54 protein-coding genes and 1 pseudogene (2 of these 55 cut by a window edge) are annotated in these 57531 nt (G+C 51.4%); 26 read left to right on the top strand and 29 right to left on the bottom strand.

Annotation, left to right across the window (positions count from 1 at the left end; genetic code table 11):
- Positions 1–520 carry the 3' portion of a LemA family protein gene (locus ACPAOP_RS06995; protein WP_186897643.1) on the top strand. It extends 71 nt beyond the left edge of the window, so only the last 520 of its 591 coding nucleotides appear in the window; its start codon lies off the left edge, out of view; it ends in the stop codon at positions 518–520.
- Positions 521–547: 27 nt separating this feature from the next.
- Positions 548–2521 (top strand): M48 family metallopeptidase, encoded by a 1974-nt coding sequence (locus tag ACPAOP_RS07000; protein ID WP_423709768.1) that lies wholly within the window; start codon positions 548–550, stop codon positions 2519–2521.
- Between the two features lie 90 nt (positions 2522–2611).
- On the opposite strand, the gene ACPAOP_RS07005 is transcribed toward ACPAOP_RS07000, so the two are convergent.
- From ACPAOP_RS07005 to ACPAOP_RS07015, 3 genes and pseudogenes are all read right to left on the bottom strand, one after another.
- Positions 2612–3037, bottom strand: a complete 426-nt coding sequence (locus ACPAOP_RS07005; protein WP_423678955.1) for a BLUF domain-containing protein — start codon at positions 3035–3037, stop codon at positions 2612–2614.
- A 17-nt stretch (positions 3038–3054) separates the two neighbouring features.
- Positions 3055–3762 (bottom strand): GTP cyclohydrolase I, encoded by a 708-nt coding sequence (folE, locus tag ACPAOP_RS07010; RefSeq protein ID WP_423709983.1) that lies wholly within the window; start codon positions 3760–3762, stop codon positions 3055–3057.
- A 111-nt stretch (positions 3763–3873) separates the two neighbouring features.
- Positions 3874–4020: pseudogene (locus tag ACPAOP_RS07015) on the bottom strand (cysteine-rich CWC family protein); the annotation flags it as partial.
- Between the two features lie 137 nt (positions 4021–4157).
- Here ACPAOP_RS07015 and argB point away from each other — a divergent pair.
- The 10 genes from argB (at position 4158) to ACPAOP_RS07065 (ending at position 14992) form a co-directional block, all read left to right on the top strand.
- Entirely contained in the window at positions 4158–5084 is a 927-nt protein-coding gene (argB, locus tag ACPAOP_RS07020) for an acetylglutamate kinase (protein WP_423678957.1), read from the top strand.
- 42 nt (positions 5085–5126) lie between these two features.
- Positions 5127–5840, top strand: coding sequence for an HAD-IA family hydrolase (locus ACPAOP_RS07025; protein ID WP_423678958.1), 714 nt, complete (start codon positions 5127–5129; stop codon positions 5838–5840).
- Between the two features lie 338 nt (positions 5841–6178).
- A complete protein-coding gene (slmA, locus tag ACPAOP_RS07030) occupies positions 6179–6754 on the top strand; it encodes a nucleoid occlusion factor SlmA (RefSeq protein ID WP_423678959.1) in 576 nt (191 codons plus the stop codon).
- 169 nt (positions 6755–6923) lie between these two features.
- Positions 6924–7379 (top strand): DUF962 domain-containing protein, encoded by a 456-nt coding sequence (locus ACPAOP_RS07035; protein WP_423709769.1) that lies wholly within the window; start codon positions 6924–6926, stop codon positions 7377–7379.
- Between the two features lie 225 nt (positions 7380–7604).
- Positions 7605–9485: an aminodeoxychorismate synthase component I gene (pabB, locus tag ACPAOP_RS07040; protein ID WP_423709770.1), complete on the top strand. Its 1881-nt coding sequence runs from the start codon at positions 7605–7607 to the stop codon at positions 9483–9485.
- A gap of 204 nt (positions 9486–9689) precedes the next feature.
- The gene (locus ACPAOP_RS07045) at positions 9690–10805 is read left to right on the top strand and encodes an ABC transporter substrate-binding protein (RefSeq protein WP_423682293.1); all 1116 of its coding nucleotides are present in this window, start codon (positions 9690–9692) and stop codon (positions 10803–10805) included.
- Between the two features lie 125 nt (positions 10806–10930).
- Positions 10931–11986: a branched-chain amino acid ABC transporter permease gene (locus tag ACPAOP_RS07050; RefSeq protein ID WP_423709771.1), complete on the top strand. Its 1056-nt coding sequence runs from the start codon at positions 10931–10933 to the stop codon at positions 11984–11986.
- Positions 11983–13800, top strand: a complete 1818-nt coding sequence (locus ACPAOP_RS07055) for an ABC transporter permease subunit (RefSeq protein WP_423709772.1) — start codon at positions 11983–11985, stop codon at positions 13798–13800. Before ACPAOP_RS07050 ends, ACPAOP_RS07055 begins: the two co-directional genes overlap by 4 nt.
- Positions 13800–14570: an ABC transporter ATP-binding protein gene (locus tag ACPAOP_RS07060; RefSeq protein ID WP_423709773.1), complete on the top strand. Its 771-nt coding sequence runs from the start codon at positions 13800–13802 to the stop codon at positions 14568–14570. Before ACPAOP_RS07055 ends, ACPAOP_RS07060 begins: the two co-directional genes overlap by 1 nt.
- Positions 14571–14599: 29 nt before the next feature.
- Positions 14600–14992 (top strand): VOC family protein, encoded by a 393-nt coding sequence (locus ACPAOP_RS07065; protein ID WP_423709774.1) that lies wholly within the window; start codon positions 14600–14602, stop codon positions 14990–14992.
- A 24-nt stretch (positions 14993–15016) separates the two neighbouring features.
- On the opposite strand, the gene ACPAOP_RS07070 is transcribed toward ACPAOP_RS07065, so the two are convergent.
- From ACPAOP_RS07070 to gpmA, 6 genes are read right to left on the bottom strand one after another with little or no spacing between them, the layout of a single operon-like run.
- Entirely contained in the window at positions 15017–15802 is a 786-nt protein-coding gene (locus ACPAOP_RS07070; protein WP_423709775.1) for a spermidine synthase, read from the bottom strand.
- A complete protein-coding gene (locus ACPAOP_RS07075) occupies positions 15799–16440 on the bottom strand; it encodes a glutathione S-transferase family protein (protein ID WP_423709776.1) in 642 nt (213 codons plus the stop codon). Before ACPAOP_RS07075 ends, ACPAOP_RS07070 begins: the two co-directional genes overlap by 4 nt.
- 43 nt (positions 16441–16483) lie before the next feature.
- Positions 16484–17251 (bottom strand): HesA/MoeB/ThiF family protein, encoded by a 768-nt coding sequence (locus tag ACPAOP_RS07080; RefSeq protein WP_423709777.1) that lies wholly within the window; start codon positions 17249–17251, stop codon positions 16484–16486.
- Positions 17252–17294: 43 nt separating this feature from the next.
- Entirely contained in the window at positions 17295–18776 is a 1482-nt protein-coding gene (locus tag ACPAOP_RS07085) for a S41 family peptidase (RefSeq protein ID WP_423709778.1), read from the bottom strand.
- Positions 18777–18790: 14 nt separating this feature from the next.
- Positions 18791–20128 (bottom strand): murein hydrolase activator EnvC family protein, encoded by a 1338-nt coding sequence (locus ACPAOP_RS07090; RefSeq protein WP_423678972.1) that lies wholly within the window; start codon positions 20126–20128, stop codon positions 18791–18793.
- Between the two features lie 6 nt (positions 20129–20134).
- Entirely contained in the window at positions 20135–20881 is a 747-nt protein-coding gene (gpmA, locus tag ACPAOP_RS07095; RefSeq protein ID WP_423678973.1) for a 2,3-diphosphoglycerate-dependent phosphoglycerate mutase, read from the bottom strand.
- A 101-nt stretch (positions 20882–20982) separates the two neighbouring features.
- Between gpmA and ACPAOP_RS07100 the strand changes: the two genes are divergently transcribed.
- The 5 genes from ACPAOP_RS07100 to ACPAOP_RS07120 all read left to right on the top strand — a co-directional run bounded on the left by ACPAOP_RS07100 (position 20983) and on the right by ACPAOP_RS07120 (position 24121).
- The gene (locus ACPAOP_RS07100; protein WP_423709779.1) at positions 20983–21384 is read left to right on the top strand and encodes a rhodanese-like domain-containing protein; all 402 of its coding nucleotides are present in this window, start codon (positions 20983–20985) and stop codon (positions 21382–21384) included.
- A gap of 24 nt (positions 21385–21408) precedes the next feature.
- On the top strand, positions 21409–21669 hold the full coding sequence (gene grxC / locus ACPAOP_RS07105) for a glutaredoxin 3 (RefSeq protein ID WP_423709780.1): 261 nt from the start codon (positions 21409–21411) through the stop codon (positions 21667–21669).
- A gap of 191 nt (positions 21670–21860) precedes the next feature.
- A complete protein-coding gene (secB, locus tag ACPAOP_RS07110; protein WP_423709781.1) occupies positions 21861–22334 on the top strand; it encodes a protein-export chaperone SecB in 474 nt (157 codons plus the stop codon).
- A gap of 64 nt (positions 22335–22398) precedes the next feature.
- Positions 22399–22848: an SH3 domain-containing protein gene (locus tag ACPAOP_RS07115; protein ID WP_423709782.1), complete on the top strand. Its 450-nt coding sequence runs from the start codon at positions 22399–22401 to the stop codon at positions 22846–22848.
- A gap of 274 nt (positions 22849–23122) precedes the next feature.
- Positions 23123–24121, top strand: coding sequence for an NAD(P)H-dependent glycerol-3-phosphate dehydrogenase (locus ACPAOP_RS07120; RefSeq protein ID WP_423682295.1), 999 nt, complete (start codon positions 23123–23125; stop codon positions 24119–24121).
- Between the two features lies 1 nt (position 24122).
- Here the strand turns inward: ACPAOP_RS07120 and ACPAOP_RS07125 are convergent, their stop codons facing one another.
- The 11 genes from ACPAOP_RS07125 to ACPAOP_RS07175 all read right to left on the bottom strand — a co-directional run bounded on the left by ACPAOP_RS07125 (position 24123) and on the right by ACPAOP_RS07175 (position 34037).
- The gene (locus ACPAOP_RS07125) at positions 24123–24335 is read right to left on the bottom strand and encodes a hypothetical protein (RefSeq protein ID WP_423678978.1); all 213 of its coding nucleotides are present in this window, start codon (positions 24333–24335) and stop codon (positions 24123–24125) included.
- A gap of 125 nt (positions 24336–24460) precedes the next feature.
- A complete protein-coding gene (locus ACPAOP_RS07130) occupies positions 24461–24976 on the bottom strand; it encodes a GAF domain-containing protein (protein ID WP_423709783.1) in 516 nt (171 codons plus the stop codon).
- An 82-nt stretch (positions 24977–25058) separates the two neighbouring features.
- A complete protein-coding gene (locus ACPAOP_RS07135; RefSeq protein ID WP_423678980.1) occupies positions 25059–25256 on the bottom strand; it encodes a hypothetical protein in 198 nt (65 codons plus the stop codon).
- Between the two features lie 32 nt (positions 25257–25288).
- Positions 25289–26629 carry an ATP-dependent protease ATPase subunit HslU gene (gene hslU, locus ACPAOP_RS07140; RefSeq protein ID WP_423709784.1) on the bottom strand — a complete coding sequence of 447 codons (1341 nt, stop codon included), beginning with the start codon at positions 26627–26629 and terminating at the stop codon, positions 25289–25291.
- Between the two features lie 69 nt (positions 26630–26698).
- Positions 26699–27235 (bottom strand): ATP-dependent protease subunit HslV, encoded by a 537-nt coding sequence (gene hslV, locus ACPAOP_RS07145; RefSeq protein WP_423678982.1) that lies wholly within the window; start codon positions 27233–27235, stop codon positions 26699–26701.
- 251 nt (positions 27236–27486) lie between these two features.
- Positions 27487–28812 (bottom strand): hypothetical protein, encoded by a 1326-nt coding sequence (locus tag ACPAOP_RS07150; protein ID WP_423709785.1) that lies wholly within the window; start codon positions 28810–28812, stop codon positions 27487–27489.
- Positions 28813–29173: 361 nt separating this feature from the next.
- Entirely contained in the window at positions 29174–31168 is a 1995-nt protein-coding gene (locus tag ACPAOP_RS07155; protein WP_423709786.1) for a TonB-dependent receptor, read from the bottom strand.
- Between the two features lie 98 nt (positions 31169–31266).
- On the bottom strand, positions 31267–31650 hold the full coding sequence (locus ACPAOP_RS07160) for a hypothetical protein (RefSeq protein WP_423709787.1): 384 nt from the start codon (positions 31648–31650) through the stop codon (positions 31267–31269).
- 210 nt (positions 31651–31860) lie between these two features.
- Positions 31861–32349: an RNA polymerase-binding protein DksA gene (dksA, locus tag ACPAOP_RS07165; RefSeq protein WP_423678986.1), complete on the bottom strand. Its 489-nt coding sequence runs from the start codon at positions 32347–32349 to the stop codon at positions 31861–31863.
- Between the two features lie 123 nt (positions 32350–32472).
- Entirely contained in the window at positions 32473–33528 is a 1056-nt protein-coding gene (locus ACPAOP_RS07170; protein WP_423709788.1) for a CobW family GTP-binding protein, read from the bottom strand.
- Between the two features lie 17 nt (positions 33529–33545).
- A complete protein-coding gene (locus tag ACPAOP_RS07175; RefSeq protein ID WP_423709789.1) occupies positions 33546–34037 on the bottom strand; it encodes a Fur family transcriptional regulator in 492 nt (163 codons plus the stop codon).
- Between the two features lie 285 nt (positions 34038–34322).
- Between ACPAOP_RS07175 and ACPAOP_RS07180 the strand changes: the two genes are divergently transcribed.
- Entirely contained in the window at positions 34323–36290 is a 1968-nt protein-coding gene (locus ACPAOP_RS07180; RefSeq protein WP_423709790.1) for a PhoX family protein, read from the top strand.
- Between the two features lie 243 nt (positions 36291–36533).
- Here ACPAOP_RS07180 and ACPAOP_RS07185 read toward each other — a convergent pair whose 3' ends face one another.
- From ACPAOP_RS07185 to ACPAOP_RS07215, 7 genes are all read right to left on the bottom strand, one after another.
- A complete protein-coding gene (locus ACPAOP_RS07185) occupies positions 36534–37268 on the bottom strand; it encodes a hypothetical protein (RefSeq protein ID WP_423709791.1) in 735 nt (244 codons plus the stop codon).
- A gap of 125 nt (positions 37269–37393) precedes the next feature.
- Positions 37394–38800 (bottom strand): alkaline phosphatase, encoded by a 1407-nt coding sequence (locus tag ACPAOP_RS07190; protein ID WP_423678991.1) that lies wholly within the window; start codon positions 38798–38800, stop codon positions 37394–37396.
- Positions 38801–38833: 33 nt separating this feature from the next.
- Positions 38834–40282: an alkaline phosphatase gene (locus tag ACPAOP_RS07195; RefSeq protein ID WP_423709792.1), complete on the bottom strand. Its 1449-nt coding sequence runs from the start codon at positions 40280–40282 to the stop codon at positions 38834–38836.
- 276 nt (positions 40283–40558) lie between these two features.
- Positions 40559–41509: a tyrosine recombinase XerC gene (gene xerC, locus ACPAOP_RS07200; protein WP_423678993.1), complete on the bottom strand. Its 951-nt coding sequence runs from the start codon at positions 41507–41509 to the stop codon at positions 40559–40561.
- A 26-nt stretch (positions 41510–41535) separates the two neighbouring features.
- Positions 41536–42195: a DUF484 family protein gene (locus ACPAOP_RS07205; protein ID WP_423678994.1), complete on the bottom strand. Its 660-nt coding sequence runs from the start codon at positions 42193–42195 to the stop codon at positions 41536–41538.
- Between the two features lie 8 nt (positions 42196–42203).
- On the bottom strand, positions 42204–43055 hold the full coding sequence (dapF, locus tag ACPAOP_RS07210) for a diaminopimelate epimerase (protein ID WP_423678995.1): 852 nt from the start codon (positions 43053–43055) through the stop codon (positions 42204–42206).
- A 50-nt stretch (positions 43056–43105) separates the two neighbouring features.
- Entirely contained in the window at positions 43106–45442 is a 2337-nt protein-coding gene (locus ACPAOP_RS07215; RefSeq protein ID WP_423709793.1) for a methyl-accepting chemotaxis protein, read from the bottom strand.
- A gap of 334 nt (positions 45443–45776) precedes the next feature.
- Between ACPAOP_RS07215 and ACPAOP_RS07220 the strand changes: the two genes are divergently transcribed.
- The 3 genes from ACPAOP_RS07220 to ACPAOP_RS07230 all read left to right on the top strand — a co-directional run bounded on the left by ACPAOP_RS07220 (position 45777) and on the right by ACPAOP_RS07230 (position 51326).
- The gene (locus ACPAOP_RS07220; protein WP_423709794.1) at positions 45777–49358 is read left to right on the top strand and encodes an indolepyruvate ferredoxin oxidoreductase family protein; all 3582 of its coding nucleotides are present in this window, start codon (positions 45777–45779) and stop codon (positions 49356–49358) included.
- Positions 49359–49476: 118 nt separating this feature from the next.
- Positions 49477–50952 (top strand): peptide MFS transporter, encoded by a 1476-nt coding sequence (locus ACPAOP_RS07225; RefSeq protein WP_423709795.1) that lies wholly within the window; start codon positions 49477–49479, stop codon positions 50950–50952.
- Complete coding sequence (locus ACPAOP_RS07230; RefSeq protein ID WP_423678999.1) at positions 50949–51326, top strand: DUF423 domain-containing protein; 378 nt, start codon at positions 50949–50951, stop codon at positions 51324–51326. The genes ACPAOP_RS07225 and ACPAOP_RS07230 overlap by 4 nt, the downstream gene beginning before the upstream one ends.
- Positions 51327–51420: 94 nt before the next feature.
- Here the strand turns inward: ACPAOP_RS07230 and ACPAOP_RS07235 are convergent, their stop codons facing one another.
- Positions 51421–52032: a glutathione S-transferase family protein gene (locus ACPAOP_RS07235; RefSeq protein ID WP_423679000.1), complete on the bottom strand. Its 612-nt coding sequence runs from the start codon at positions 52030–52032 to the stop codon at positions 51421–51423.
- An 88-nt stretch (positions 52033–52120) separates the two neighbouring features.
- Positions 52121–53494, bottom strand: a complete 1374-nt coding sequence (locus ACPAOP_RS07240; RefSeq protein WP_423709796.1) for a M20/M25/M40 family metallo-hydrolase — start codon at positions 53492–53494, stop codon at positions 52121–52123.
- A 228-nt stretch (positions 53495–53722) separates the two neighbouring features.
- On the opposite strand from ACPAOP_RS07240, the gene ACPAOP_RS07245 reads away from it, so the two are divergent.
- The 5 genes from ACPAOP_RS07245 to ACPAOP_RS07265 form a co-directional block, all read left to right on the top strand.
- On the top strand, positions 53723–55018 hold the full coding sequence (locus ACPAOP_RS07245) for an acetyl-CoA hydrolase/transferase family protein (protein WP_423709984.1): 1296 nt from the start codon (positions 53723–53725) through the stop codon (positions 55016–55018).
- A 192-nt stretch (positions 55019–55210) separates the two neighbouring features.
- Complete coding sequence (locus tag ACPAOP_RS07250; protein ID WP_423709797.1) at positions 55211–55510, top strand: hypothetical protein; 300 nt, start codon at positions 55211–55213, stop codon at positions 55508–55510.
- Between the two features lie 177 nt (positions 55511–55687).
- Entirely contained in the window at positions 55688–56449 is a 762-nt protein-coding gene (locus ACPAOP_RS07255) for a head GIN domain-containing protein (RefSeq protein ID WP_423709798.1), read from the top strand.
- A gap of 105 nt (positions 56450–56554) precedes the next feature.
- A complete protein-coding gene (locus ACPAOP_RS07260; RefSeq protein WP_423679006.1) occupies positions 56555–57508 on the top strand; it encodes an alpha/beta fold hydrolase in 954 nt (317 codons plus the stop codon).
- A gap of 15 nt (positions 57509–57523) precedes the next feature.
- Positions 57524–57531: the beginning of a c-type cytochrome gene (locus tag ACPAOP_RS07265; RefSeq protein ID WP_423709799.1), read on the top strand. It continues 322 nt past the right edge of the window; 8 of the gene's 330 nt are visible here — the first part of the coding sequence; its start codon is at positions 57524–57526; the stop codon falls past the right edge of the window.

Consider the following 57531-nt stretch of genomic DNA (forward strand, 5'->3'; position numbering starts at 1 on the left):
TCTGGTCAGTCTGCGTAACCGTTTTAAAAATGCATTTGCGCAGATTGATGTGCAACTCAAACGCCGCTACGATCTGATCCCGAATCTGGTCGAAGTCGCTAAAGGATACATGAAGCATGAGCGGGAGACGCTGGAAGCCGTGATTGCTGCGCGCAATCAGGCAGTGACTGCAAATAGTAAAGCGGTGGTGGATCCATCAGATGCTGCGTCAGTACAGCAACTCGCTGCAGCGGAAGGGACGCTGACTGCCTCGCTCGGAAAAATGTTTGCCTTGTCAGAAGCCTATCCTGATCTCAAAGCGAATGAGAACATGATACAACTGACGGAAGAGCTGACCAGCACGGAAAATAAAATCGCGTTCGCCCGTCAGGCCTATAACGACAGCGTCATGCAATACAACACCGGCATAGAGCAGTTTCCCGGTTCCGTGATTGCAAATTCATTCGGCTTTAAAGCCGGTGAATTATTGCAGGCTACCGAATCCGCAGAAGAGCGTAAAGCGGTCAAAGTTTCTTTTTAATTTCATATCGCCCGGCTCGCAACGGACATGGATTTTTTTGAGCAGCAGGACCAGGCACACCGCCAGACCAGAAAATTACTGTTTCTGTTTTTACTGGCGGTGATTGCCATCGTCATTACTGTTAATGTCAGTCTGGCGCTGATCTGGTCATGGGGTTTTGGCGGAGCGCAAGGCTCGGCTGCTCCGGCATATCCACGTGGTTTTTTTCTCGTCAACACCTTTGTGACCTTGCTGTTTATCGCCGGGGGAACCTTGTTTGAAACCTGGCGCCTGCGCGATGGCGGCGATGCGGTTGCAAAAATGGCTGGCGGCAGATTGGTGATGCCATCGTCGACCGATGTACGGGAACGCCGGTTGCTGAACATCGTTGAAGAGATGGCATTGGCATCAGGCATCGCCTGTCCGCGAGTGTACATTCTGGATAACGAAGACGCGATCAACGCGTTCGCCGCTGGCTATCACCAGAATGAAGCGGTCGTTGCTGTGACGCAGGGGACCTTATCCCGCCTTAGCAGGGATGAGCTGCAAGGCGTCATAGGACATGAGTTCAGCCACATTCTGAATGGTGATATGCGCATGAATGTCAAACTGATCGGTGTTCTGTTCGGCATACAGATGATTGCTGGTCTGGGGCAGGAATTGTTGTATTGGGGCGCGCGCTTCGGCAGTTCCCGTAGCCGCAACGATAAAGGTCCGCCGCTGCAAATCATCATGCTGGCGGTGGGCGCTGCACTGTTTGTAATCGGTTACGTCGGTATTTTTTTTGGACGCCTGATTAAATCTGCGGTATCACGCCAGCGTGAATTTCTGGCCGATGCAAGTGCAGTGCAGTTCACGCGTAACCCCGAGGGTATAGGCGGCGCCCTGCGCAAGATAGGTGGGCTGACGGCTGTCAATCAATGCGGTTCGCGCATTGATAATCCTCATGCGGAACAGCTGTCGCATCTGTTTCTTGGGGCAGCAAGACCGCAGTTATTATCCGGCTGGTTTGCAACGCACCCGCCTCTGGAAGAGCGTTTAAGACGTCTCTATGGCAGGAACGTCACCTTTCTTGATGCCAGCGCGAGATCAGAAGATATTGATACTCAGGCAGAGTTGCCGCAGGGCGTATTTGGTTTTGGTGCTCGCAACGTCGAGGCGATGCGTCAGTCGGAAAAGTCACCACAGGCAAAAACAAATATAAACGGCACTCAGCAGTCCGGCATTTTCTCTGCACAGACTGATGAGCGGCCTAAGATGAACTTCAGCCCTGTCTTGCTGCAGGCCGCACGTGACAGCCAGTCTGCCAGCGCTCTTGTGTATGCGATGTTGCTTGATCGCAATCAACCTGAAGCTTTTGCGATTCAACAGAATCTGATCCGTCAGGTCGCGACTTCCCAGGAAAACCTGGCGCAGCAATATCTGCTTGAAATCGAAGCGATGAAAAACAGCGTTCGTCTGCCTTTGCTGGATCTCGCGATGCCGGCATTAAAACTGCTGACGACGCCGGAAAGAGCGCAGCTGTTGTCAGTCGCGGCCAAGCTGATCGCTGCCGATCAGCGTATGACGCAGGCAGAGTTTGTTGTGCTGGCTGTACTGGAGCGTCGCCTCGGGCCGCAGGCCGGGCGCTCAGTGCCGGTGCGCTATGCGAATGTTGCCGCGTTGCGTTCTGAGGTGCGTTTGTTGTTATCGCTGGTGGCTCACAGCCACGTCACGCAAAGTGTCGCGGAAACAGCGTTTTTGCGTGCCGCCGCAATGTTGCCTGAGCTGGAATTCAATGCAGCGGACTTGCTGGTCACGGCCTCTTTGGATTTCTTTGATGTCAGACAGGCACTCGAAAAAATACATCAGCTTGCCCCACTCGCCAAACCCTTCCTGATACGCGCGATGCTGGCTGCTGCGGCGCGTGCGCCGGATGTGCATATAGAAGCCGGAATTGCGGATTTATTGCGCGGTGTCTGTGCTGCGATTGATGCACCTGTGCCGGAAGCGGTGGTGAATGCCGGTGGTACTTTTCACTGATAGATAAAAAAGCCGGTCAACGTGCTCAGGCAACATTGACCGGCTATTCCGTCTTGGTGTAAATGCTTAGCGATGACTAATGCGATGACTTCAGGTGCGTCCGACGATCGACGCCGTCGCCATTAATTCATCGATCAGCGACAGCAGCATTTTGCCTGACATACCGTGGGGATCTAGCACGGGCAGCGGAGAATATTTCAGCAGAATGGATGGGTTAATTTTGCTCATATTCGCCTGTCCCATCGTCCAGCCGGCATAACGACGCTCGGTGATTTCTTCGTAATCGAGCAACATCACATCTTTGTGGCGAGGATCGCGCAGGATATGCCCGTACAAGCTGTTGACAGCTTCACGCCCGCCTTCCAGTACTTGCATGAACACTTGGTCAGTATGGCACAGCACACCGGTGATGCCGTTCGCCGGATTATGCTGTCGTGACTGTTGCATAATCAGTTGGACGGTATCGCAAGTTTTTTCATCAACAGCGCGGCTGGCGTATAGCAGGCGGACTAACATAATCTTTCCTGTCTGGATTAACGTTTAATGAGAGATAAAAATTCGCGGCGCAGATTCGGGTCTTTCAGAAACGAGCCGTGCATGACGCTGTTGATCATCTTTGCCTCTGTGTCTTTCACACCGCGCCAGTGCATGCAGAAATGATCTGCTTCCATCACGACCGCCAGTCCGTCCGGCTGCATTTTTTCTTGCAGCGCATCCGCCAGTTGTACAACAGCTTCTTCCTGAATTTGCGGGCGACTCATGATCCATTCTGCAATCCGTGCATACTTGGATAAGCCGATCAGATTGGAGTGCTCATTTGGCATGACCCCTATCCAGACTTTACCCATAATCGGACACAAATGATGTGAGCACGCGCTGCGTACGGTAATCGGACCGATGATCATCAGCTCATTCAAATGCGATGCATTCGGAAATTCAGTCACCGAGGGCATGGGAACGTAACGACCACCAAACACTTCATTGATAAACATCTTGGCGACACGGCGACCGGTGTCCTGAGTATTGTGGTCACTTTCGGTATCGATCACCAGACTCTGTAAGACCGCTCGCATTTTTTCCTCAACTTCCGCCTGCAATTCCGCAAGCTCGCCGGGTTCAATAAAGCTGGCGATATTATCGTTGGCATGAAAACGCGTTTTGCTCGCCTTTATCCGTTCACGGATGCGTTGCGAGACCGGGATATTGACCGCCTTGTAAGCGATGGACGTATCGTTAGACATTGCAGTATTCCTATCAGGAAGGCTGATTACTGGAGCGCGTATGGTAACTGAATTCATCCAAGCTTGTTTTTTCGCTGCAATTTCCGCTTTCCATAGCGGCAGACATTCTGGGCATAAACAACTGGCGTCGGCAGGAATTGTGCCACCCGGAAAATGAGAGAAATCAAGCGGTGGTAAGGCTGTGCACCAGCATTCCTGTCCTGTGTTGTCGGCAAGCGCGCAGGTGAATTCGCGGTGACAACGTTGGCAAATGCTCATGGTGATTTTCCTTTTAACAATGGATCTGTTGGCAAAGTCGTATATTCAGGGCTGAATTGGCCATCGGTTTGCCTGCATAATCCTGTAAAATTCCGGCTGACCGAATAAACTTTCATGACCTCCAGGATACCGTCATTATGAGCGATTTGAACGCAAACCCAGCAGCAGAAACAGAAGATAAATTAGCCGGTGTCGAGCCAGTGATCAAAGCCGAAATTCTGGCAGAGGCGTTGCCTTATATCCGTAAGTTTCATGGCAAAACCATCGTCGTGAAATACGGCGGCAATGCGATGACAGAGGAACGTCTGAAACATGGTTTTGCCCGCGACGTGATTTTATTGAAACTGGTTGGCATGAATCCTGTGGTGGTGCATGGTGGTGGTCCGCAAATTGACAACGCCCTGAAAAAAATGGGTAAGCAGGGTACCTTTATTCAGGGCATGCGGATTACTGATGATGAGACGATGGAAGTGGTCGAGTGGGTACTCGGCGGTGAAGTGCAGCAGGATATTGTCATGCTGATTAATCATTACGGTGGTCAGGCTGTGGGGCTGACCGGTAAAGACGGTGGCCTGATCCGTGCCCGCAAAATGATGATGGCGGATCGCGAAAATCCGGGTGAAATGCTGGATATCGGCTTTGTCGGCGAAATCGAGGCGATCAATCCAGCGGTTGTTAAAGCCCTGCAGGACGATGCCTTCATCCCGATTATTTCTCCTATCGGTTTTGGTGACGATGGTCAGGCATACAATATCAACGCGGATCTGGTTGCTGGCAAGATCGCTGAAATTCTGAAAGCAGAAAAGCTCATCATGATGACCAATATTCCAGGCGTACTCGATAAGCAAGGGAATCTGGTGACCGATTTGTCGGCTCGCGAGATCGATGAAATGTTTGCGGACGGCACCATTTCCGGCGGTATGTTGCCAAAAATTTCTTCTGCGCTCGATGCTGCCAAATCCGGCGTGAATACAGTGCATATTATCGATGGCCGTATCGAACACTCATTGTTACTGGAAGTGCTGACTGAACAGGCGTTCGGTACCATGATCCGCAGCCATTAATAAAATGACGGCATTGATTCTGACTGGTCTCCGGCTGTGCACATGAAAAAACACGCATCAGACCGGGTCTGGTTGTTTGATCTGGATAACACACTGCACAATGCTTCGCATGCGATTTTCCCGCAGATTAATCTGAACATGAATGCCTACATTGCCCGTTTGCTGGGTGATGCAGGCGAACAGGCGGACGAGGCGACCGTCAATGCCCTGCGGCTGGATTATTATCAGCGTTACGGTGTGACGATGATGGGACTGGTCAGACATCATGGTGTGCGGGCAGAAGAGTTTTTGCAGCACGCACATACTTTCCATGATTTGCCCTCGATGATCCGCTCACAGCGGGGGCTGGCCAGACGTTTGCGTACTCTTCCTGGTAAGAAAATTCTGCTGACCAACGCCCCGGCGCATTACTCCAGCCGGGTATTGATGCATCTGAATTTACACCGGCAGTTCATACAGCGTATTCCTGTCGAGCAGATGCGCGTTCATGGCAAACTGCAGCCTAAGCCATCACGTCCTTTTTTGCGAAAATTTCTGGCAAAAAACCGCCTGCGTGCGTCTCAGTGTATTTTGGTTGAAGACAGTATTGATAATCTGCGGGCCGCCAAAAAGGAAGGATTGCAGACAGTCTGGTTACACGGCTATATACCTTCGCGCCAGCGTAAAATCGCACATTTACGACCACGCGCGGCCTGTATTGACGTGCAATTGCGTTCGGTTTCCCAATTATTGAAATGCCGGCAGTTGCGGGCATAGACATGGCAGTCATGTTGCGGCACTGTGTTTCCGGTTCAGTCTGATCAGGCGGTATGACCGGTTTTTTTATAAGAGCTCGTTGACGCAGATCTATCACTGCAAGTGTAAACGAGACCGGCCGCTGCCACTGAGTGATGGACAAAAATCTGTACAAAAAGTCAGTTGTCAAGAGTATTTGAGAAATTAAAGTTTCCAAGATTGCTTCACATGAGCAGCGGGTTTCACATAGAATCTGACTCCCGCTGTCGTTCATCGGCAGCGCATAAGTAAGCACGCAAGATCATGCATCTGCACGGTGCATTTTGTACTTTTGTACCTTTCATTCAGATCAGAGAAAAATGGCTAGTACCAAACCGGGCGAGCGTAAGCACCAAATTTTGCAGACGCTGGCAGCAATGCTGGAAAATCCTAAAGGCGAGAAAATCACCACTGCAGCACTGGCGGCAAAGGTGGAGGTGTCTGAGGCTGCTTTGTATCGTCATTTCGCCAGCAAAGCACAGATGTTTGAAGGCCTGATCGAGTTTATCGAGTCATCGATTTTTGGTCTGATCAATCAGATCAGCGAGCAGCAGGAAGATGGTTTGCTGCAGGTGCAGGCGATTGCTCAGATGCTGTTAAATTTTGCAGAACGGAATCCCGGTATGACACGGGTACTCACTGGTGATGCACTCGTCAACGAGGATGAGCGCTTGCAGTTACGCATGAATCAGCTTGCCGAACGTATAGAAATGGCGTTTCGCCAGTCTTTCCGTCTGGCTGCCAGTCAGGGCAATGCGATTGAGACGGAAGCGCAGGCGCGTGCCAGCCTGTTATGTAGTTTTATTCTCGGGCGCTGGCTGCGTTTCGCAAAAACAGGATTCAAAAATTTACCCACCGAGCAGGCGGCACTGCAGATCGCCATGATATTGCATTAATTCTATCGCTCTTGGTATTCCACAGATTTCCAAAGTATGATGCTGTACGCAGACAGCGCAACAGATGCTGACTGCTGACAACATCATATAAAAATCGACAAAGCATATGCTGACCTCCCGGAATCTCTTTCCGAGGAGGTGAGCGAAATGACGAATATCTGGAGACAACATGGAACAAACCCAAACGCACGCCAAGCGCCGGCAAGTGGACATCTTGCTGGCCAAATATGCCGAAAGTCATTTGCATCCGGTGAATGAAATCATTCATTGTATTTGCGTACCTGCTATCGTATTTTCTTTCCTCGGACTGATTTGGGCCGGGCACCCGCTGGCGGCATATGCTGCGGTGATGACCAGCCTGATTTACTACTTCTTTTTATCACCGCGATTTGCGTTCGGCATGTTGCTGATGTCGGCGCTGATACTGGCAGTTTTACAGTATTTGCCACAGGACCGAATCTGGCAGATTTCTCTGGTTGTTTTCATTGTCGCCTGGATAGGCCAGTTCATTGGTCATAAGATCGAAGGCAAAAAACCTTCATTTTTTGACGACATTCGTTTTTTATTGATCGGTCCTTTGTTTGTGCTGGGTTTTCTGTACCGGCGTATCGGCATCCGCTATTGATTTCTGCCGGCGGAATATTCATTCACATTCACTGATGATCGCCGTTGCGGCTCTGTGATGAGTCAGAATGCATGTTCTGCCCGTCGTTTTTCTTTATTGACCTTCTGATGTGATCGATAGCTGAGCGGGCTATCGTTGACTGCCATGATCCGGCAAGTTCGTGACATCTGCAAGACGGCTCATCTGCGGTTAAACTGCGACTCTGTTCTATGTTGAAGTCTGACCGTGTCTGATATTTTCCCACCCAATTTTTCTTTATCCCAGCTGTTGCATTCCGCTCAGCCCTTTGCATTACTCGATGATGCCCAAGCGGATGCGGCACAGTCGCGCCTGTATTATGGTTTACAACGAGTAGCGGTATGCAGAGAGTTATCGGACTGGCCAGGTTTTATTCATACGCTTGAAACAGCGTTGCGGGACGGGTATTACGGCGTGGCTTTATTGTCATATGAGACTGGCGCGCAGTTACAGGACATTACACCGCACGATGGTGCTGCAGTTTCCAGAGTGGCGATTTTCCGGCATTGTCTGAAGCTGAACAGTACACAGGTCGCACTGCGGTTAAGAGAAATTCCGGCATCTGTGGCTGGCATCGCAGATATCCGTCCTGACATAGATGAGTCTGCATTTTGTGAGGCGATAAAAAAAATACAGACCTATATCGCTGCCGGTGACACGTATCAGGTGAATTACACGTATCGCCTGCACTTCGATGCCTATGGTGACCCGCTTGCTTTATACCGGCGTTTGCGCGAGCGCCAGCCTGTGCCCTACGGTGCGCTGATATGCATGCCCGAGGGTGATATCGTGATTTCCATGTCGCCGGAACTGTTCATCCGCCATCAGCAAGGCAACTTATACGCTAAACCCATGAAGGGAACGGCTGCCGCCACGGGCGACACGCTGCGTGATCAGCAACTGGCTGCCGGGCTCGCAGCAGATACCAAGAACCGTGCCGAAAACCTGATGATCGTCGATTTGCTGCGCAATGATCTTGGCCGTATTGCTGAGACGGGCTCGGTACAAGTGCCGCAATTATTTGAAGTGAATCGTTTTTCCAGTGTGCTGCAGATGACCTCGACGATACATGCGCGTCTGCGTGCTGATCTGGGGCTGGTTGACATACTCAATGCGCTGTTTCCCTGCGGTTCTATCACCGGTGCACCTAAACGCAGAACCATGGAAATTATCCGCGAGATTGAACCTGCAGCACGTGATTTATATACCGGTGCGATAGGCTGGTTCGATCCACCACAGCATACCAATATGCCGGGTGATTTCTGTTTGTCGGTACCTATCCGTACTATGCAATTGCAGGTACCGGACACGGATGCCGGGCCAAGTACCTCTGTACGTAAGGGCGTCATGGGGGTAGGTGCCGGGATAGTGTATGACAGCCGCGCCGATGACGAATTTGCCGAATGTCAGCTGAAGGCAAAATTTCTGACTGGATTACCGGCACAATTTGAATTGTTCGAAACCATGTATGCCACGCGCGAACTGGGTTGTCGTTACTGGACACGCCATTTGCACCGTTTACGCGGGTCTGCACAGTATTTCGGTTTTGTCTGGAATGAAGCAGAGATCATCGGCGCAGTCCAAGGCTTCTGTGCCAATTTGCCGCCACACACCGCATACCGCTTACGTTTGGCAGTGAATGCGCAAGGTCAGGTGGCGATGACGTCGGGTGTGCTGACGCCGCTTAGTGCCGATCCTCGTGCCATGCTGGCGCAACAGACGACATCCAGTGACGAATTATTTTTGCGGCATAAATCAAGCATCCGGCAAAGCTACGACGAAGCCTGGAAGGCGGCGGAAGCTCACGGTGCTTTTGATATGCTGTTTTTCAACGAGCAAGGCTATCTGACCGAAGGTGGCCGCAGCAACGTTCTGATTCAGAAAGACGGTATCTGGCTGACTCCGCCCTTATCCGACGGTGTGTTGCCAGGAGTAATGCGTTCCGTATTGCTGGAAGAGCCCGAGTTTCAACAGCAATACAATGTGCGTGAACAATCGCTGACCCGTGCTGATCTCGACAACGCCGATCAGATCATGTTGTGCAATGCCTTGCGCGGCGCATTTACAGTCAGACTCTTACAACGATAGTGCCTGCAATATTGCCTGTTGAAATCATTACGGGTTGTGCCGCAGGTCGCTGGCGGGTTACACTCGGAACGGTAACAGCAAGTATATGCTGATCAATTCTAACGACAAACAAGAAACAGAAAAGATCATTTGCATGATCTCAACAGGAGATGACCGATGAAAAAACACCACGTTCTCGCAGCTTTGCCCGCATTGATTGCCCTCATGTTCAGCGCCAATGTCGCAGCCCAGATTAAAGTCGGCGTGAATGTTTCCGCTACGGGTGCCGGTGCCTCCATGGGCATACCGGAAAAAAATACTTTTGCTTTGCTGCCGAAAGAAATTGCTGGCAAAAAAGTCGAGTACATTATTCTTGATGATGCCTCCGACTCGACGACCGCAGTCAAAAATGCGCGCAAGCTGGTATCCGAAGATAAGGTGGATTTGCTGATAGGTTCGACCATCGTGCCGACTTCTCTGGCGATGATTGATGTGGCGGCAGAGACTGAAACGCCGATGATATCGATGGCTGCCGCCGCTTCTATTATTTCGCCAGCCGATGCAAAACGTCACTGGATATTTAAAACGCCGCAAAACGATTCGCACATGTCAACCGCGGTCATCAGTCATATGGCCGATGCCGGCATCAAGACCGTAGGGTTTATCGGTTTCAGTGATGCGTATGGTGAGGGCTGGTACAAAGAATTTTCCAAGCTGGCGGAATTACGCAAAATAAAAATTGTGGCAAACGAACGATTTGCCCGCCCGGATACGTCGGTTACCGGACAAATCCTGAAAATTATCGCCAGCAATCCCGACGCGGTGTTCATTGCTGGTGCCGGTACACCTGCTGCCTTGCCGCAAAAGACCTTAAAAGAGCGTGGTTACAAAGGGAAGATTTATCAGACACATGGCATCGCCAACAATGACTTCCTGCGTGTTTGCGGCAAAGATTGTGAAGGTACCTGGTTACCCGCGGGCCCATTACTGGTTGCGGAACAGTTGCCGGCAGATAATCCGGTAAAAAAATCTGCTTTACGTTACAGCACCGTCTATGAAAAAGCATACGGAGCAGGTTCAGTGTCAACTTTTGGCGGCCATGCCTGGGATGCCGGATTATTACTGGAAAACGCAGTGCCAACCGCATTGAAAAAAGCCCAGCCGGGAACTAAAGAATTCAGAGCAGCGTTACGTACGGCGATAGAAAACACCACGAATTTGGCCGTTTCTCATGGCATCGTCAATATGAATAGCGGCGATCATGTTGGCCTGGATCAGCGTTCCCGCGTGATGGTGCAGATCGCCGGTGGCAAATGGAAACTCGCAGGGCAGGCGAAGTAAGCGTCAGTGTTCATCATACAAGGGAGCTGCGGCTCCCTTTTGCATGGTATTCCGGTTGTCTTAGAAATTTTATGTAAGTCAGTGACGGTAGTTCAGTTTGTTTGTTTCAGCGAGAAAGTTTTTCCATGGATTTTTCGATTGCCGCCATCCTCGCGCAGGATGGCATCACCAGTGGTGCGATATATGCGCTACTGGCGCTGGCGCTGGTGCTGGTGTTTTCCGTTACCCGCATCATTTTTATTCCTCAAGGTGAATTTGTCGCTTTTGGCGCACTGAGTCTGGCGGCGATACAGTCAGGGCAATTTCCACATTCAGTCACATTATTGCTGGGCTTGGGAACATTGTGTCTGCTCAAAGAAATTTATCAGCATCTGCGCGCGTCGCAGCGAAGCAAAAATGTTTTACGTGCATTGTTTCCGGTAATAGTAAAGCTGTTGCTGTTGCCTTTGCTGCTCTGGGTGTTGATGCGCTATCTGCCATTGCAGCAATTACCCATGCTGGTGCAGGTTATGCTGACCTTGTTGGTGGTGATTCCTATGGGGCCGATGATGTACCGGCTTGCCTATCAGCCGCTGGCGGAAGCTAGTACGCTGGTGCTGCTGATAGTTTCTGTCGGGCTGCATCTGGCGCTGACCGGGCTGGGTCTGGTGATGTTCGGCGCTGAGGGCTCAAGAACTGCTGCTTTCAGTGACGCACAATTACTGCTGGGTTCACTGATGATCTCAGGACAGAGTCTGGTGGTGATTGCCGTTTCTGTCACGCTGATGATCGCTTTGTATATCTATTTTGAGCGCAGTTTGTCTGGTAAAGCGTTGCGGGCAACCGCCGTCAATCGTCTTGGTGCGCAACTGGTCGGTATAGGCACGACGCAGGCTGGCCGTCTGGTTTTCGCGCTGACGGCAGCCTTAGGTGCCTTGTGCGGCGTCTTGATTGCGCCAATGACGACGGTGTATTACGACAGCGGTTTTCTGATCGGGCTGAAAGGCTTTGTCGGTGCGATTGTCGGCGGTTTGTTCAGCTATCCGGTGGCTGCCGCTGGTGCCTTACTGGTTGGTTTGCTTGAATCGTATTCTTCGTTCTGGGCCAGCGCTTATAAAGAGGTGATCGTGTTTACGCTGATTATCCCGGTACTGCTGTGGCGTTCTCTCAGCAGTAAACACAATGACGAGGAGGAATCATGAGTCACCTCCTGCGTTATGGAAGATACGTATTGCTGGCGCTGGTGTTCATTTTTCCAGCGTTACCGGTTCCCGAATTTTGGATCACTTTATCGAATTACATAGGCTTGTATGCGATCGTCGCGCTGGGTCTGGTTTTGCTGACCGGTGTCGGTGGTCTGACCTCGTTCGGGCAGGCGGCGTTTGTCGGTATCGGCGCGTATGCTACTGCTTATCTGAGTACGACGGCGGGCTTATCACCGTGGCTGGGTTTGCTTGCCGGTTTGCTGATCACTGTCGTGGCAGCCCTGGCAATCGGGATGATTACGATGCGCTTATCCGGCCACTATCTGCCACTGGGGACCATCGCCTGGGGCTTGTCCCTGTTTTTCCTGTTCGGCAATCTCGAATTTCTGGGGAAATACGATGGCATTAACGGTATTCCATCGATTGCGATCTTCGGCATCAGACTTGATAGCGGTCGCAGCATGTATCTGCTGATCTGGGCGATTCTGTTACTGGCAACACTGGCAATACAACACCTGCTGCAGTCGCGTCCTGGTCGTGCCATTCGCGCGCTCAAGGGCGGCGGTGTGATGGCGGAAGCGATGGGGGTGAATACCGCCCGTATGAAAGTCATCGTTTTCGTGCTGGCAGCCATGCTGGCGAGTATTTCCGGCTGGTTGTACGCCCATTTACAGCGCTCCGTGAACCCGACACCATTTGGCCTGAATGCCGGTATCGAATATTTGTTTATGGCCGTGGTGGGTGGTGCCGCGCATGTGTGGGGCGCTTTGCTGGGCTCGGCATTACTGACCATCCTGAAAGATAAACTGCAAGCGATACTACCCGCGTTGTTAGGTAGTAATGGTAATTTTGAAGTAATCGTTTTTGGCATCCTGCTGATACTGTTACTGCAAACAGCGCGCGACGGTGTATGGCCCTATCTCAGCCGTGCTGCGAAAAATATATTCCGGCCGTGGTTAGCGACAGAACCGGCTATCGTGATCAACACTCATAGTGCGCCACTCGCTAGCCGTATTAAGCCAGCAAGTGGTAACGTGATTTTAGAGATAGCGCAGGCGCGCAAAGAGTTTGGTGGTCTGGTTGCTGTGAATGACATGCAGTTCAGTGTCAGCGCAGGGCAGATTGTTGGCCTGATAGGGCCGAATGGTGCCGGTAAATCGACGATGTTCAATCTGGTGACGGGAGTATTGCCGCTGACCAGTGGTGCAGTCCGTTTTTATAGCGATGGCCAGTTACAGGACATTACTGGTTTTGCGTCGCGCGACATTGTCAGACTCGGTATCGCCCGCACGTTTCAGCATGTACGTTTGCTGGCGAATATGAGTGTGCTGGAAAACGTGGCGATAGGCGCGCACCTGCGACATAAGCAGGGTGATGTCAGCGAAGTGTTCGCCAGTATTTTGCGTCGCGATCGTAACATCGAAGACAGTTTGCTGGCCGAAGCAGCACACCAGATTGAACGGGTTGGCCTGGCACATCTGATGCATGAAGATGCGGGCAATCTGGCGCTGGGTCAGCAACGTATTTTAGAAATTGCACGTGCACTGTGCTGTGACCCGGTTTTGCTGTTACTCGACGAGCCTGCTGCTGGCTTGCGTTATAAGGAAAAACAGGAACTCGCAGAATTGTTGCGAAAATTGCGCGCCGAAGGGATGAGTATTTTGCTGGTGGAACACGATATGGATTTCGTGATGAATCTGACCGATCATCTGGTCGTGATGGAATTCGGCAGCAAAATAGCCGAAGGTTTGCCGCAAGAAATTCAACAACATCCGGCGGTATTGGAAGCGTATTTAGGTGGAATAGACTGATGACACAAGAAAATTTTCAGGCAAATTCACAAGCGCTGCTGGTCACTGATCAATTGCAGGTGTTGTACGGCAAGGTCGAAGCCTTACAAGCGACGAATATCCGGGTGGAGCGTGGACAGATCGTCACCGTCATCGGCCCGAATGGTGCCGGTAAATCAACGATGCTCAACGGCATCGCTGGCGCTTTGCCTGCCAGCGGTAGCCAGCGTGGGCAGGCCCTTTTTAACGGGCAGGATTTACGCGGCATCAGCATAGAAAAACGCGTCGCGATGGGGATGTCGCTGGTGCCGGAAAAGCGCGAATTGTTCGCCAGCATGAAAGTGGAAGACAATCTTTTGTTAGGCAGTTATCGGCGTTATCAGGCAGGGGAAAAAAACTATGCCGATCAGCTCAGCGTGGTGTTTGATTTATTTCCGCGTCTGAAGGAGCGGCGTCATCAGGAAGCGGGCACCTTGTCCGGCGGCGAGCGACAAATGCTTGCGCTGGGGCGTGCACTGATGGCAAAACCGCAGTTGCTGATGCTGGATGAACCTAGCCTTGGTCTGGCGCCATTGATCGTCAAAGAAATTTTTCACATCATTCAGCGGCTCAGGCAAACCGGCGTCGCCATATTGCTGGTTGAACAGAATGCGCGTGCTGCTTTACAGGTGGCCGACTATGCGTATGTGCTGGAAACCGGCGCGATCGCACTGCAAGGCAATGCCGCGGAACTCGCCCATGATCAGCGCGTGATTGATACCTATCTGGGGCTGACGAAGAAATCTCACTGAATGTGGCATAAGCATAATGAGGGAACGCGATGCTATCTCATGTATTTATTGGCGTGAATGATTTTCAGCGCGCTTTTCACTTCTATTCGGGAGTGATGACTGAACTGGCATTGCAACTTAAATTTTCAGAAGAAGATAAGGCGTGGGCAGGCTGGGTTGCAGCAGATCAGCCGCGCCCTCTATTTTTGATCGGCAGACCATTTAATGGAGCGCCAGCCTCAGCAGGAAATGGGCAGATGATTGCGTTGTCGGCGTCTGACCGAGCGATGGTCAGGCGAGTGTACGCAAAGGCGATACAGTTGGGGGCGACTTGCGAAGGTGCTCCGGGTCTGCGACCGCAATATCATGCAGATTACTACGGCGCATATTTTCGGGATCCGGATGGCAATAAATTATGCGTCTGTTGTCATACGCCGGAGTGACAACAGACTAACAACAGACAGACATCACTGCGTATCCTGCATCCAGGCCTTTAGTCCGTTAACCCATTTTGCCGCCGGCAATTTCATGCTGAGTCTGATCTCTGTTGCGCGTTCATACAGCACATCGAAATCGACTGCCGGTGCCTGTTTGAAGGCGATCGCAACGGTGTTCGCATCGTGCACCATCGGTAGCCAGACGACCGCATCAAAGGCCGCATTCAAGGCGTCCAGATTCGCATTGCAATTGGCTTCGTAGTGTTCCGGGTTGCCGAATAAATTGACCGTCAGTATGCCGTCATCTGTCAGACAATCTGCGCAAGCCTGATAAAACTCCGGGCTGCTGAGTGCCGGTGCTTCGGCGGCGGCATCGTACAGATCAACCTGCATCACATCGGCTTTGCCGCGATGCGCGGTATCGGTCACGTACGTCATCGCATCCATGGCGACGACATGCAGCCTGTCGTCGTTGGGTGGCAGGCGAAAATGCTGATAGCAGGCGGCGATCACATTCGGATTCAGCTCGATGGCGGTGACCTGAGCTTGCGGGAACTGGCGGTAACAGAATTTAGTCAGTGCGGCTGCACCGAGTCCCAGTTGGACGATATGTTGCGGTGTCTTGTTGAACAGCAGCCACATCATCATTTGCTGCACGTATTCCAGCTCAATCTGATCCGGCATGGCCAGTCGCATGGAACCTTGTATTGCATCGGATGATAAATGCAGAGAGCGCACACCGATGAATTCGGAAATACTGATTTCCGGATAACCGGCGATCTGGGTCACAGCGTATAAATCGGTTGGCTTACTCATACGGTTTTGTCCTCAGGCCAGATATCCACGCCTTCTATTTCCATCATTTTTTTCCAGCTCGGGCGATTCGTGATCAGTTGCACCAGATGATACAGCGCTGGCCATTCGGTTGCCGGATGCGGCATGTTACGTGACCATCGCATCAGCACCGTCAGATACAGATCGGCGACTGAAAATTGTGCACCGAGAAGATAAGGGCCATGCGCGTTCAGGTGTTGATCTAACTGATCCCATATTTTTTCTATACGCGTTTGCAGGGCATGACATACCTCATCGGGATGCGTTGCATAACCAAGTTCTGACGGATAAAACCAGAAACGATAAGTGGCCTGCAGATTGTGACTCAGATAAATCATCCACTGACGCCATTCGTCATATTGTTCCGGCGTGCCGGCCAGACCTGCCGCCGGATGGCGTTCAGCGAGCAACATCATCAACGCGGCCGTTTCTATATATGGCTTGCCATCGCACACGAGCGTCGGCACGACCCCGTTCGGATTCAGACGCAGGTAAGCGGGATCTTTCTGCTGGTTTTTTTCAAAATCGACCAGTTGCAGTTCATAAGGCGCAGCGGTTTCCAGTAAAGCGAGATGTACCGCCATGCTGGCGGTCGAAGGGGAGTAATAGAGTGTGTACATGATTTTCTGGTGAAAATAGGGAGACAACACTTGTCGCTAAAAATTAATTGGGCGAGGAAATATGTGTGCTGCCGCATACAGGACAACGCGGATTTTTTTTCATGCCTATCGTTGTCCATTCCATGTTCATCGCATCTAGTAGCAGCAAACGTCCTTGCAGAGATTGTCCCGTTTGCATGATCAGCTTCAAGGCTTCGGCTGCCTGCATGGTGCCGATGATGCCGACCAGTGGCGCAAAGACACCCATGCTGGAACACAGGACTTCCTCGAATTTCTGATCCGGTGGAAACAGACATGCATAGCAAGGCGATTCTGTATTACGCGTATCGAAGACGCTGATCTGGCCATCAAATGCAATGGCCGCACCGGAGACCAGCGGTCGTTGATATTTGACACAGGCAGCGTTCACCGCATGACGCGTGCTGAAATTGTCACAGCAATCAAGCACAATGTCCGCTTGCTGTATCAGCTCTTCGAGCCGCTGATCTTGAGCACGTTCTTGCAGGGCGACGACATGAACATCAGGATTGATCTGTTGCAGCGCAGCCCGGCCAGAGAATACTTTTGCCATGCCGATACGCTCAGTCGTATGCAGGATTTGTCTTTGCAGATTCGTCAGATCGACGTTGTCGTTATCGACCAGAGTGAGGCTACCGACACCGGCGCTGGCCAGATACATCGCAGCGGGGGAACCGAGACCACCGGCTCCTACGATCAGGACACGCGCTTCGGTGATTTTTTGCTGGCCTTCTATACCTATCTGCTCGAGCAGAATGTGGCGCGAATAGCGCAGGAGTTGATTATCGTTCATGAGATAAAAAAGGCCGCTGTGCAGCGGCCTTATGAAGGTCAGATTATTTTTTCTTGTGATCAGATTTGCCGTCTTTGTCGGCTTTCTCTGATTTTTCCGCACCGTCTTTTGTTGCGTCTTTGGTTTCTTTCGCTTCTTTAGGCTCGGTCACTTTGACCGGCAAGCCTTTCAGATGATTCAGTGCCTGCGCTAACTGAAAATCCTCTTTGCTGCCGTATTCGAGTGGCTTACTCTTCTTGGCCAGAGCCAGCAGGCGTTGCTCTTCTTCGAGTTCATCGACTTTCGGGCGGACAACTTCTTTTTCTTTATCGTTCGTCAGATGCTTTTGCAAATCTGCTTCACGTGCGCGGAAACTGTTGAATCCATCGCCTTCGGCTGTTTCTTCGACATTCAGATCAGGCACGATGCCTTTTGCCTGTATTGAGCGGCCGTTCGGCGTGTAATAGCGCGCAGTCGTCAGTTTGACTGCTGTATCAGCAGAAATCTGGCGTATGGTCTGTACAGAACCTTTACCGAAACTCTGGGTGCCGATCACCGTTGCACGTTTGTAATCCTGCAAAGCACCGGCGACGATTTCCGATGCGGAAGCCGAGCCGGTATTGATTAACACGACCATAGGCACGGTTTTAATGGCTTCCGGCAATTTAGCCAGCGGGTCACCCATTGCGCGGCCTGCGTAATATTCGCGTTTGGCGTAAAAGGTGGCTTTTGAGTCCGGCAACTGACCATTGGTGGAAACCACCGGTACATCCTTAGGCAAAAATGCAGCGGAAACGCCGACTGCGCCTGGCAGTACGCCGCCCGGATCATTACGCAAATCCAGTACCAGACCTTTGATGGCAGGATCCTGCGCATACAAAGCCTGAATTTTCTTCGCCATATCTTCGACAGTCGGCTCCTGGAACTGCGAGATACGCAGCCATGCATAACCGGGTTCAACAATCTTCGCTTTGACACTTTGCTGTTTAATCAGTTCGCGTGTGATCGTGACGATGATTGGTTTATCTTCTGTTTTACGGGCAATCGTCAGCGTGATTTTTGTGTTCGGTTCACCGCGCATTTTTTTGACAGCTTCATCAAGCGTCATGCCTTTGACTGGCAACGAATCGAGACGCGTGATCAGATCGCCGGGTTTCAAGCCGGCACGGTATGCAGGGGAATCTTCTATCGGGGATACGATTTTGACATAGCCGTCTTCCATACCGACTTCAATACCGAGGCCAACGAATTTACCTTGTGTGCCTTCCTTCAATTCTTTGAAGGACTTTTTATCCAGATAGGCAGAGTGCGGGTCCAGCGATGCCACCATGCCAGAGATCGCCTCTGTCAGCAGCTTGTTATCATCGACGGGTTCAACATAATCTGATTTGATCAGACCGAAGACATCCGCTAACTGACGCAACTCTTCCACAGGCAGGGGGCTGCCGGCATTTTTTTGCGCAAGAGCGGAAAACTGCATGGAAACCGCCACACCGGCGACCATGCCTAAGCCGATTAAACCGAAATTCTTAAATTTACTGCCCATGATTCACCTAAAGCCTATTTAACGACGATCCAGTTCAGCGGATCAAATGCCCGTCCCTGATGACGGATTTCAAAGTATAAACCTGATTCTTCGTTGCCGCCGCTGTTGCCCGCACTGGCAATAATATCGCCCGCTTTGACGCTGTCGCCGACATGTTTCAATACTGCCTGATTATTGCCATAGATGCTCATGTATTGATCACCATGACCAACAATAATCATGTTTCCGTAGCCTTTATACCAATCTGCAAAAATGACCTTGCCTGGGGCAATGGCTTTAATTTCACTGCCTTCACTGGCTTTGATGAACAAACCTTTCCAGCTCGGACCATCACCGCGCTTGCTGCCAAACTTTGCCAGAATCTCGCCTTTGACCGGCAACCTTAGCTGTCCCTTGAGACGATCAAATTCTCCGGGGGGCGGTGCTTCCGATTTTGCCTGTTTTGGGGGCGGTTCATCTGCATCAATCGCATTCGGGTTAGGTTTTTTACCGGCTTTCTTGTCCAGCGCTGCTTGCTTCGCTCTTTCCTTCTGCGCTGCAATTCTTTCCTGTCGCTGTTTCTCTTCCTGTTCCGCGCGCAGTTTATCGGCTTTCAACTGCTCTTCTATCAGTTGGTTCAGACGTGAGACAAGATTACTCAGCCTTTGTTCATCTTTTTGCAGATTATCTGCCTGTTTTTTTTGTGCGTAGAGTTTGTTTGATAACTGTCCGACCAGTGCCGCGTGCTTTTTCTTTTCTTTTTCTAACGCGATCTTGTGATCTTTTTCTTCCTCGGCAATTTCATCAAGTTCGGCTTTGGCTTCTTGTGCATCCTGCGTATTTTTTTCTGCGGCTTTCAGACTGCTGCGCAGACTTTCTATCATTTTTGCCTGCGTCTGCGAGACATAGCCCATGTATTGCAGGTCGCGGTTAATCCGGTTCGGATTGTCGCCAGACAGCAGCAGCTTGATACGATCACTGTCGCCGTGCATGTATTGCCGGCGCAGGAAGGTTGACAGTTGTTTCTTTTGTTTTTCTATCTGAGCGCTTAAAGCTTGTTGTTGCTCGGTCAGCTGCCGGAGTTTTTCTTCAGTCTGCGCTTGTTCGTTCTGCAAATCGCGTAAAGACCGGTTTGCTTCCGAAATCGCTTTTTCAGACTCGGCGAGCGCATCGCTGGCCTGATCTTTGGCACTCTCGGTCTTGTTGATGTCTGTTTTCAGTGCTTTGAGTTTTTGCTGTAACTCTGCGCGCTCAGCTTCTGCTTTGCTTTTTTGCAGGGCGCGCGAGTTACTGGCGGCAAAACCGGATACTGCTGTGCTTGTGATAGACAGGCACAGCAGGCTGGAAAGCAAAAAGCGTGTGTGTTTTTGCATCTAGAATTACTTGGATTTACCCTGGCTGGCAACGGCTTTCAGCGCGGCTTCAATCGCCGACTGATCGCCGAGGTAATAATGTCTGATCGGTTTCAGATCGGCATCCAGTTCATAGACCAAAGGCTGACCGTTAGGAATATTCAGATTGACGATATCATCGTCACTGATGCCATCGAGCATTTTGATCAGCGCACGCAGACTGTTGCCGTGTGCTGAGATCAGGATGCGTTTGCCAGAGCGGATCGCCGGGGCTATGCTGTCTTCCCACGCCGGTACGACACGCGCGACGGTGTCTTTCAGGCATTCTGTCAGCGGGATCTGTTTGCGGTCCAGACCGGCATAACGCGGATCATTGAAGGATGTACGCTCATCGTCTTCTGCCAGTGGATTCGGTGGTGTGTCATAGCTGCGACGCCAGATCAGTACCTGATCATCGCCGTATTTTGCTGCAGTTTCTGCTTTGTTGAGCCCTTGCAGTGCGCCATAGTGGCGTTCGTTCAGACGCCAGTCGTGCACGACCGGTAGCCACATCAGATCCATTTCATCAAGTGTGCCCCACAGCGTGCGGATCGCACGTTTCAGAACAGAGGTATAGGCCAGATCAAATGTCAGACCGGCTTCTTTGAGCAATTTACCTGCCTGCGTTGCCTCTGCGACGCCTTTCGGGGTCAGGTCAACGTCGGTCCAGCCGGTGAAGCGGTTATCGAGATTCCAGGTGGATTCACCATGCCGCATTAATACGATTTTGTACATAATGGTCAGTTTAAGTCGTGGTTAGTATGCATTTAAATATGTTCGCTGCATCTATTTTATAATGACGGGCTTCTGATAACCATTTTTACTACTGGAAACCTGTGAAATTCATTCTTGATAATATTTTTCTGATCGGTATTGCGTTGATTTCTGGTGGTGCTTTGTTACTGCCTTTGTTGCAACGCCGTGGTGCCAAAGTATCGCAATTACAGGCGACACAGTACATGAATCAGGGTAAAACCCTGATACTGGATGTGCGCAGCGCGGACGAATTTGCGACGGGTCATTTGCCGAATGCAAAAAATATCCCGTTGCCGGAAATAAATAATCGCTTGAAAGAAATCGAAAAGTCCAAAAATGCAGTGGTGATCACTGTCTGTGCGACGGGCGTGCGTTCATCGAATGCTGTTTCTGTCTTGAATAAAGCCGGATTTGCGCAGGTATTCAGTCTCGAAGGTGGCACCGAAGCCTGGAAAACCCAGGGTATGCCGATTGTTAAGTAAGCTGTAAAGTAGCAGGAGAAGTCTATGAAACCGCAAGTTCGTATGTATAGCACGGCTGTTTGCCCGTATTGCACGATGGCTGAACGCTTGTTGAAATCCAAGGGTGTCGAGGAAATCGATAAAGTGCGCATTGATCTTGATCCTGCCCAGCGCGAAGCGATGATGCAAAAGACCGGGCGCCGCACCGTACCACAGATTTACATCGGTGAGACTCATGTCGGCGGCTTTGACGATCTGTCAGCACTTGACCGTGCCGGTAAGCTCGACGCTTTGCTGAACCCCTGAGCAGAAAATCCGGCTTTAACCGGATTTTCTACGGGCTGGCGATGAAGTGCTTGCATAAGTGTCTGTGAAGTTGTGATTTTTGCAGTCTCCTTGCTACAATAAGGCGGCGCGATCTTGAAATGGCCGGAATTGGCCCTATTTGCTCATCTCGCTGTTCATTATTAATCTTTTAGAATTTTAGAAAGTCTCACATGTCTGACGAAAATCTGCAGCCCGTATTCCAAATCCAACGCGTATATCTGAAAGATTTGTCGCTTGAACAGCCAAATTCTCCGGCGATTTTCCTGGAGCAAGAAGCCCCTGGCATCGAAGTGTCTGTTGATGTCGGTAATGAAAAACTGGCCGATGGCATTTTTGAATCCACAGTGACAGTCACTGTGACAGCGAAAATCGGCGATAAAGTCGCTTTCCTGGTGGAAGGTAAGCAAGCCGGTATTTTTGAAGCGCGCAATATCCCCGACGATCAGCTTGATCCATTGCTGGGTATCGGTTGCCCGAACATCATCTATCCATACCTGCGTTCTAACGTAGCGGATGCGATCACCCGCGCTGGTTTCCCACCGATTCATCTGTCGGAAATCAACTTTGAAGCTTTCTATGCGCAACGTCTGCAAATCGCAGCAGAGCAGGCTAAAGCAGCTGAAGCACCTGCAACTATCCAGTAATTTTTCCTGATACCCGCCGGATCGCAATCTGATTGACGATCCGCGCTGGTGAAGAAAGACGTCCATGCGCGGCTTGATTTCCATTTCTGCCCTGAGTCTGCTGGCGACGCTGGTGACAGCGCCAGCGCAGGCTCTTGAGTTCCGTTCGGTCGGTGCATCGCCCGTCATCATGTACGACGCACCATCGGTCAAAGGTGGCAAAGTCTATGTGGCACCACGCGGCATGCCGGTGGAAGTGATTTTTACCTCGGGTGCGTGGAGCAAAGTCAGGGATATGGCGGGTGACCTGAGCTGGGTCGAATCCAAGGATCTGATCACCCGCCGCAATCTGATTGTGCGGGTTGCCAATGCGAAAATCCGCGCCAGCACTGACGATAGCGCCGCACTGGTATTCAGCGCTGAGAAAAACGTCTTGCTGGAAATGGCCGAGCCTGCTTCTGCTGGCTGGGTGAAAGTCCGGCATCGCGATGGCCAGCTTGGTTACGTGAAAGTGAACGAGGTCTGGGGTTTATAATTTCTCCCTGATCGCTGGTTTGACGGCAGTAATTCAAAAGAGGACAGCGTGCTGTCCTTTTTTTGTGTGTGACACAAGATGACCGATGGTATTTGCTGGTATCAGGTTGGCCGAACTGATCACCGGAGGCAGCCGGTATTTCAGGGTGAAATTCGCATACTCCCCCTGTTTTTATTAAAAATCCACCGATTGTCGGCATAAATAAAGGGCTTCAAAATATACTGGTGGGAGTATATTTGAGCCGTTTCTGATGAATTTCATCGTAGGTAAGAGCATGAATATCAGCGTATTAGGCGCAGGTGCCTGGGGCACAGCAGTGGCGATTGCCCTGACAGCAAAAAACAAAGTGTTGATGTGGGGAAGAAATCAGGCTGCGATGCAGGAAATGCAGGCGCAGCGCGAGAATGTCGCTTATCTGCCGGGTTTTCCCTTGCCTGAGAATCTGGAAGTGACTGCCGATTTTTCCGCTGCCATGGCGCATGTTGCGGGGAAAGACAGTTTGCTGGTGATCGCGACTTCGGTATCCGGCTTGCGCCCGACCTTAGAGGCCTGCCTCCCGTTTGCACCCCAAAATGTGATCTGGTTGTGTAAAGGCTTTGAAGAATCGACGCAGTTGCTGCCGCATCAGATTGCCCGCGAAATCTTGGGCGACGCGGTGGCCATCGGTGCTTTGTCCGGCCCGTCGTTTGCGCAGGAAGTCGCGCAGGGATTGCCTTGTGCGCTGACGATCGCCTCAACTTCGCCAGCGCTTTGTCAGCGTGTGGTGCAAGCATTGCACGTCAATGCGATGCGGGTGTATTCCAGCGATGATCTGGTCGGTGTTGAAGTCGGCGGCGCAGTCAAAAATATTCTGGCGATTGCCACCGGTGTGGCTGACGGATTGGGTCTTGGCCTGAATGCCCGCGCGGCTTTGATGACACGCGGTCTGGCAGAAATCAGCCGGCTTGGCGTTGCGCTCGGCGGCCGCGCAGAAACTCTGATGGGGCTGACCGGTGTTGGCGATCTGATCCTGACGTGTACCGGGGACTTGTCGCGTAACCGCAAAGTCGGTCTGGCGCTGGCACAAGGAAAGTCGCTTGCAGTGATCATCGAAGAGCTGGGTCATGTCGCCGAAGGTGTGCGTTGCGCGCAGGCGGTGCGCAGTCTGGCAGCGCGACTGGGCATCGATATGCCGATTACGAATGCGGTGGCGGGCGTCTTATTTGATGGCGTTTCTGCCAGAGAAATGAGTATGCGCTTGTTAGCGCGCGATTCTAAGCAGGAAGTCAGCTGAATCAATAACGGCGGCGTTGCGCCGGATATTCCAGCACCCGCGTGATCACCGGTTCGGCAATTGCGTGGCGTAGCATCAGTTCTCTGATTTTTGTCTGTCCCAGAATGTCCAGATAGTGCAGGCCGATATCCACCAGCAAGCGGGAAATCACATCTTTGCGCCGTGATGGCTGGCGATATTTATATATAGCTTTACGGCGGCGGCTTCCTGGCATGGCGGGCTCCGGCTGGTAGTATGAGCCGAGTATAAAACCAGCTATGCACATTTGGCTACTTACATGTAGTCAAATGTGCAAAGACTTTCATGCAGCCTGGTGTACCGAATGCCCAGAGTGCCCGATCAGATTGCAGGAAAATCTGTAGCGACAACGAATTCCGCCAGCAGCGCTTCCAGCCCTTGCTGATCCTCCGCAGAAAAACGGTTCAGACGAGGGCTGTCGATATCAAACACGCCAACGACCTGACCCTGCACCATCACCGGAATCACGATTTCAGAATTCGATGCAGAATCACAAGCGATATGCCCCGGAAACGCATGCACGTCTGGTACCAGCACTGTGCGTTTTTCTGCTGCCGCAGTACCGCAGACGCCACGCTTAAACGGAATGCGTGCGCAGGCGACTTTGCCCTGAAACGGCCCGACCAGTAAATCATGTGGAAATTCTTCTGTGGGGTTTTTGGCTGCTGCGCACAGATAAAATCCGGCCCAGTTCAGCCCCGTCAGGCTGTGATAAATAAAGGCTGAAAATTGCGACGCGTTGGTGCTCAGATTGCGTTCGCCTTCTAAAATACTGCGGATCTGTTTCGCCAGTAAGGCGTAATCCGGTTGTTCACTCGCGGCCGAAGTTTCAAACATGATGTTTTCTCTTGAAATTAAATGTTGCGTTGACTTACTTTTGGTAAGGCAATAAGGCAAGCGTGATAAAAATGCCCAGGCTTTATTCAGCCTTGGCCTTTAGCCTGGGATTTGCTTTTGTTTTTGCTGTTGCGTTCGCTGTGACCGGTGCTGGATGCACTTTTGGCTTTGTGCTGTATGCCAGCTTTGTCGGGAGATGTTGTGCTAAGTGGCGACCGACCTGCGAAGGCTCAACACGGAATTGCATACGCTGCCGTGTTGCCAGTGCTTTGTTTGCCATGTTGAACCCCGCAGAATGATCAGGTACGCCGCTTACAGCACGTAGCGCGACAAGTCTTCATTCACCGACAATGCGCCGAGCCGCTCTTCGACATAGGCCGCATCGATCGACACCACTTTCCCTGCGTTTTCGTGTGCTGCGTAAGAGATTTCCTCCAGCAGTTTTTCCATTACGGTGTAGAGTCGGCGCGCACCGATATTTTCGGTCGTTTCATTGACGGAATATGCGATGCTGGCGAGTTTTTCCACGCCTTCCGGAGTGAAGTCCACCGCAACATCTTCGGTTGCCAGTAAGGCCTGATACTGACGCGTCAGGCAAGCATCGGTGCTGGTCAGTATGCGTTCAAAATCGGCGGTCGATAAAGATTCAAGCTCGACGCGGATAGGGAAGCGGCCCTGTAATTCCGGGATCAGATCCGACGGTTTGGCGAGATGGAACGCACCGGAAGCGATAAACAGAATATGGTCGGTTTTGATCATGCCATATTTGGTATTGACCGTCGTGCCCTCAACCAGCGGCAGCAAATCGCGTTGCACACCGGCGCGCGAAACTTCGGCGCCACCGGCTTCTGAGCGCGACGCAATTTTATCGATTTCATCCAGAAAAACGATACCGTTCTGCTCGACGTTTCTGATCGCGTCCTGTTTCAATTCTTCTTCGTTAACCAGTTTTGCCGCTTCTTCTTCAATCAGCAATTTGAAGGCGTCCTTGATTTTCAGCTTGCGGGTTTTTTTGCGGCCATTACCTATGCCCGAGAACATGCTCTTGATCTGCTCGGTCATTTCCTCCATGCCCGGTGGCGCCATGATCTCCATGTGTGTCACGGCTTCTGCGACTTCGAGTTCGATTTCTTTATCGTCCAGCGCACCTTCACGCAGGCGTTTACGGAACGTCTGGCGTGTCGCGTTATCAGAAGCTGGCGCAGCTTCACTGCCTTCAGGATGTATCCCGAAATCGCGTGCCGGTGGTAATAAAATATCGAGAATGCGGTCTTCTGCCGCATCTTCTGCGCGCAGGCGCACTTTACGCGTTGCCGCCTCGCGGGTCTGTTTGATACCGATTTCGACCAGATCGCGGATGATGGTATCGACGTCGCGCCCGACGTAACCGACTTCGGTGAATTTCGTCGCTTCAATTTTAATGAAGGGGGCATTCGCCAGTTTCGCCAGCCGGCGCGCAATCTCAGTCTTACCGACGCCGGTCGGGCCTATCATCAGTATGTTCTTGGGTGTAATTTCATGGCGTAAAGGTTCTTCGACCTGCTGGCGACGCCAGCGGTTACGCAGGGCGATAGCAACTGCCCGCTTTGCTTTGGCCTGACCGACCACGTGTTTATCGAGTTCAGAGACGATCTCTTGCGGAGTCATATTCATGCTGTTTCCTATCTGCTTCTCAAATCCATGCCGGCGCCGCAGGCGTACATCAGGCATGGTGAATCAAAATTATTCCAGGGTTTCTATGGTGTGCGACAAATTGGTATAAATGCACAATTCACCTGCAATCGTCAGCGATTTCTTGACGATGTCGACCGGCGACAAATCGGTATTTTCAAACAGGGCAATCGCGGCTGATTGTGCAAAGGTGCCGCCAGAGCCGATCGCGCCTATACCCTGATTGGGTTCGAGTACGTCTCCATTACCGGTGATGACCAGGGTCGTGTCTTTGTCTGCGACCAGCAACATGGCTTCCAGCCGACGCAACATGCGGTCAGTACGCCAGTCTTTGGCGAGTTCCACTGATGCGCGCATCAGATGCCCCTGATGTTTTTCCAGCTTGGCTTCAAAGCGCTCGATCAGGGTGAATGCATCTGCAGTACCGCCGGCAAAGCCTGCCAGCACTTTATTGTGATACAGCTTGCGTACCTTACGCGCTGTGCCTTTCATAACGATGTTGCCAAGGGTGACCTGACCATCGCCGCCGAGGGCGACGACATTGCCGCGCCGTACCGTCAGAATGGTAGTGCCGTGAAATTGTTCCATAAGGACCTCATAAATGGTTGAAACTATGTCGCGAAGCGTCGCAGGCTTATACCGGCAGACATTGAATCAGAACGGCATTGCGTACTGAAAGAATCTTGTTACGTGAGTGCTTGCTACTGCTGTGATCGCCTTGCAATGGTCTTTATCAGACTGAATATATATCAGTTCAAGAAGCAGCAGCGGCAACGCACAGGCGATGGCGCATCGGAACCAGAAAGAAAATGGGGTGTTTCGGCAGAATTACAAGAAGTCTAGTGCTTACGCAGTGAGATGCTGGCGATATTTTTTAAACCCATCGCGTTAAATAACATCATGACCAGATAATTCACTTCTTCAAAGCGGATAGTGACGCTAGGTTTGCCGAAGATAGGTGCGAGACCATTTAATAATTCAGCCGAGGCACTGAATTCCACGCGGTCCAGTTTTGAGCAATCAATGATCAGCGGCTGATGCAGTGCTGCTTGTTCAGCAATTTTTTTGACCAGCGCATCGACGCTGCCTTCCACTGTGGCGGGCATGAAAAAGCGATCAGAAGGTGCTTCTTCGTCTTCGTGAAGCAGTTCGGGGAAAGCATCCGTGACGTTATTCTTGGGGGCTTCGAAAGACGGAGGTGACACTTCAAATGTAATGCAGTAATCGATGCTGGTTTCTTCGAACGCTTTTTCAAAGTGCAGCAATTGGAGAATTTCCAATAACAGCAGCCACGGTGCTTCTGTCTCATCACGCCGTCCGACCTGCAAAATGGCGCGAATTTTATCTGTCAGGCTTTGTGCGCCGACCAGCATCAGATCATGCTCGGTCTTTTTCAGATTTTTGAGTGTCCGTAACAATAAGCCGCAGCCGACAGGATCAACTTCTTTAATTTTCGAGAAATCCAGACGCAGGCTAGGACTCTTTGCGCTCGCAGTATTAATTTTTTCCAGTACTTTGACAATCGTGGCGTCAAGTTTGACCGGGAAAAGTATGCTGGGTCGTGATGCATCTTTAGGGTGTGTCTCGGCTTCAGGCTGCGGCATATTTTCCGGCCATAGCGGAGGAGATGTTTCAAATTTGTTTGCGTAGTCGAGCGAGAGGCTTTCAAATTTATGCTGATTATTTGTGATCCGGTATAAATCAAACAGCATCTGCCAGCCTATTTCTGTTGCCATTCCTAAATGCTGATGATGTACTGCGGCGTCCAGCATTTGCTCTGCCACGGTATTTTGTCCGCTTGCAAACAAAATCGCAGCTTCTTCGAGCACAGGTACAGATTCACTGTAAGCAAGCGCCGAACCCGGAATCTCGGTGTTATGTCCGAGCAGGTAATCTGAGGGCATAGGCATGGGCAGGGTCGTCTGAAAATAAGCAACTGGAACAGGGCTGGTCAGTGGCTGGGTGTTTTCGGACAGACTTGGTTTCTTACCCTCGTTTTTTTTGGGAAAGTCAGTTTTCGTGAAGGCAGGTGGGCGCGTCTTGACGATATCGCGCGACATTTCAAATTCTATGGCATCAATTTTTCGTTCAGTAGCCCGAGCGACGTGCCGCTGTGCAATGACAGAATTACTGAAAACTTCGCTGTCATGGAAACCTGTAATCACAGTGTTGCCAGATTTTGAGCGAGCTTTTCTTGAAGAAGATTTCTCGGTGGAGCGATCTTCTTTTTTGCCACCTTTTTTACCGAAAAGAGAAAAAATCCCCACGCTATTCCTAAAAAAATACGTCTTAAACGAGTGAAAACTATGCTCGCTAAGTATATTCTTAATTGAGCATAAATAGTAAGCAGCGCTTTTTGGACTTAACAATCTCTTATTTTTTTGAAAGTCATTTTTTTCAAAAAAATATCAGAGAAGTCGACATATTAAGCTTATATAAGAAAAAATGGAGGCTGTTAGCCTCCATTTCATATTTTTCCGTGTTGCTCTTATGCATGTATTTTTACATTTTGTAACAAGCCCGGACTTAAAAGCTGGTTCGGACTCCGGCGATAAAACTGCGGCCCGGTTGCGGAACACTTTCTCTGAGTACTGAAGTGGACAGGCGGATATCCTGATTGAATAAATTTCTTGCCATCAGGAACCAGGTAATTTGCTGTCCCTGATATGGGTGCGAGTAGCTGAGGTTGACATCAGCCCTGGTGTACGACGGCGTGATGTAATTTTCAAAACTGGCCAGCCGATCTTGGCGCTGTGCGTGCAGGATATTCATTGAAGTGCGCCATGGCCCTTGTTTATATCCCAGATCCATGCCTATCCGTGTTGCCGGTTGCAACGGCAAGTTGCCAAGATCAGTTAGGGTGCCGCGCGAGAGATCGGCAAAGGCGCGTGCTGAGAAGCCTTCTCCCAGATGGTTATAACTGATTTCGGCTTCACCGCCATGAATCCTGGCCGTTGCCTGTGACCAGTGACGTAAAGTAAATTCAGCATCGGTCTGAGGGATGCCTTCTGCATCGACTCTGGTGCCATCAGTGTGGCCGTAGATGTAGTTGCTGACCTGATTCAGGAACGCATTCAGTTTCCAGCGCAATAAGCCAGTCGATTTTTGCAGGGTGAATTCGAGATTATGGGAAATCTCTTTCTTCATATTGATATTGCCGATATCAAAAGTCGCTGTCGATTCGTGTGGTCCCGCTGAATACAATTCTTCTGTCGCAGGAGCCCGTTGCGCGAGCGAAAAACTCAGGCCGGCGCTGTATCCCGGGGTAAATTGCCATAAACCGCCGGCCGATGCGGAATACAGATTGAAGTTTCTGCGGGCGAGTGTACTGATTTCATCCGGTTCGCGGCTCACATTTTCAAAGCGGACACCAGCACTGCCGAGCACCTCGCCAAACTGACGTTGCTCAAGGATAAAGGCGGCGACTGAGCTTGATTTTGTGGTTGGAACCGTATCTGCACGACCGCTGGTGGCGGACAATGCAGAAAATCTGGTTTGTTCCGTCTGCAGTCCCCAGCTGCCTTGCCAGCCTGACCAGTTTGCATGTGACAGGACGATGCGGCTTTCCAGCATTTTGTTTTTAAAGTTTGTGACCGGCGTACCATCTTCCGCTTTTTCTGTGTGCTGATAATCGGTGCCGCTGAGTTTAAATTTCAGACTGTCAAAACCTTGCAGTGGAGAATGGAGCTGACCTTCCAGATCCAATCTGTTTTGTCGCAGATCGATAAATGACTTTTCTGCAGTTGGAATGCCGTAACGATCGTTCAGCGTTTGTAATGCCGCACCCAGATAACCCCATGACTGAATCAGAGAAGCGCCTGCTGCAAGGCTGTTGGAGCGGCTGAAACTGGAGGGTAGTTTGCCATCTGCTGAGGCCGGATCTGACTGGTTTGCTTTGCCTGGAATATCATAGTTGCCGGTTTCACGGCTGTTTCCGTCCAGATGCAATCCTATGTTGCCACTGGCACCATCCACGGAGAAGGAGCCACTTTTTTCCTGATTCACAGTGCCGTATCTGAGTTCTGCTTCACCTGTCGCCTTTTTGTTCAGCATTGTAGGAATCCGGTTGTCAATCACGTTGATCAGGCCACCGATGGCACCACTGCCATAAAGCAGAGCAGCCGGGCCGCGCAGAATTTCAATTTGTTGTGCAGTTGAGCTTTCGCTGGCGACGGCGTGATCATTGGACAGACTGGAGATATCCGCGACGGCCATGCCGTTTTGCAGAATTTTGACGCGTGGACCTTCCAGACCGCGGATGATGGGGCGGGAGGCACCGGCACCAAATCCGGATGCGGAGACACCGAGTTCATTACCCAACGTTTCACCAAGTGAAGTGCCGATTTTTGTGCGCAGCTCAGGGCCGGACAATATCTTTGCCGGTGTCAGCACCTGCATATCTTCGCCGTTTCCCAGTGGGTTAGAGGTGACAGTGACGGTACTGATTGCCTGTGCGTTGGCGTTGTAATGAGCAAATGCGGAGAGTACAGCGGCGGCGGCAATAGTGCGGTGAAATTGCATGATTTTTCCTGAAACATGAAAATGAACAAAGCAGACCGCTCATACGAGCGATCTGAAAATTGAGCTGAGTGCCGGTCATTGGATTCCGGCTGAGATTTTCAATGCTTCAGAAAAGGCGGGGCGCGTGATAAGAATGGAAGCTGTATGCTGGCGAGCCAGATGGTGCTGGCAGCAAACGCGTTGATGAAATCGGATGCCCTGAGCAGCGATAGTGCCGGTACGCAGGCGTCAAGATAATCTGCAGCCACGGTCGCGTCGAATAAAGCGCATGAATGCAGTGCTCTTTCGTCGGAATCTGATGTGACTTGCCAGAAGGTATAACTGGTGCTGAGTGCGGTAACTTGTGCTTTGCCACCTGGCCAGCCTGCATGTGCCAGTTTATGAGAGAGACTGACCCATTGTGCCAGCAGTAAAGCGGGCAACAGCAGGCACAGCAGCCAGTGGCTGCTGCGTCTGTGTCTGTATGGATAAGATGCGCTCATTTGTAAGGCAAACCGGGCTGTTGATTATTATTGGCATCGCGTTGTAAAAAGCCAACATTCTTTTGTTGAGCGATAACGCAAGGCGCGGTTTTGATAGCGAACTATCTATAAAGTTCCTCATCAATGCAACATTGTTGCAGTTTCCTGATTAAAAAAAGCGTGTAACTGATTACACGCTTTTTACTTTAATGCATTTTTGTGACAGCGGAATTAATCGCCGTACAGTTTTTGTTTCATTTCACGTCGTTGTTGAGCTTCGAGAGACAGTGTTGCTGTCGGACGTGCCAATAAGCGCGGAACGCCGATAGGCTCGCCTGTTTCTTCGCACCAGCCGTAGTCGCCTTCATCAATGCTGGCGATAGCTTGCTGAACTTTTTTCAGCAATTTGCGTTCGCGGTCACGGGTACGTAACTCAAGCGCGTGTTCTTCTTCGATCGTGGCACGGTCTGCCGGATCGGGAACTAAAACGGTTTCGCGAAGATGCTCGGTAGTTTCGTCGGCATTCTTCAATAAATCCTTTTCAAGCTGTTGCAAACGGGCCTTGAAAAATGCCAGTTGTGCAGCGTTCATATAGTCCTTCTCTCCCATCGCGAGGATTTGTTCCTCGGTGAGCAGGGCTTCGGGGGCGCTGACTGTAGCAGTCGATTTAGATGATTTAGTTGCCACTTCGCTTACTTTCGATACAACGGGTTTATACATAGAAAAAGTCTGAAACGATGAAGTTTTCAGATAATTTATCCTCCCCTTACTGATATGAAAAGCAGCATTTTCACTCATGCTACTTGCACAACAGACAATGCCTTATATCAGTAGCCCGACAGTTTATACTAAACAATGCTCCAGACCTTGAATAAATATGTCTTTTGGTAGATTTTTGCCAATAAACACCATTTTGCTTTCTTTTGTCTCTGCATCACCCCATTTGGCACCGACGTCAGTTCCCATGATCTGATGCACGCCCTGAAAGATTACTTTGCGGTCAGCGCCCTGCATGTACAACACTCCTTTATAGCGCAGCATACGCGGACCGAAAACCTGAATCAGGCCACCTAAAAATTCGTCAAGCTGCCCTGTATTGAATGGGCGTGTACTTTTAAACACAAATGCAGCGATATCATCAGAATGATGCGCGTGATGATGATTATGCGCATGTTCATGCCCGTGCTCATGCGTGCAATGTTCATCGCAGTGTTCGCCGTGATGTTCGTGTGCATGATCTTCTTCGCTTAAAAATTCGGGATCAAGATCCAGTTTTGCGTTCAGGTTAAAGCCTTTCAGATCCAGCACTTCAGCAATGGCAATGTTGCCGAAATCGACGGTGCTGATTGGTGCGCGTGGATTGATATGCATCAGACGCGAGCGCAGGATTGCCAGTTGTTGTGCATCCACCAGATCGGTCTTGGATAACAGAATTTTGTCGGCGAAACCTACCTGACGTTGTGCTTCTTCATGTTCATCGAGTTGCTGCATGCCATGACGTGCATCGACTACGGTCACGACAGCGTCGAGCATGTAGTAGGTACCGACTTCTTCATCGACGAAGAAAGTCTGCGCCACCGGGCCGGGATTGGCGAGACCTGTGGTTTCGATAATCACGCGGTCGAAATCTATCTTACCTTCATTCTTTTGCTGTATCAGCTTCGTGAGTGCGAGGATCAGATCGCCGCGTACAGTACAGCAGATACAGCCGTTGTTCATCTCAACGATTTGTTCATTACTGTCCTGTACCAGAATTTGATTGTCGATATTTTCCTGGCCGAATTCATTTTCGATCACGGCGATTTTATAGCCGTGGTTTTCCTGCAGGATGCGGTTGAGCAGGGTCGTTTTTCCTGCGCCCAGAAAGCCGGTCAGAATAGTGGTGGGAATCAGTGCCATAGCGTCAGAAAGAAAAGTTAATCGGAACAGTCAGCACACCAGCCTTTGATGGTCAGCTCAATGTCATGACTTTGAAAACCACGCCCCAGTGTTGCTTGCAGGGTCGCCTGCAATTGTTCGTGTAAAGACGCGGGCTGTTCTGCGTCATCGAGACAAAACACGCGGGCGCAGCGGGTACATTTGAAATGACCGTGCTGGTGTTGAGTCACCCCGGTTTTTGACTCGCCAGACTGTTCACTGCCGGTGCTGTAGCGGAATACCCGGTCATCGCCCGGAATTTTATGCGTGAGACCGGCTTCAGTCAGACAATCCAGTGCACGATACAAGGTGACCCTGTCCATCTCAGGCAGCGCATCCTGTACTTCCAGATGCGACAGTGCCCGTTTGGTATCGAGTAATACCGACAATACCCCCAGCCTGGCATCGGTGACGCGGACGCCGCTGGCCCGCAGCAAGTCCGAGGCTTGCGCCTGGTCGCTGACAGTGTGACTGTGATGCGCAGATTTCATATCGAATGCAGGAAAGAATAAGCAAGAATAAGCCGGCATTATGCCTGAAACTGCAATTCAGTTGCAAAAGTGTGCCTGTTCAGAATCACGGCACAAAAAATCAGTAATTAGCGCCGCTTTTTTACTCATCGTTTCCATTCATCGTCTTGTCATATTTGCTTTTTAAACTGCGCGGCGGTGAATCCGCGGATGCGCTCTGTTCCGCGCAGCTGGTTCTCACTGAATTTGTGCGCCGCGCATCGCTGATGCCCTTGTTTTGATGTCATTCACTCTGGGATTATTCTTATGTCAGATCAACCTCAATCAGGTCGCCGCAAGGCATTAAAATTCCTCGCTGGTGCGCCGTTGTTACCGCTCGGTGCGATGTCCTCGGCATCACTGCTGTCTGCCTGCGGTGGTGGCTCGACGATTGCAGCGTCGCCGGCGGCTTCGGTCGCTAATTTTGTGTCCGCAGACTTTACCGCGATGGCTGCACCGGCATTGTCAAACGCTGCTGCGATGGCTACCACGACGCTGGCTTCCAGCCTGAACGTCACGTTCAGCGACAATTCCATACAAACATACAAACTCGCTTATCAGCCTTTCTTCCTGACCGGCGATATGGTGCCGAACGGTAATGGTGGCACAGTGCTGGCCGGCGGTTACTACGATATAAATAACAAGCCGATTATCGATGCGACTGTCGCCGGTAAAGAGCGTCAGTACTTCTCCGATTCGCCGGATGGCACTTCCCTGTTGTCGCTGCCAAACCCGACAGTCAGCGGCATCAAAGGCAAGGCAGTATTTGCAGTCGTGCAGTTCGAGTACACGACTTGGGCACAGGACGGCAAAACTGATATGTACGGTAAATTGCCGTCACCGATTGCGGTACTGACGCTGGATCAGGATCAGACAACCGGTAAATTAACTCTGGTGAAATATCATAACGTTGACACTTCCAAAGTGAATGGTTTGTGGATTACCTGTGGTTCCAGCCTGTCGCCGTGGAACACGCATTTATCGAGTGAAGAGTACGAGCCGGACGCATTCACAATCAGCTCAAACACGATGTTTGCAGCGTACAGCACGAATTTGTACGGAGATCCGACCAAAGCAAATCCTTACCACTATGGGCATTTGCCAGAAGTGACGGTCAATCCCGACGGTACCGGTTCAATTAAAAAGCACTATTGCCTGGGTCGTATTTCGCATGAACTGATACAGGTTTTCCCGGACAACCGCACGGCACTGATGGGTGACGATGCAACGAATGGTGGCTTGTTCATTTTCGTCGCAGACAAGGAAAAAGATCTGTCTTCAGGTACTTTGTATGTTGCTAAAATCGGCGCGGGTTTCTCACTTGATCCAGCCGCTGCGGGCGCGCCGCTGAGCTGGATTAAACTCGGCTCCGCAACCAGTGCGGAAATCGAAGCGTTGGCAAATAAGCTGAAACCGACAGACATCATGGATGTCTCGAACACCGATCCTAAAGATCCGACTTACACCAAAATTTATATCGGCGGAAAAATCCAGTGGGTACGCGTCAAAGCCGGCATGGAAAAAGCCGCGGCTTTCCTCGAAACCCATCGTTACGCCGCCCTGATGGGCGGCAGTATGGCGTTGACGAAGCTGGAAGGCACCACCGTCAATGCGAAAGATAAGATTGCGTATTCGGCTCTGCAAAACATGCAAAGTTCCATGGTGCGTGGTAATGCGGCATGGAACGAAGCCTTCGGCGTGACGCTGGAAAAAGCCCTGAACGCGGGTGGTATTCTGGCGCACACGCTGACAGGCGGTCAGAAAGATACTTCCGGTGCGCCGATCAACAGTGAATGGGTACCGACGGTCACCAAGACTTTGCTGATCGGTGAAGATATTGCAGCAGATGCTTTGGGCAACACCTGCAATCCGGATAAAATCAGTGCGCCGGATAATCTGAAATTCTCAGAAAAACTGCGCACCCTGTTCATTGGCGAAGACAGCGGTTACCACGTGAATAATTTCTTGTGGGCTTACAACGTCGATACCAAAAAATTATCACGTGTTGCATCGATGCCTGCCGGTGCCGAAGCGACCGGTTTGTCGGTGGTGGATAATCTGAATGGCTGGACCTACATCACCAGCAATTTCCAGCACGCCGGCGACTGGGGCGGCATCCACAATATCGTTAAGCCTGCGCTCGATCCGTTGGTGCGTGCGAACTATAAGGATCGTTTTGCCTCCGCGGTGGGCTATCTGACCGCTGATGTCAGCAGTGTCAAACTGACGAAATAAAGCTGACGAGCGGAACTTCCGGCACAAAGCTGACCGGAAGTGCAATTTAGCTTTGAATAAAAAAGGACAGATCATTCTGTCCTTTTTTACGTTCAAATATACTGGGGGGAGTATATTTTGAAGCCCTTATTTGATAAGGACCTCAGCGGTATTCATGGCGCAGAAGCGGGGAGTATCTGATCTCTGTGCTGCACGTTCATGCATAAACGGGCGCGCCCAGAGCGCGCTTGATCTGCGTGCAAATCAATCAAGAAAATCCGCATATTCTTTTTGCGCATAGCCTTTTAAATTCTGCCATGGCAGCTTAGTGCTGAGCGGAGACTGAAGCTTGACTTCGACGCGTCGGAAGAAGGTACCCGCTTTATCACCGCTCTCGATAATCAGCGGAATTTGTTTTTGCTCATCCCATAATATTCTCTGGAAATTGCCATTCATTTCGCGTTCACGCCATTGAGCACCGCTGACGGTCGGAGTCTTCTTTGACAGTGGCATGGATTTGACGAGTTTGGGATCAACCAGATAAAACGCGTTTTCCCACGAGCCGTCGAAATTCACGTTGTCGTATTCGGAAGCCGGAATCGCGATAATTTCTTTATCTTTGGCATTCACAAATTCGATCTGGGTCTTATTACCTTCCTGAAACACATGACGAGGAAGCACTACATGGTTGAAGTGTTTATGTTTTGCTTCCTTCATTTTCTTATTGTTGCTCTTCTCATCAGCATGATCGCCATCGGCGTGGTCATGCATGCCAGCCGGTAATACGCGGGCGATCCAGACATGTTTCGCGCGGCGTAACAGGGTTTCTTCGTAGCGTGCTTCGCGCGTCACGCCTTCCGGGGTTAACACCCGGCTGTAATTTTGTATTTTCAGATCCAGATCCGGCGCTGCCGTGTCAGGCGTCGCTGGCGCTGCCATTACAAATTGGCTGGCGGACAGAGCCAGGCCAAGTGCGGCGATAAGATAGTTGAATTTCATTTTTAAATAAGACTTTCGTGCTCGTGAAGATTGCAATATCAGACGATCTGCGCGGATCGCCGTAAAGATGAAAAAACCAGAGGGCAGCACCCTCTGGTTTTTTTTTAGACTCAGTGACGGTTCAATCAGAAGCCGTAAGCTGATTTCAGCAGTGTGAATACTTTAGTGTTATCCAGCGTGCCTTTAAATGCTTTTGCACCTGCACCGGTGGCAAACAATTTTACGTCACCGCCGCCGTGGGTTTCACTGGCCAGACGCACGCCGGTTTCTTGCAAGTAGTTATCTGCCAGTACCGTTGCACTATCGAGATTCGAGCGCAGGTTAGGACGGTTAGGACCATTACCGAACACCAGAGTAGTGTAGGTATTGCCATCCGCATCTTTTGTCGGCTGACCTGTTTTGTAATCGCGGTTAATGTCCAGAATAGGATTGCCGCGTTTACCGTAACCATTGAATGCCAGCGTATGGTCATGGTCTGCCGTTACTACGATCAGCGTATTGGCCAGCGTCGGGTCGGTCAGTTTTGCTTTATCTAACGCAGCTTTCACAGCATCATCAAATGCGATGGTGTCGGTCAGTGCGCGTTTCGCGTTTGTGCCGTGCAAGGCATGATCGATACGACCGCCTTCGACCATCAGGAAATAGCCATTGGAATTCTGCGACAGAATATCCATTGCTTTGGTCGTCATTTCCGCCAGACTAGGCTGATTCGCGCCTTCGCCAACCGGTGGTGTTGCAGTACGGTCGAGCTCATATTCCAGATGGCTTTTGCTGCTGTACAAACCGATGAATTTTTTATTCGTCGGGGCTGCCAGCATGTCTGCTTTTGTCGCCGCAACGGTGTAGCCTTTGGCTGCGAATTCATTCAGCAGATTGCGGCCATCGGCACGGCCGAGTTTGCCGATGCTGGTGCTTGCGTCGTAAGGCAGGAAGTGGTTACGGCCGCCACCCATCAGCACATCGACACCGTCCAGCAAGGCACTGTTGTAACCTGCGCCACCTGGTACTGCCTGTGCCGCAATCGCGTATTGCGCATTGCGGTTACAGATGTGTGAGTAAGTTGCTGCTGGTGTTGCGTGCGTCAGTTCGGTGGTGGTGATAGCACCGACTGCTTTACCTTTGGCTTTTGCCAGTTCCAGGATCGTTGGTACCGCAGTGCCGTTACCGGTGGCCGCGCAATTGTTGATACCCAGATTGCCATTCGCATCTTTACCCGGATTCGTGGCAACGGTGTCGGCAGTCATGGAGATGACTTCATTATTCATCTTCACGCCTGTCATGTAGGCGGCCATCGACGGTGCGCTGTCGGTTGTCTGCGCATCGTTTGAGTAAGTCTTGATACGGGCTGTGCGTTCCAGCTTATCCATATTCAGGCTGCCGTCTTCGCCGTATTTATAGATACGCGATGCCGTGATCGTTGACGGGCCCATGCCGTCGCCCAAAAAGAAAATAATATTTTTTGCTTCGCCAGCAGCGTTTGCAGCATTGGCAAAAGTCATCGCCAGTGTGGCGGCTAAAAGTGTGCGTTTCATAATCAGTTATCCGTTCTCAACAATATTCAATAATCACAAACCAGAGGCCGATTTCACCAGACCGAAGACTTTCGTGTTATCGATCGTACCGAGGAAAGTATCGGCGCCTTTACCAATCGCACCGAGGAATACATCCGTACCGCCGTGTGTTTCGCTGCCGGCTGCCACGCGTACCACCGCTTCCTGATGGTAAGTATTGGCGCTGGTGGTGGTTTCATCGAGACTGATCATGCTGCTGCGGCTGCCTTGTGTGCGGTTTTCGCCATTACCGAAACCGATAATCGAATACGGTGCGCCATCCAGATCTTTTTCGACTGCGCCAGTCACATAGTTTTTCACCACGCCGAGTACGCCAGGATTGCCGCTGGCTGTTTTACCTGTACGTTTGGCGTAGCCGTTCAGTACCAGCGTATGGTCGTGGTCAGCAGTAACGACGATGAGTGTGTTTTTCAGATCAGGGTCGCTGATCTTGGCTTTGGCAATCGCCGCTTTGATGGCGTTATCGAATGCCACTGTGTCTTGCAGTGCCTTCTTGGCAGTTGTTTCGTGCAAAGCGTGGTCAATACGGCCACCTTCCACCATCAGGAAATAACCTTTGGAATTTTTTGCCAGCACGTCCATTGCTTTGGTCGTCATTTCTGCGAGGCTAGGTTCTTTGGCCGGATCGCGATCAAGGTCGTAGTTCATATGGCTGGAAGTGAACAGGCCGAGCAGACGATCTGTTTTGGTACCGTCAATCGCATTGAACTCTGCAGCGTTGCTGGCATAAGCGTAGTTTTTCGCTTTCATTTCAGCGACTAAGTCACGGCCGTCAGCACGTTTGCCGCCGTTTTTAGATGGTGTGAAAAATTGCAGACCGCCACCCATCAGTACGTCCAGACCTGTTGCGCCCAGCGCAGTGTTGTAGCCGGCACCGCCAGGAACGGCAGCAGCAGCGATATCATTTTCCAGATCGCGGTGGCAGATATGTGAGTAAGTGGCCGCTGGTGTTGCGTGGGTAACGCGCGTGGTGGTGACGACGCCGGTCGATAAACCTTTGGCTTTCGCCAGTTCCAGTAAGGTCGGTACGCTGCTGCCGTTTTTCGTGCCGCAGTTATTTCCGAGTTTGTTGCCGTTCGCATCAGCGACAGGATCAACCGCAACGGTGTCCGGTGACATGGAAATCACTTCATTATTCATTTTGACGCCGGTCATGTAAGCCGACATCGACGGTGCGCTGTCAGTGACCTGTGCATCGTTAGAGAAAGTCTTAACGAAAGCGGTTTCCGGCAGGGTATCCATAGTCAGGTCGCCATCTTCACCGACAGAATAAATACGTGCTGCTGTCATGGTTGTCATACCCATGCCATCGCCCAGGAAAAAAATTACATTTTTCGGTGCGTCAGCAACAGGTGCCGGATCGTTTGTGCTGGTGCCGCAACCAGTGACCGAGAGAGTGAGTGCGGCGCCGAGTACAGCGACGTAAAGAGCCTTGAATTTCATTTTCGTTCGTCCAGAGGGGTTAAAAGTATCCCAATGTAACAAGGCATTATTACGCGTCAGTGACCTGGCCCGGGAATGATACGGACTGCCGTATCCGGTGTGGCTTTTTTGATGCGGAGGAAAACAGGAGACCGTACATGCGCTGCTGACTCGAGCAGGCGTCAGAGGCGGTTTCAGCTGATAAATAAGCGCTAAATATACTGGGGGGAGTATATTTTAATGTCCTTATTTTATATGGACGTTAAGGGGGAAATGATAAAAACAAGGGGGAGTATGCTATTTCTTGGCGCGCGGATGGGCCTGATCATAGACTTTTGCCAGATGCTGAAAATCGAGTGAGGTATACACCTGCGTTGCGGCAATCGAGCTGTGTCCCAGCATTTCCTGTACCGCGCGTAAATCGCCGGACGATTGCAGTACATGTGACGCAAAGGAATGACGCAGCATGTGCGGATGCACGTTGGCAGGGATGTCCAGACTTTGTGCATGGGCTTTGATGCGTAATTGCACCAGACGCGCCGAAATTCGTGTACCGCGCTCGCTCAGAAACAGCGGATGCGGGTCGGCCTTGACCAGACTGCCGCGGATGGCCAGCCAGTCGCGTATGGCTTCCAGCGCTGGCGCGCCGACCGGCACAATGCGTGGTTTGTTGCCTTTACCGGTGACGTGCACTTCGCCCTGATCCAGATCGATCCAGCCCGCCGATGCATAGCCAGGCTCTTGTACCGCGGCGACATCCAAGCCGACCAGTTCGGATACGCGCAAACCACTTGAATACAAGAGTTCAAACATGGCGCGATTTGCGCGTGGCGTGGCCTCGTCGCCACCGCGATACGACACCAGACGCACGGCATCATCGGCGCCGAGTGCTTTGGGCAAAGGCTTACTTTTTTTCGGAGCGCGTATGCCTTCGACCGGGTTGCTGTTCAGGTTATGCTGCTCCATCAGCCAACGGTAAAAGCCGCGCCAGCTCGACAGTTTGCGTGCGATGCTGCGGGCATTTAAACCCTGGGCATGGAGTTGAGATGTAAAGCGGCGGATTTGCGCAGTGCTCAGTTCTGTGATCGCCTGTGAGCCGGCGTATTGCTGCAGTTCGCGCAGATCGAGGGCATAACCACTGATCGTGTGCGGTGACAGCTGGCGCTGACTGCGTAAGACTTCCAGATACGCATGCAATAGATTGTCGCCAGCGGCAGTCGTATCCGGCAGGTGAGCTGGCGTTGCCATGGCGACTCCGGTCTGGCGTCAGTGAATTAAATATCGATCAGGCAGGTCAATGCCGCGCTGCTGGTATCGGCGATGTTGACCAGAAAATCGGTAGCCATATTTTTGGTGTAACGCGCCGGATCGGGCGAACCCAGTACCAGCAAACCAAAGGCCGGTGATGTTGGCGACAGACGCAGCGGCAGCATCGCGATGGATTGCACCGGCGTGCTGGTTTCTATCCAGCTGGCTGCTTCAAAATCCTGATTCGGACCGCAAAACGGCGTTGTCAGGCCTTTTGCAAACAGAATGGCATCTTCGCTGGCGGGTGCTGCAAACCAGGTGTGAGAAAACTCAGGGGCGACATTCCAGAGGCGTAAGGTGGCGTGCGGCAGCTGGAAAATATCCTGCAGACCCTGCGTCAGAACAAACGGCAGATCAACATCATTGCGCGCCAGCAGCAGGGCACGCGTCCATGCCTGAAACTTTTGGCTGATGTCGTGATTTTCCTCCGCGATCCGCATTAATTCGGACAATCTGAGTTCCAGCGCGCGATACTTTTCACGCACGACTTCCATTTGCCGTTCTTGCAGAGAAATAGTACGGCCCATGACCGGGCTCGTCAGTTTGACCGCACTCAGTAATTCTGCGTGCTCTTCAAAAAAATCCGGATTCTGGATCAGGTAGGTTGCGATGTCAGTTGAATTCATTACATTGATCAGAGATTAATTTCGCCTTCGAAGACCGTGACTGCCGGGCCGCTGAGCATAACAGAGCTGCCTTCGCCTTGCCACGCGATAGAGAGTTCGCCGCCATGGGTGGTGACGCGCACCGGGCTGTCGAGCAAGCCGCGCCGGATGCCGGCAACCACGGCAGCACAGGCACCGGTACCGCAGGCCAGCGTCTCACCCGCACCGCGTTCATACACGCGCAAGCGGATGTGATGACGATCCTTAATTTGCATAAAACCTGCATTTACGCGTTTCGGAAAACGCGGATGATGTTCAATCACAGGGCCATCGGCTGCGACCGGAAACATCTCGACATCATCAACCACCTGCACTGCGTGGGGATTGCCCATCGAGACCACAGAAATCGCGACTGTTTTGCCATTCACATCGATTGGCCATAACACATCATCGGACTGGGGAAAGGCAGTCAGCCCGGAATTGTCGAAAGGAACTTTTGCCGGTTCCAATACCGGTGCGCCCATATCAACGGTGATGCTGCCGTCGCTTTCCATGCGCGGAGCAATGATGCCGGACATGGTTTCAACGCGGATTGTCGATTTGTCGGTCAGTTTTTTTTCAATGACGAAACGCACGAAAGCGCGTGAGCCATTGCCGCACTGCTCGACTTCGCCGCCATCGGCGTTAAATATGCGGTAGCGAAAATCGACATCCGGCTTGTCTGATTTTTCGACCACCAGAATCTGATCGGCACCGATGCCAAAACGGCGGTCAGCAATATGCTGCCACTGTTCGCGGGTGAATTGTATCTGCTGGTGAATTGCATCGATCACGACAAAATCATTGCCGGCGCCATGCATTTTGGTGAATTTGAGTTTCATGAGCGCATTATATCGCGGGATACGCGCGATGATGCGCCCGCCGCTAGGATTTAGCTGCCGTCGGCTTTATATACGCCGCACCCGATAACGATGTCGTTTGCCACTGCTTCGATATACGAGGTTTTACCTTCGACCTGATTCGAGACAGGATTCAGTATGGTGTAATCGACCCAGCCACCCGATGCCGGCAGGCTGAACGCATCTGCCACCAGTTTGCGGCCGTCGAGTCCGCTCAGGTGAAACAGATTCAGCTTCAGTTTTTCCGCATTGCCGCCAAAAGCCAGATACTGACCTTCGCGGTTGAAGGCAAACACATACATGTCTTTATGGCTGAATTGCCGGTCTTTATCGCTGGTGATTTCTGCCAGTGCTGCTTTGCCTCTGCGTTGGAACAGCTCGACCGCTTTCTTTACCATCAGATAGGCTTCGTCGGCCGTTCCTTGCCTGAGGTGAAAACCGGCAACGGCTTTGGTCAGATAGGTAGCGCGCTGTTCCAGATGAATTGCCATGCTACGCGCTTGTTCTGCCATGCCACCATTGCTTTGCGTGATTTCATCCAGATGCTTGAGTGCTTCAGAAATCTGCGCCAGACCATTGCTTTGCTCGTCTGATGCGCTGGATATTTCATTAATGTTGCCCGCCAGATCGCGTATGCCGGTGACGATGTTACTGAGTGTGGTGTTGACATCGTTGATCTGACCGACGCCATGCTGTACCTGATGAACAGACTGATCGATCAGATCGCGGATCTGTTTCGCCGCATCGGCACTGCGCTGCGCCAGGCTGCGGACTTCGGTTGCCACTACCGCAAAGCCGCGCCCTTGTTCACCGGCACGTGCCGCTTCGACCGCTGCATTGAGTGCGAGGATGTTGGTTTGAAAAGCGATGCCGTCGATCATGCTGATGATTTCATGCATCTTCAGCGCACTTTGCTGTATCCCCTGCATAGATGTGACTGCCGCGTGCATCGCATCACCGCTGGAAGCCGCGATCTGGCTCAGGCTGGAGGCCAGATGATCTACTTCACGGGCGTTTTCAGCATTTTTTTTTACTGTGGCCGAGAGATCTTCGACGCTGGCGGTGGTTTCTTCCAGGCTTGATGCCTGCTGCTCGGTTCTGACTGCCAGATCACCGATATCACTGGACAGATTCTGACCGAGTTGCGATACCTTGCTCGCATTCGTACGTACATTCGCCACCAGCCCTGACAGGTTCAGATTCATTGTCTCCAGAGTGTTCCCGGTTTCTGCCAGCTCGTCTTTGCCATCGATATGAATTTGTCTGGTCAGGTCGCCGGAAGATACTGACAATGCAGACTCACGCACTGCGTGCAGTGCCTGCATAAAGCCGCGATAAAACCCCAGTAACAGATAAGCCGTCGTCATAAATAACAGCAGCAGAATGGAAAAAATCAGATTTCTGCGCGAACTTTGTTTGTCCACGCGTTCACTGAGCAGATCATTCAGGCGCTGATGCAATTGTTGCTGCAGCCTGACGGCTTTTTCTATCGCTTGTGTCCCTTGCTCAAAATAGCTGCCGGCATCACCGCTGACAGTGTCACCCAGTAAATTCTGTCGCGCCAGCGCGGCAAAGTCTTCGCTGGCTTTGATGCTGGCCTGTTGTTCAGCCGGGACGATTTCACCAGCCCGTTTCAGTTGTTGTTCCAGATCGTTGACTGCCTTGATCGCAGATTGCAAAGCACTCAGACGCGAGATGATCGCCGCTTTACCAGAGAAATCTATCGTCCCGGATTTAATGTAACCGGCACCGAGCCCTTGCAGCAGTGCCACTTGCTCTATCCAGGTCGGAATTTTGATGACGGCCGCATCCATCAGAAAATAGGTGGCAGCTTCAGGGTCAAAGAATAAGCCGCTGCGCTCACTCGCATACAAGGAGAAATCCTGGATTCTGGCGATCAGACTGGTGTGCTGAGCAAGGCTGGCGGCAGAGGTTTCGGCGACCTGACCCGCGGCTAACTGGCGTAATTCAGCTTCCAGTGGCGTCCAGTTGTCGCTGAGCTGGAATTCCGGATTATTCGAAATTTCCAGGCGTAGTCGTGACAGACTGTCTGACAAGGCTTTTCTGGTGATCGCAAGATCGGCGTCGATATTCCCACCGGATAACTTCAGATTGACCTGGCCGCGATGTTTTTGCGTCTGGATCATCACATCCATGAGTTGACGGTTGATTTGTATGCCACTCAGCTCATTTTGTGCGATTTCAACATCTGTCTGCATCTTCGACAGCATGTACATCACCAGCAGCAGCGTCGGCAGCATCAGGATAATAAACATCGACAGCAGTTTGGTACGCAAGCTGAGCTTGCTCATCATGGCAGCGCTCGGCCGCATGAGTGTGTTCAGCAGTTTGTCTCTTGAGGCTGGCATAGTTATTTTTCGTTGGAGTGAACGCGCCATGGAACGTTGTTGCATTTTCCCAGAAAAGAACCCTCGGAACATTGTACTCAGTATATAAAAACAACAATAACAACAATATAGATCGGGGTCATAGAAAATGGCTATATCATTTCTATTAGTCAACAGTACACTTTGCCGCACTGTCAGTCGTACTGTACTGGTGTTTTTGTGCGTGACTGTGCATGGGGGCGTACCATGCTGCATGCTAATGTGCGGCCAGAATTAAAAAGTATATGATTCACTCACAAGGTGATTCTGTTTATTGGCAAATACCAATGCCATACAAAAAAAGCACGGAGACCCCATGAATGCACCTCTCAGACCCGAGCAGCAGGCGCTGATCGACAATTCTATTTCCCTCGACGATAAATTCACGCTGGAGCGCGGACGCGCTTTTATGACCGGCACCCAGGCATTATTACGCCTGATGATGTTGCAGCGGCAGGCTGATGAAAAAGCCGGGCTCAATACCGCTGGTTTTATTACCGGCTATCGCGGTTCGCCTTTAGGCAACGTCGATCTGACCGCCAGTAAAGCAAAAAAGTATCTGGAAAAAGCACATGTGAAATTTCATCCAGGCGTGAACGAAGATCTGGCCGCCACCTCGGTATGGGGAACGCAGCAGGTGAATCTGTTCCCGGGAGCGAAATACGACGGCGTGTTTGCAATGTGGTATGGCAAAGGCCCGGGTGTTGATCGCTGCGGTGATGTGTTTAAACATGCGAATCTGGCCGGCACATCAAAGCACGGTGGTGTACTGGTCATTGCGGGTGATGACCATGCGGCCAAATCGTCAACCGCGGCACATCAGTCCGAACACATTCTGAAAGCCTGCGGTATTCCGGTGTTGTATCCGTCGTCGGTGCAGGAATATCTGGATTACGGTTTGCATGGTATTGCTTTGTCACGCTACACCGGGCTCTGGGTGTCGATGAAATGTGTGACTGAAGTGGTGGAATCCGGTGCCTCAGTGGAGATTGATCCCGAGCGTATTAAACCGATTATTCCCGGCGATTTCCAGATGCCGGCCGATGGTGTCAACATACGCACGCCTGATCCTGTGCTCGCGCAGGAAGCGCGCATGATTAATTACAAGTGGTACGGAGCATTGGCTTATGCACGCGCCAATAAACTGAATCAGATCATCTGGGATAGTCCGCGTGCCCGAGTCGGTATTATCACCGCAGGTAAGTCGTATCTCGATACCCGTCAGGCACTGGCGGATCTGGGCATTGATGAGCAGGCAGCCGCCGACATTGGAATCCGTTTGTATAAAATCGGCATGACCTGGCCGCTGGAATCGCAGGGTGTGCGCGAATTTGCCAAAGGTCTGGATGAAATTCTGGTGGTCGAAGAGAAGCGTCAGATTCTCGAATACGCGCTCAAAGAAGAGCTGTACAACTGGCAGGATGATGTACGTCCTCGCGTGGTCGGCAAGTTTGACGATACAGGTGAATGGAGCGATCTCGATCATAGCGGTCATGGCGACTGGCTGCTGCCTGCGACGTATGAACTGAGCCCGGCGCAGATCGCCCGTGCGATTGCATCCCGTATCACCAGGTATTTTTCCGGCCATCCTGTTGAACAGCGCGTCAAACAGCGTGTCGCTTATCTGGAAGCCAAAGAGGCAATGCTGAACGTCGCGGCTAAACCTGATCCCAACAAAGATCGCGTTCCGCATTTCTGTTCAGGTTGCCCACACAATACCTCGACCAAATTGCCGGAAGGCAGTCGTGCTTTAGCGGGTATCGGTTGCCATTACATGGTGACCTGGATGAACCGTGAATCGACGATCTTCAGTCACATGGGGGGAGAAGGCGTGACCTGGGTAGGTCAGGCGCCGTTCACGAATGAAAAGCATGTGTTCAGCAATCTGGGTGACGGTACGTATTTCCACTCCGGTTTGCTGGCGATACGTGCAGCGGTTGCCGGGCACGTGAATATCACCTACAAAATTTTATTTAACGACGCCGTTGCGATGACAGGTGGTCAGGAGTTTGACGGTCCGCTGGACCCCGGCATGATTTCGCGCCAGATTGCGGCAGAAGGTGTCAAACCGATTATCGTTGTGACTGATGAACCGGAAAAATATCCGGCCAATTACAACTGGGCTCCCGGCGTGACAGTGCGTCATCGCAGTGAACTCGATGCAGTACAGCGTGAGTTGCGTGAAATTGAAGGCGTCTCCGCGATGATTTACGATCAGACCTGTGCGTCTGAAAAGCGTCGCCGCCGGAAAAAATTTGACAAAGATGGCAAGCCAGGTTTCCCTGATCCGGCCAAGCGCGCGGTGATTAATGAAGCTGTCTGCGAAGGTTGCGGCGATTGTTCGGTGCAATCAAACTGCCTGTCGGTCGAACCCCTGGAAACCGAATTCGGACGCAAGCGCCAGATCAATCAGTCGTCGTGCAACAAGGATTTTTCTTGTGTGAACGGCTTCTGTCCAAGCTTCGTCACCGTTGAAGGCGGCAAGCTGAAAAAACCAGCGAAGGTGAAAGCAGAACAAGGGACTGCGTTTGATGTTGCCAGCTTACCTGCACCTGCTTTACCTGCAACGAAAGAACCACTGAACGTACTGGTGACCGGTATCGGCGGCACCGGCGTGATCACGATTGGTCAGATCATGGCGATGGCGGCGCATCTGGAAGGCAAAGCCTGCTCCGTACTCGATATCACCGGTCTGGCGCAAAAAGGCGGCGCCGTTATGTCGCATGTGCGTCTTGCAGACAATGCTGCCGACTTGCATTCCACACGTGTCGGTACCGGCATGGCGGATCTGGTGATCGGTTGCGATGAAGTCGTGACTGCCAGTCGTGATGCCTTATCGCGTATGGGCGAAGGCCGTACCCGTGCAGTCGTCAATTCCTCTATTTCACCGACCTCGACATTCATTAAAAATCCGGACTGGACTTTCCCGGGGGAGAGTGCGGAAGCCGAAATCCGCCATTCCTGCGGCGAAGACCGCGTCGATATGGTTGACGCCACACGTTTGGCAACGGCACTGATGGGCGACAACATTGCCTCAAATATGTTCATGCTGGGTTTTGCATGGCAAAAAGGTTGCGTGCCTTTAAGTGAGGCTGGCTTGATGCGTGCGATTGAACTGAATGGCGTTGCGATTGATTTCAACAAGCAGGCATTTAACTGGGGGCGCATCGCAGCGCATGATCTGGCGGCAGTGAAGAAACTGGTAGCTCCGGCACAGGTGATCGAGCTGAAGCGCGCACCGACCCTGGATGACATCGTCACCAAACGGATTGCTTTCCTGACGGATTATCAGGACGCTGCTTACGCTTCTCAGTACAGTGAATTCGTCAATAAAGTCAAAGCGGCGGAGGTTGCGATTGTCGATGGTAAGCCATTACGCCTGACCGAGGCAGTGGCGAAATATCTGTTCAAACTGATGGCGTACAAAGATGAATACGAGGTCGCACGTTTGTACACCGATGGCAAATTCCAGAAAAAAATTGCCGATATGTTTGAGGGTGATTACGCAATACATTTCCACCTCGCACCACCATTGTTTGCCAAACACGATGCTCAGGGACATCTGATCAAGCAGCATTATGGACCGTGGATGATGAAAGTATTCGGTGTGCTGGCGAAAATGAAATCTTTGCGTGGCAGTATGTTCGATGTATTTGGATATACAGCAGAACGCAGAACCGAACGTGCGCTGGTGGTTGAATACAAGCAGACGATACAGCAACTACTGCCTTTGCTGAATACGGGCAATCTTGCCAGTGCGGTTGCGGTTGCCAGTGTGCCCGAAGATATCCGCGGTTACGGGCATGTCAAAGAACGTCATTTGCTTGCCGCTAAAAATAAACAAGCGGCATTGCTGGCGGAATTTAATACGGTCGCGGCGCCGAAAAAAGCAGCGTAGTTCTGACTACTTAAAAGAATGGTCGACGCAAGTCGGCCATTTTTTATTTCCTGATCTGGAAAAAGCAGGAAGCCGACGCTCTGCTTTACAATGCAACCGACATTCAAAGGAGCACATTTTGTCCACGATTAAACAAAAGCTTGCCAATATACCTGAGGGCTCGGCAGCCCTGTTTTTCATTCAGATATTTGCAACACTCGGTTTCGCGGTGTTGTATTCGACGCTGGTGCTGTACGCAACCAAGAAGCTGAATTTTTCAGTCAAAGAAGCCACCGCCATCATGGGAGTGTTTGGCGCGTTCAATTATGGTCTGCATTTATTCGGCGGTTACCTCGGCGGACGTTTCATCAGCAATCGCAATCTGTTTGTCGGCGGTATGGTATTGCAGGTGTTAGGCTGCGGCTGTATTTCTTTAGGCAGTGCCGAGCAACTGTACTGGGGGCTGGGATTGTTCCTGACCGGCAGTGGTCTGAATGTGACCTGCATTAACATGATGCTGACCCAGCGCTTCAAGCCAGAAGACGACAGACGCGAGAGTGCGTTTCTGTGGAATTACGCGGGGATGAATCTCGGCTTTTTTGTCGGCTTCAGTGCTGCCGGTCACTTTCAGCTGCTCGAAGATTATGCCGGTCTGTTTGTTTTTGCGACGATAGGCAATTTTATGGCGATTGTGCTGGCGCTGTTGAACTGGAAGCGGCTGGTCGATCTGAATACGCCATTGTTGCAGGCAACGCCTGTGGAATTCAAAAAACGTCTGGCGGTCGGGCTGGCGATTTTGTTTGGTCTGGTACCCGTGATTTATTTCATGCTGCATAAAGCCGAGCTGACCGGCAATCTGGTGCTGATCATCAGTGTCGGTATCGCTTTGGTTATCGCCTATCTGACATTCAGACACAAGGATCAGCGCGAACAGCGGAATATGTCGGCATACATTCTGCTGACCATAGGTTCACTGGTGTTCTGGACTTTGTATCAGATGGCACCGATGGGCTTGCAACTGTTTGCGGTGAATAATGTGGACCGCATGGTCTGGGGTATAGAAATCGCACCGCAATGGATACAGAACATCAATAGCTTCGTCATTATGGTCGGTGGCCCGCTGATGGCGATGCTCTTTAAAAAACTGCGCGATCAAGGCTGGCAGATTGATGTGCCGATGCAGTTTTCTGCCGCATTATTACTGATTGGTATTGGCTTTCTGGTACTGCCGCTGGGCATAGGTTTCGCTGCCAGCAATGGGCTGGTGGCATTTCGCTGGATATTTATCAGCTATCTGTTGCAAAGCGTTGCAGAGTTACTGATCTCACCTGTCGGTTACGCCATGATAGGTCGCCTCGCACCGGCGAAGTATCAGGGTGTGATGATGGGCACCTGGATGCTGACGACAGGTACCGCATCAATCCTAGCGAGCTATTTTTCCGGCATGATTCCTGAGGCCAGTGAAGGCATGGCCACTTCCACGAATCCGACTTATCAGCATATTTTTTCGATGCTGGGTTGGGGCGCAGTCGGCGTTGGCGTCGTATTGATTTTACTGATTCCTTTCCTGCGCAAACTGATTACGAAAAGCGCAGATCAGGAGGCAATAGCATGAGACCCCATCACTGGATCAGTATTGCCGCGTTGAATATGTTGATTGCAGTCGGTGCCGGGGCATTTGGTGCGCATGGGTTGAAGTCGGTGCTGAGCGCCGACATGCTGGCGATATGGCAGACGGCGGTGCAGTATCAGATGGTGCATGCACTGGGTTTGCTGGGGTTAAGCTTGTTGCAGACACAGTGGAATGAGCGTTTGCTGGGGTATGCGGCATGGGCGATGTTGTCCGGCATCGTTATTTTCAGTGGCAGCCTGTATGCGCTGGCGTTGTCTGGTTTGCGCATCCTCGGTGCGATTACGCCGGTGGGTGGCGTCGCATTTTTGCTGAGCTGGGCAATGCTGGCGTGGTGCGCTTACCGCCGCCAGCATTGATGTTTTGCGCTGTCACAATCTGGCTGCCGGATAGCATGTCAGATTGTGACCGGCTGACAGTGCTTGCTAAGACTGGCGGGTGAAGCGGAAAAGCTTACTCGCCATTTTTTTCGACCGCGCGTTGGTAGGCAGGGCGTGCTTCTATCATATCGACAAAACGCGTCAGATTCGGAAACGCTGCGCGTCCTGCACTTCTGACGCCGATTTGCACCACGAAAGACAGCTGGACATCTGCTCCGGTGAGTTCATTACCGACGAAGAAATCGCGCCCTTCTAATTCTGCATTCAGATAGCCAAGATGATTGGCGATTTCGCTGTTGATACGCGGATGCAATGGCGCACCTGCTTCGCCGAGCCGACCGACGTAGAGCTTCAGCAGTAAAGGCAGCATGGCCGATCCCTCGGCATAGTGCATGAATTGCAGATAGCGGTAGTAATCCGGCGTGCCTTTTTCCGGTACGAATTTGCCGTTGCCATATTCAGTGATCAGGTATTCGAGAATCGCGCCGGATTCGATCAGAATTTCTTCTTTATCGCGCAGCACCGGCGCTTTTCCTAACGGATGAATTTTCTTGAGTTCCGGCGGCGCGAGCCGGGTCTGCGGATCGCGGTCATAGCTGATCACCGCATATTCCTGACCTAATTCTTCCAGCATCCAGGTGATACGGCGTGAACGGGATTCTTTCAGGTGGTGAACTTCAATCATATTAATTCCCAGTGTAAAAAGAGAGTGCTGATTATGCCGATATTTCGGCATCCTCGTTGGTGTCAGCGTGAGATGGCTGAGTCTTTGTTCATTTTTTTTCTGGCATAGGGTAGCTGGCGACGCTGATATTGCCGTCTGTATCGACGGCCTGTACGCCAAAGAAATAATTGTCCTTGGATTTTCCTTTAACGGTATAGGAGAGCACATTCCCCACCATCATACTGCCCTGCCAGACGCTGCTGGTCGTGTCTCGCCAGACAATGCGGTAACCCGCAAGATCGGCTTCAGTATTGGCATTCCAGCGCATGCTGGTGTCATTTTCGAGTTGTGAGGTTTTCATCTGTACCTGTGCCGGAGCCGCTGGTGCAAGGGCCAGGCTGGCTAATGCAGCCGCGTTAACGCGGGCAACATTTGCGGTGTAATCAGCATCGACAAATTCCGGTAAGTCACCCATCTGCACGCCATTTTCTATACGGACATTCTGATGCTGATGATTGAAATCTTCATTCGGTTCAGTAAAGCGCAGTGCGGCATAACCCTGTTCGAGGAAAGGAATATGATCGCCACCGCGCAGATAGCGGTCGCGCCGGTGGATGATATTCACAGTAAAGCCGGGTACATAGCGCTCACCGGTTTCTTTGACGTGGCGTGCCAGCTGGCGCGAGAGCGAATCGCTTTCGCCACCGGTGGCAATCAGATTGCGGGTCGCGTCCGGTATTTCTTTGACAGCCGGTATTCCTTCTGCAAACAGGCGCACCGATTTGTTATCGATCTCACCGTGTTCTGAACGTGAACTGCCAATAATGTCATTCGTGAACATACCGGCGATATTCATCTTTTTTTCTCTGGCTTGTTTTGCCCAGTGCGTGGCGCCGTACAAACCTTGCTCTTCCGCCGCGACTGCCATGAAAACGATGCTCGCATCAAAACGATGTTGTGCCATTACACAGGCCATTTCCATGACGGCAGCAGTGCCCGACGCATCATCATTCGCGCCGGGCGCAAACGACGTGGCATCCATCACATCAGTAGCGCGTGAATCATAGTGCCCGCTGACGACGTAATAACGGCCGGGGTCTGTTTTCCCCTTCAGGGTCGCAACCACATTCACAATCTCGGTTGGTTTGTTGATGCGGCGGCCACCTGCTTCGACATAGCTGTCGAATTGCACGTCGAGCTGACCGTTACTGCAGTGCTCCAGTTCCGCTTTGATCCAGCGTCTTGCAGCACCGATGCCTACGGTATCAGACTGTGTTTCTGACATCGTATGACGGGTATGAAAGCTGACTAACTTACGAATGTATGCATCAATGCGCTGTGCAGATATCTGCTGCACGATTTCCTTGATCTGTGGTTGTTGCTGAGTATTTTTTTGTTCGGCAAGCTGCGCACCCGCAGGTAAGGCTGAAATCAGTAAACCGGCATAAAACAATATTGAATAGGAAAAAGACTTTGTGAACATAAGGTGTATTCCTGAGAAAAATGACAGCAGGCCAATAACTCACATACCTGCGAAGGCTGATGGATATTACATGAAGTCGCTTTGACAAGCAGATCATCAGGTTCTTTTGCGCCAGCACAAATTTGGTGCAAATGTCGCTCGCATGACTGCGCTGCAACATGAATTGACGTTAACATGGTCAGGAGCAGGAGACCAACTGATTAACACCTTAGAGAGTGCCAAACCATGATGTCTGTACAGGAGTTGTATCTTCAAAAACATCTTTCACCGGAAGATGCCATCCATCAGGTGAGAGATGGTGATTTCATTGTCGTACCAACCGGTGTCGGTGAGCCACCGGCTTTATTGTCTGCCTTATCGGAACAACGTCGCCGCTTCCGCGATGTCAAGGTGGCGCAGATTTTACCGATCAGAAAATTCGGCTATTTTGATCCGTCGACGGCGGAACATGTCCGCCATGTCGCATTCTTTTTCGGCGCAGCATCGCGTGCCGGCGGACAGGCTGGAGATATCGATTTTATACCCAGTTATTTTTCAGAAATGCCGATGCTGATCGAGCGTGGCATGATTCCTTCCGATGTCGTGTTCACGCTGGCTTCTCCTATGGATGAGCATGGCTATTTTTCCCTGAGTCTGGCAGCTGATTACACGATGGCAGCGATTGCCAAAGCGCGTGCAGTGGTGCTGGAAGTGAATCCCAATGTGCCGTTTGCGAATGGCTCCTGTCATATTCATATTTCCCAGGTCGCGGCACTGGTGGAAAGCAATGAAGCCGTCACTGAAGTCGGCCTGCCGGTGATAGGGCCAGTGCAAGAGGCGATAGGCAAATATGTGGCCGATATGATTGATGATGGGTCGACACTGCAGATCGGTTACGGTGGTATTCCTGATGCGGTGGTGATGCAACTCACGAACAAGCATGATCTTGGCATTCATACGGAAATGATCGGCGACGGCATCATGACACTGGTGGAAAGTGGCGCCGTCACTAACCGCAAAAAGACATTCATGCCGGGAAAAATGATCGCCACTTTTGCACTGGGCTCAAAAAAACTGTATCAGTTTATTCATCGCAATCCGGCACTGGAAATGCATCCGGTGGACTTTACCAATGATCCGTATCTGGCGGCCAAAAATGACAAGCTGATCGCGATTAATGCGACCTTGCAAATTGACTTGCTGGGACAGTGCGGATCGGAAAGTCTTGGGCCTGTACCGTATTCGGGCACAGGCGGGCAGGTCGATTTCGTACGGGCGGCGAACCGTTCCCGCGATGGCAAGGCGTTCATCGTCTTACCCGCAACGGCGAAAGACGACAGCATTACCCGTATCGTGCCGATGCTGACTCCGGGCACCCATGTCACGACCGGCAAAAACGATATTAACTACGTTGTCACCGAATTCGGTGTTGCGCAGTTACGCGGTAAATCGGCGAAGCAACGTGCGCAGGAAATGATCGCGATTGCTCATCCGGATTTCCGCGCGGAATTGACACAGGAAGCCAGACGCTTGCATCTGCTGTAATGATGATGGCGGTGTGATCTTACTTGACAAGAGTCCACGATTTTATGCGCCTGCTGGCATGAAAATGCTTTGCAGGCCTTATTTTATGCGGGCTTTTTTTAAGAGATGCGCGATTGCAAAATTTGCCCTGATTATCCTGATTTCGGCAGAGAGATGGGGTGCATAGTTTATAATTGCTTAATTTTTAACAAAATGAGGTGTCCGTCCGGTTTGCCGGCGTACGCTATTCGCGGCGATGCGCGCATCCTGCAATATATCAATCAGGTAACGAGAATGAATAAATTACTGAGTGTTCTGGTGTTGTCTCTGGCTTTTCCTATGATCAGTGCGGCGCAGACGCCGGTGTTCAAATGCGAGGTCGATGGCCGTGTCGTCTGGTCGGACAGCCCATGCAAAGGTAAAGGTAAAGTGGTACAGGTGAAATCTGTTGCGTCGTCTGAAAAGAAAAAAAACGGTGAAGCTGCCGAAGCCCCACCGTCCGCAAGAAGATAAGCTGATCTTGGTATGCGATGTGCCGGCAGCAAATTTGCCGTGTCGGATATGCTGTAATCTCCTTCCGACATCCTGGCTGTTGGCGAATGATCTCTGACCCGGAATCTGCTTTTCGTTGCAGTCTCATGCGGCTACACTGTCGCTCTTTGTTTTGCTCATTTTGCCGGAGCCCCTCCTATGAAAATCTCATCATTACGACGTACCGTTATTGCTGCTGTGTTGCTGGCAACGACAGTGCCTGCGAGTGCCGGTTGGCTGGATTTTTTTCGCAAGGGAAAAACTGTCACTGGTTCCGGCAATATCCAGAAACAAGTCAGAGCAGCCAGTGGGTTTAATGAAATTGCACTCGATATTCCGGCATATCTGGAGTTGCGGCAGGGAGAAAAAGAAAGCGTCGAGATCGAGACCGATGATAATTTACAGAGCCTGATTGAGGTCGCGGTCGAGAGCGGTGCCTTACAAATACGACCGCAGCAGAAAAACGTGTATCCGGACAGTAAGACACTGAAGATTACCGTGTATCTGAAAAATCTGGCGGAGCTGAAAATCAGCGGCTGGGGCAAGGTGAATGCCGAAAAACTACAGATTCCCGGTCTGCATATTGCGATCAGTGGCTCTGCTGATGTCCGCGTACAGGATTTGCGCACTGAAATACTGGAAATCGATATCAGCGGCAGCGGTAGTTTCAGTGCCGCAGGCGCCTCAACCGAAATCAGCGGAAAAATCGGTGGCTCCGGTTCGCTGTTGATGGAAGCGCTGGAAGCCAATGACGTACGTATCCGCATCGGCGGCTCCGGCCATGTCCGCACCTGGGTACATCATAAGCTGGATGTGACTGTCGGCGGGTCCGGCGAAATCGAATACTATGGCGATCCTGTCGTTACTAAAACTATCGGTGGTTCTGGTCGCCTCATTCGTCTGGGCGGCGCACCACAGTAATTCTGTTGCACTGCCGGGTTCTTTTTCAGCGAAGAAACCCGACAGGCAAAAGGCGATGCGTCCTATAATCTTGCTCTCTTAATGAATTGTTTTTTTCTGTCATCAATGAGTGTCCGTCATCGCGTTTCTCTGGCTGTCCTGAGTCTCTTTATCTTGTTAGCAGGTGCTTTATTTCTGGGTTTGGCGATCGCCTGGGCACCAGACAAATCAGTCGATGACCTGAAACAAAAATGGGCACCCGCACCTTCAAAATTCATTGATGTTCATGGTTTGCAAGTGCATGTCCGCGACGAAGGCTTGGCGGACGATCCCGTTCCGGTGATGCTGATCCATGGCACCTCATCCAGCCTGCATACCTGGGAACCGTGGGTGAAAGCCCTGAAAGCAGAGCGCCGCGTGATCACCATGGATTTACCCGGTTTTGGTCTGACCGGGCCGAATCAGGAAGGTGACTACAGCACGACAGCGTACGTGCGCTTTATTCTGGATCTGATGGATAGCTTGCATCTGTCTAAAGTCGTGTTGGGTGGTAACTCGCTCGGTGGCGAAATTGCCTGGGAAGTCGCTGCCGCTGCACCGGCGCGGGTCGATAAACTGATTCTGGTGGATGCAGCAGGTTACGCGTTCACACCAAAATCGATACCGGTTGGTTTTCAGATTGCGCGCATGCCGATGATGTCGTGGGTGATGGATCACTGCCTGCCGCGCTCTATGGTTGAATCCAGCGTCAAGAATGTTTATGCACGTCCGGAAAAAGTTACGCCAGCCTTAGTTGATCGCTATGAAGCGATGATGCTGCGCGAAGGAAACCGCCCCGCTTTACGTCAGCGCATCAGCCAGCTCGCCATCGGCGATCATGCTGAACTGATCAAAACGATACGTGTACCGACCCTGATACTCTGGGGGGGCAAAGATCAGTTGATACCGCCGGAAAATGCAGAATGGTTTCAGCGTGATATTGCTAACAGTAAGCTGATTATGTTTGACGAACTCGGCCATGTTCCACAGGAAGAAAATCCCGTAGTCACCGTCGCTGCGGTTCGTATATTTTTGCAGTAACCTGAGGAGCCCGTCATGTCCGC

Source organism: Undibacterium sp. WLX3042, assembly GCF_049544825.1.
In the GTDB taxonomy this organism is placed as follows: domain Bacteria; phylum Pseudomonadota; class Gammaproteobacteria; order Burkholderiales; family Burkholderiaceae_D; genus Undibacterium.

Coding starts and splice junctions, on each gene's coding strand:
- ACPAOP_RS07000 (WP_423709768.1), top strand. CDS start 548: ATGGATTTTTTTGAGCAGCAGGACCAGGCACACCGCCAGACCAGAAAA.
- ACPAOP_RS07005 (WP_423678955.1), bottom strand. CDS start 3,037: ATGTTAGTCCGCCTGCTATACGCCAGCCGCGCTGTTGATGAAAAAACT.
- folE (WP_423709983.1), bottom strand. CDS start 3,762: ATGTCTAACGATACGTCCATCGCTTACAAGGCGGTCAATATCCCGGTC.
- argB (WP_423678957.1), top strand. CDS start 4,158: ATGAGCGATTTGAACGCAAACCCAGCAGCAGAAACAGAAGATAAATTA.
- ACPAOP_RS07025 (WP_423678958.1), top strand. CDS start 5,127: ATGAAAAAACACGCATCAGACCGGGTCTGGTTGTTTGATCTGGATAAC.
- slmA (WP_423678959.1), top strand. CDS start 6,179: ATGGCTAGTACCAAACCGGGCGAGCGTAAGCACCAAATTTTGCAGACG.
- ACPAOP_RS07035 (WP_423709769.1), top strand. CDS start 6,924: ATGGAACAAACCCAAACGCACGCCAAGCGCCGGCAAGTGGACATCTTG.
- ACPAOP_RS07045 (WP_423682293.1), top strand. CDS start 9,690: ATGTTCAGCGCCAATGTCGCAGCCCAGATTAAAGTCGGCGTGAATGTT.
- ACPAOP_RS07050 (WP_423709771.1), top strand. CDS start 10,931: ATGGATTTTTCGATTGCCGCCATCCTCGCGCAGGATGGCATCACCAGT.
- ACPAOP_RS07055 (WP_423709772.1), top strand. CDS start 11,983: ATGAGTCACCTCCTGCGTTATGGAAGATACGTATTGCTGGCGCTGGTG.
- ACPAOP_RS07060 (WP_423709773.1), top strand. CDS start 13,800: ATGACACAAGAAAATTTTCAGGCAAATTCACAAGCGCTGCTGGTCACT.
- ACPAOP_RS07065 (WP_423709774.1), top strand. CDS start 14,600: ATGCTATCTCATGTATTTATTGGCGTGAATGATTTTCAGCGCGCTTTT.
- ACPAOP_RS07070 (WP_423709775.1), bottom strand. CDS start 15,802: ATGAGTAAGCCAACCGATTTATACGCTGTGACCCAGATCGCCGGTTAT.
- ACPAOP_RS07075 (WP_423709776.1), bottom strand. CDS start 16,440: ATGTACACACTCTATTACTCCCCTTCGACCGCCAGCATGGCGGTACAT.
- ACPAOP_RS07080 (WP_423709777.1), bottom strand. CDS start 17,251: ATGAACGATAATCAACTCCTGCGCTATTCGCGCCACATTCTGCTCGAG.
- ACPAOP_RS07085 (WP_423709778.1), bottom strand. CDS start 18,776: ATGGGCAGTAAATTTAAGAATTTCGGTTTAATCGGCTTAGGCATGGTC.
- ACPAOP_RS07090 (WP_423678972.1), bottom strand. CDS start 20,128: ATGCAAAAACACACACGCTTTTTGCTTTCCAGCCTGCTGTGCCTGTCT.
- gpmA (WP_423678973.1), bottom strand. CDS start 20,881: ATGTACAAAATCGTATTAATGCGGCATGGTGAATCCACCTGGAATCTC.
- grxC (WP_423709780.1), top strand. CDS start 21,409: ATGAAACCGCAAGTTCGTATGTATAGCACGGCTGTTTGCCCGTATTGC.
- secB (WP_423709781.1), top strand. CDS start 21,861: ATGTCTGACGAAAATCTGCAGCCCGTATTCCAAATCCAACGCGTATAT.
- ACPAOP_RS07115 (WP_423709782.1), top strand. CDS start 22,399: ATGCGCGGCTTGATTTCCATTTCTGCCCTGAGTCTGCTGGCGACGCTG.
- ACPAOP_RS07120 (WP_423682295.1), top strand. CDS start 23,123: ATGAATATCAGCGTATTAGGCGCAGGTGCCTGGGGCACAGCAGTGGCG.
- ACPAOP_RS07125 (WP_423678978.1), bottom strand. CDS start 24,335: ATGCCAGGAAGCCGCCGCCGTAAAGCTATATATAAATATCGCCAGCCA.
- ACPAOP_RS07130 (WP_423709783.1), bottom strand. CDS start 24,976: ATGTTTGAAACTTCGGCCGCGAGTGAACAACCGGATTACGCCTTACTG.
- ACPAOP_RS07135 (WP_423678980.1), bottom strand. CDS start 25,256: ATGGCAAACAAAGCACTGGCAACACGGCAGCGTATGCAATTCCGTGTT.
- hslU (WP_423709784.1), bottom strand. CDS start 26,629: ATGAATATGACTCCGCAAGAGATCGTCTCTGAACTCGATAAACACGTG.
- hslV (WP_423678982.1), bottom strand. CDS start 27,235: ATGGAACAATTTCACGGCACTACCATTCTGACGGTACGGCGCGGCAAT.
- ACPAOP_RS07155 (WP_423709786.1), bottom strand. CDS start 31,168: ATGCAATTTCACCGCACTATTGCCGCCGCCGCTGTACTCTCCGCATTT.
- ACPAOP_RS07160 (WP_423709787.1), bottom strand. CDS start 31,650: ATGAGCGCATCTTATCCATACAGACACAGACGCAGCAGCCACTGGCTG.
- dksA (WP_423678986.1), bottom strand. CDS start 32,349: ATGTATAAACCCGTTGTATCGAAAGTAAGCGAAGTGGCAACTAAATCA.
- ACPAOP_RS07170 (WP_423709788.1), bottom strand. CDS start 33,528: ATGGCACTGATTCCCACCACTATTCTGACCGGCTTTCTGGGCGCAGGA.
- ACPAOP_RS07175 (WP_423709789.1), bottom strand. CDS start 34,037: ATGAAATCTGCGCATCACAGTCACACTGTCAGCGACCAGGCGCAAGCC.
- ACPAOP_RS07180 (WP_423709790.1), top strand. CDS start 34,323: ATGTCAGATCAACCTCAATCAGGTCGCCGCAAGGCATTAAAATTCCTC.
- ACPAOP_RS07185 (WP_423709791.1), bottom strand. CDS start 37,268: ATGAAATTCAACTATCTTATCGCCGCACTTGGCCTGGCTCTGTCCGCC.
- ACPAOP_RS07190 (WP_423678991.1), bottom strand. CDS start 38,800: ATGAAACGCACACTTTTAGCCGCCACACTGGCGATGACTTTTGCCAAT.
- ACPAOP_RS07195 (WP_423709792.1), bottom strand. CDS start 40,282: ATGAAATTCAAGGCTCTTTACGTCGCTGTACTCGGCGCCGCACTCACT.
- xerC (WP_423678993.1), bottom strand. CDS start 41,509: ATGGCAACGCCAGCTCACCTGCCGGATACGACTGCCGCTGGCGACAAT.
- ACPAOP_RS07205 (WP_423678994.1), bottom strand. CDS start 42,195: ATGAATTCAACTGACATCGCAACCTACCTGATCCAGAATCCGGATTTT.
- dapF (WP_423678995.1), bottom strand. CDS start 43,055: ATGAAACTCAAATTCACCAAAATGCATGGCGCCGGCAATGATTTTGTC.
- ACPAOP_RS07215 (WP_423709793.1), bottom strand. CDS start 45,442: ATGCCAGCCTCAAGAGACAAACTGCTGAACACACTCATGCGGCCGAGC.
- ACPAOP_RS07220 (WP_423709794.1), top strand. CDS start 45,777: ATGAATGCACCTCTCAGACCCGAGCAGCAGGCGCTGATCGACAATTCT.
- ACPAOP_RS07230 (WP_423678999.1), top strand. CDS start 50,949: ATGAGACCCCATCACTGGATCAGTATTGCCGCGTTGAATATGTTGATT.
- ACPAOP_RS07235 (WP_423679000.1), bottom strand. CDS start 52,032: ATGATTGAAGTTCACCACCTGAAAGAATCCCGTTCACGCCGTATCACC.
- ACPAOP_RS07240 (WP_423709796.1), bottom strand. CDS start 53,494: ATGTTCACAAAGTCTTTTTCCTATTCAATATTGTTTTATGCCGGTTTA.
- ACPAOP_RS07245 (WP_423709984.1), top strand. CDS start 53,723: ATGTCTGTACAGGAGTTGTATCTTCAAAAACATCTTTCACCGGAAGAT.
- ACPAOP_RS07250 (WP_423709797.1), top strand. CDS start 55,211: ATGAGGTGTCCGTCCGGTTTGCCGGCGTACGCTATTCGCGGCGATGCG.
- ACPAOP_RS07255 (WP_423709798.1), top strand. CDS start 55,688: ATGAAAATCTCATCATTACGACGTACCGTTATTGCTGCTGTGTTGCTG.
- ACPAOP_RS07260 (WP_423679006.1), top strand. CDS start 56,555: ATGAGTGTCCGTCATCGCGTTTCTCTGGCTGTCCTGAGTCTCTTTATC.